Below are 57,671 nucleotides of genomic sequence, written 5' to 3' on the forward strand. Positions count from 1 at the left end.
CTTTTGCTATAAAATGGGCAGACAGTCCTATGGCAAGCACAAGACCAATGATAATTCCCCCACCATGCAAATAAGCATTCCATTGCGGCCCCCACAAATATAGATCCGTTAGAGCCATAATGGGATAAAACAATATAGCCATCGATAGTCTGGGTTTCAGCACTTCTACAAAGTTTTTATTATGAATACTAAAATAAGCTCCTGCGGCAAAGAAGAATAATGACGCGAAGCTAAATCCAGGCAAATACATCCACTGATTTGTTATCCACAATATCCCCAACAAAATCACCGCAATACCCTTGAGTTTTTTCAAGACAATGTAGATTAGCGGAGAAAAAAGCACGACAACCATCAGGTCACGGATAAACCAGAAAGGAGAATTGATGGGTAAAGATTTGTCCAAATGTGAACTTATCATCGAGGTATCCCAGAAAGCCCATAGCCAATCCAACATACTGTAATCGGTTATCAATTTACTCTTTCCAGAAATCAAACTACCCCCCAAAAAGGTTTGTGCAAGATATAAGAGTAGCAAGACAACGAGATTCCAAAAAACATAGGGAATCAGTAAGGAACGAGCACGTTTCTTTAACTTTCCAAGATAAGTATGGGTGTTAAAAACCGGTGTTTTATAAAAGAATAAAAAACCCGAGATAAAATAGAAAAGGGGAACACAGATCTCGAGGATGATTTTAGAAAATAGTGTGAAAATAGAGGAGAAAATAGGATAATTCGCAAAATCTATTTGTTTTACTCCCTGCATCACAACATTAGAAAAATCCGTATGGATAAATACAACACCCACAATAAGTGGAAAGCGAAGAAAGTTGATCGTCTTGGACTGCAGTTCTTCGCTAAACATATTTGAATTATTATCTTTATCCATAAGCCCCTATGTTACAAACCTTTTATCAGCTGTATTTCAGGATGTTAAATTAGATAATTTTAGTCAAAAAATAACAATGAATATGGAAAGATGCTTGAAGCAGGTTATTATTGATAGGTATAATTCATGTAAAATGATATAAACTACAGCAGATGAAAAAAACAATCCTTCCCTCCTTAAATACACTAATTACGGTCCTTTTAGTGTTCTGTTTTTCTTCCTGTGATGGTATAGTGGAACATAACAAAAAACCATTGGCTTCAGAATATGAAAATTTTCAAGAAATCAATGAGCATTACCATTCCGACAACTTCGAGGTCAAGTTGTTTTGTGAGACCCAGGTCTCCAGTTCAAGTTCACCAAATCCCATTCGTATTTTTCCATCGGTCAACAACCAATTGATTGTATCTTGTGATGCAGAAAAAAATGAGGCAACCCAAGGCGATATGCTTTACTATAAGATAAAAAGCAATGGAACTGTGGAAGATACTTTACACTTATCTCAAAATGAATATTGGCCGGAATTTATCGACGGTTTTATGGTTTTCACCAATAACGACAAAGCCTTTTATACCACTTGGCCACAAAACGGCGATACCACCAGACTTATGGTCAATGTTTTGAATGCCGATCTAAGCTGGTCCGAAGAGCAAGTATATCAGAAAATTGAAACGGTAAAAAAGGACTGTACATATTGGTTTTTTGAAAATGTGACCAATAATGAGCATTACTATAGGCAGTTCTTCTTTTATCAAGACAAACAATGGCAGATGGTATGGCAAAAATTGCCAGAATACCGGAGTCTCGATAGTAGCGAAACCGCCAACCGCTACCGTAATAATGTTTTTCGGACTGGCGAAGAAGATCCCTACCTACCCGAAAACGTTACTTTTTTACACTTTCATCCTGAAGAAAAATTAAAATATAGCCACAATATTGGCGGAGGTAACCCTGGATTTAGTGTGACAAACTGGCGAGGAAAGGCTTTCTTTAAAACAAAAATCGGAGATCGTGATTTTAATTTTTTTGTGCCCCATATCGCTGTAGAAAAAGAAAAATTTGACGGTTTTAAAGATCGATTTTATACGGTCTTAGCAGCATCTTATCCAGCAAGAACTTTCAGACCGTCGTTTTATATTTCACCCAATGGTTTTGCATTTTATTCTTCCAACAGCCAAAACATGTATATAATCCGTAAAAAAGAATCCGCAAAAACAGATCATTGAAACCATCCGTACCAAAGTAGCACCTACCCCTAACAATTTTCAAAAAAGGCCAGCAATAAAATTGCTGGCCTTAGACATTTAATACCAAGTAACTAGTCTACAATGACACCGATTTCATTTATTTTCATCCCATTTTGATCAGCACCGATTACAGAAAGTGCTTCAAACTTGATAAAACGTGCTTGTTCTTTCGCCGGGAACTTAACCTGCTGTTTGATTGGATTATTTTTGATATTGCCAAACGTCTTATTATGGAGAACACGTTCCCATTTCTGACCGTCCTTGCTCACATAAAAGTTATATTTATCCACAATCCCATTCGTGTTACCATTGGTAGCCGGGGTATAAGTAAACCCATCGATTTCCAATTCTCCTCCCATATCAAGAGTTATTTCATAACTCGCCGAAGCCCCTGCATATTCAGCTTCCCAGCCTGTTCTATAATCACCGTCAAAAGCCCTATTCACTTGCGATCCTTTTCGGGATTCGCTAGCATTTATCACTTTCCAATCTGCTGTCGAAAGATCATAATCAGCCATCACAATATCACTAAATTCCTTTCCACCATTGATGAAGGCCCTAGCTTTGATCATACCGCCTTTTTTCAATTCAAAAGACCCATCATAAGGCGTACTCTTTACCTGTGGGTCACCACCATCTAAAGTATACGTTATAAGCGGATCTGGGCTATTCGTCTTGATAGAAACCACTCCCTCCTTGGTTCTATAAATTAGCGGGATATCCAATACCTCCGGAGCTAAGTAAGCTTGTATTTCTGAAAGAACGGGCGATGCATTAGCCTCCACAGTAATCCGAATCCGACTCGTTTGTATCGTCGGAAAACTTAAGATCCTTTTATAGCCGATCGTACTTTGTTTATCCAACACAACAAACTTACTTCCATCCCAGTAGGCTACTTCAAACGATTTGACACGTTGGCCAAGTGGAATATATTCCTGCAGAAGTAAGCGATTAAGCTTTGTTTTTGCACCAAGATCTACTGTTACTGTTGCATTTTTAACCCCATTTTCTACAGCAAAATAGGTGTCAAAATTACCGTCCGAGAGCTGAGTTGCTTGCGTTGCGTTTACCAGTACTTTTTTTCCTTTGGCTAAATTTGTCTTAAAAGTCGCATCGACCACTTTCCGCAACTCCATTAATCGGGTAGAGTCTGTCGGATGAATCTGTCCTGTACGACTTACGGGAACGTTTAATAATAAATTAGCGTTACTCCCCACTGAGGTATAATAGATCCCCAATAATTGGCTTAATGTCTTGACTTTATCATCGGTAGCTGGGCTGTAGAACCATCCTGGTCTAATCGATACATCGACCTCACCAGGTATCCAGTACTTTCCATTTTCGTCACCTGTATTTAAGACTTCTTGTTTTGGAGCATCCTTTCCCATTCCAAAGCCATCAGTATTTAGCGTGCTCCAATTGGTTTCACCAGCAAAACCAGACTCATTCCCAATCCAGCGTGCTCCAGGGCCAATGTCGCTAAATATAACTGCATGAGGCTGATGCTTGTACACGACACTGCGAAACAATGGCCAGTCATAAACTTGTTTTTTACCATTCGGTCCCTCTCCATTTGCACCATCAAACCACATCTCATAGATATCACCATAATTAGTCAACACTTCTTCCAGCGTTTTGGCAAAGATATCGTTGTATTCAGGAGTCCCATATGAAGGGTGATTTTGGTCCCAGGGCGATAAATATACCCCGAACTTCAAGCCATATTCCTTACAAGCTTCAGAAAGGTCTTTTAACACATCCCCTTTTCCACCTTTCCATGGGCTTTCACGTACCGTGTGCGTACTGTATTTACTCGGCCATAAACAAAAACCATCGTGATGCTTAGCTGTAATAATAATAGCTTTCATTCCAGCATCTTTAGCTGTTTTAGCCCATTGTCGTGCATCGAGATTTGTTGGATTAAAGACACCCGGATTCTCTTTTCCATCGCCCCATTCCTTATCCGTAAATGTATTCGGACCGAAATGGATAAACATATAGTAACCTAGTTTCTGCCATGAAATCTGGTCTGCCCTCGGCAGCGCCCCATAGGGCGCTGGAGCAGCTTGCTGGGCATTTACATGCCACGTTGTAAAAAGAGTCATCACCCCTAACGCTAGACTTTTCTTGATATAATTCATTATTTTCTAATCTTTATATAAGTTATTCAATTATTACCATCCCGGATTTTGCACATAGGCTCCTGGTTTGCCCGCAGTAAGACTGATCTGGTTCAAAGGGATTGGATCAAAATAGTATTTATCGTTCCATTTACGACCGTTCGTATAGTTGGTGTTCACAATAATTAGGGCGTTATTATCAGTCGCAATCTTACTCACATCATAACTATATTTTTTTCTCAATTCCGCAACTAGCTTCATCCCCCTCACCGTTTTTATACCTTCGATAAGTTTTCCAGCCTTCCATCTTTTGATATCATTAAATCGAAATCCCTCTCCCATCAATTCGATGCGTCGCTCTCTACGAATTTCGTAAAGTAAAGGCGTAATCGCATACCCATAATCAACCGCATGTGGATCCGCTGCAACCGTTGTTGTTAAATGAGGCATGCCTACGCGGTCACGAAGTAAATTAACACTTTTATCCAGATCCGTTTGACTTAATGTTTTATTGATTTCATACTTCGCCTCAGCATAATTCAGCAATACCTCCGCATATCTAAAAATAAAAGCATCAATATCCGATTGATTCGCGATCTCTTGAACAGGATCACTTGACCGTCCTTTGATTAACCAATATCCACTAGATGTCTGAGAAGTTCCGATCAAAGGAAGTCCATAAACAAGCGGTGCAACAGCACTCGTACCGATCCGGTAGATAAAGCCAGGACTTGCGACCGTTTGTTTATACCGCGGATCTCTGTTATCCGCTTCTTTAGCAGGTTCGGTATCATCAGTTGAATAAGAAGTCAACCCACTAGGTTTTCCGTCCTTATACAAATAAGAATCCATCAGATCCTTACTGACACCTGTATTATTTTCGTTTGCTGTACGGGTATAGCCTTGTGTCAATGTACCGATAATATAAGCCCAGTGCATGATAGACTCGGGGTTTGGTTTCAGATCTGTCTGCGTAAATAGATCTTGATAATCTTTATCGACGTTCCCCGTAGTATATAAACGGTACTTTCCATCGCTCATCAATGCCTCAGAAGCTGTTAACGATACCTGCAAGACAGGTAATGGATCGCCCAGACCATGATATTTACGAAAAGTACCTTCCCATAAGGCGATTCGTGACAATAAAGCATTCGCAATGTCCTTATTTAATCGACCGGTTTCTTCAGAACCTTTTTCAGGTAAGTTACTCACGGCATATGTTAAGTCCAATAACACTTGATCCATCACTTCGTTACGATTGTTACGAGGGCCATACAACTCAACCGAAGTATCGTCCATATCCGAAAGTACCAACGGTACATCACCAAAAGCACTTACCTTTTGCCAATAGAATAATGCTCGAAAAAAACGTACTTCCGCAGCATAGCGCTCCTTATTTGTTGATGGCACTTGCTCATAACGTTTGAGAAAATAGTTACATCTTCGAATTGGAAGCCAATCATCAGTTGCCCATCCACCTCCAGTAGAAGGGACAGAGACTGTGCCTCCCAATAAAGCATTCGAGGTAGCAGGGAGCATATTATCCGAATTATTATCGACCGAATAATTGTTCACAAATGGTAGATTATTATAAAATAAATTGGCAAACAATTTCAAATCGTTCTCCGTTTTAAAATAAGTAGGTTCACTAAACTGATTCTTAGGTAAACGATCTAAAAACCCATCATCTTTACAGCTATTCAGACTAAGCAAAAGACCTGAAGCTAGCAATATGTTCAAATATTTAAGGTTGTATTTCATGGCTAAAATGTGATTTGAGCTCCGAAGGAGATATTTTTACTTAATGGATAAGCGGTTCTGTCTAATTGCTCTGGATCAAAATTGTCGAATATCTTGGTAAAAGTGAACAAGTTTTCGCCAGAGAAAAATAAGCGGATCTTTTCGATTTTAGCCCGTTTTAAAATCAAACTTGGCACAGAATAACCGATAGTGATATTTTTGATGCGCATATAAGAAGCATCCTGCAGATAACGTGTCGAATTTTGGGTATTACCATTCCCGCCAAAACGAAGACGCGGAAAATAAGCATCTTGATTTTCTGGCGTCCAATAATCCATTTGATTCTTAGTCGGCACATCCCATTCACCGCCTCCGAATGCATAAAAATAAGTACCACCAACTACTGCATCACGACGTCCTACACCTTGCAAAAACACCGATAAATCAAAGTTTTTATAATCACCCCCTAATCGCATACCATAAGAATAGCGTGCAGTTTTATTACCGATGATACGCATATCACCCGAATTACTTAACGTATTACTACCATTATCAATTTTTTTATCTCCATTTACGTCTTCAAAGCGAACATCACCCCCAAGCCATGTACCCGAAAAAAGGCGTTCTTTATTCAATCCATCATTCGCTTCAGCATCACTTTGGTATAGTCCATTGGAAGTATACCCCCATATTTCATCGATTTGCTCACCGACATAATGCGACGTTAACTCACCTGTTGGGTTGAGGTCATATTTCGTAATCTTAGCTTTATTGTCGCTCATGTTAAAACTTACAAAATAGTTGAAGTCGTTGATTTTATTGTTGTATTTCACTTCAAACTCCCAGCCTGTTGTTTTCAGATCTGCCGCATTTCTATTGGGAGCACCAACGCCCAAAATCGCTGGCAATGGCTGTCCACCCACCAACATATCTCGGGTATCTCTGCTGTATAAGTCAAATGAACCACTCAACTTATTGTCGAGCAGGGCAAAATCTAAACCGATGTTTTTCGAAGTCACCTTTTCCCAGGTAAACAATTGGCTTACAAGTCCAGGAGCCGTAATATACGATTGTGTTGCATTACCAAAGATGTAATTGGTCGTACCATAAGGCATCGTCGCAATATAGGGGTATAGTGTACCATTAGTCGGATTGCTGTTCAAGTCAATACTTTGATTTGGCAGCGTACCATAAGAAGCCCTGATTTTTAAATCGTTGAAAGTCGGTTTCAAGAAGCTTAAAAACTCTTCATTGGAAAGGCGCCATGCGACACTCGCCGAAGGGCTAAAGACATAACGCTTATCGGCCGCAAAACGTGAAGAACCATCATGTCTACCATTAATTTCGATTAAATAACGATTGTCATAGATATAGTTAACGCGGAAGAACTGCCCTAAAAGCGCCCAATCTAACGGCACAGAGCTTACAATAGGCTTATCATCATTATTTAAATTGAGGTATGGAAAATCTTGATTCAACAGGTTTTTTGCACGTGCGCTAAAACTGCTATAAATCTTCTCTTCTCTATTATATCCAGCCATTGCTTTCAGATAATGCTTTTCAGCAAAGGTATTTTCATATTCCGCATAGATATTGATTGCTGTATAACGATCCTTTGAGTTGCTTTCCGAAACCCAAGGCACACGGTTATGTGGATAAGGTCCTACAAGATAAGCATTGGCAGGATTCGTAGGATCCATACCTGCCGGGACAGCACCATACTCATCAAAAGACTTGATATTGATCTTATTGTTATAATTATAACTGTTCCAGGTCATATCCCCTATTACCCTAAAGTTTTTAAGCGGGTGTAGGTTAAATCCGCCCGTCAACCAGACATCATCAGATTGGTAGGTTTCACGTCCGTTATACTCATTCATAGCAAAAGGATTGGTCGTATTACCTTGACCGGAATAATGACCATCCGGATGTCTAATCGGGATATTAGGTCTTAAATCTGTCGCAATACGGTCTCCATAGATACCTTCAATAGCAGCAGATCGTGCCGGTTTGTTATCTTCTTTACGGTTTAAGCGAAACTTAGCGTTCAAATCCAACCAAGAGGTTACTTTAGTCTCCAGTCCCATATTGGCATTATAGCGCTTGTATTTTTGATTGGCCGCTTTAAACAAACCTCCTTGATTTAAATAACCCAACGAAGTGTGGTATTTTATTTTCTCACTACCACCAGTCAATCCCAAATTGTGTTCGTTCATCGGGGCCCATCCAGGAAACATCTCCTCCCACCAATCGGTGTTGCCCACATAACGGTAGCGCGTAGGATTACTTGGATCAATGTATACGGCATTTTCAGGAATTGGGTTGGCCATATATGCTTTCATTTTTTCAATATCGGTATCCGTCCAAACTTCCGATCCACGAGCACCTCCCGAAAGGTTACCACTCAGATCCGCATATTTATACATATCGACATACTCCAATGAATTGACCGTCTTTGGAATAGTCGTAGGTCTTGAAAAACCTTGATTAAATGAATAATTAACACGTGTACCTGTATCATACTTCCCATTCTTGGTTGTGATCAAGACAACACCATATGCAGCACGTGCGCCATATATGGCTGCAGCAGCCGCATCTTTCAAGACAGTTACGTTCTCCACATCTTGAGGATTAAGCTGATTCGGATCCATCTGTACGCCATCTACCAAGATGAGTGGTCCACCCCCATTTAAGGAAGTATATCCTCTGATATTAAAACTTGCCCCTTCGCCTGGTCGACCATTAGAGAGGCCTATATTCAGATTGGGTACCGCTCCTTGTAAACCGGCACCGAGGTTCGTAACCATACGATTTTCAAGTACCTCTGATCCCACTGAACTGACCGCACCTGTTAAATTTACTTTTTTCTGTGTACCGTAACCAACGACGACCACTTCGTCCAATGCATCAACCTTCTCGACCATCGTGATCGTGTAGTTGTTATTTGACCCTACCGTCAATGTTTGCGGCTCAAAACCTATCAATTCCACCGTCAATACAGTCCCTACTTGAGCCGTTACCTGAAATTCACCATTCTGGTCAGTCGACATACTGCTCCCATTCTTGACCTTAATGGTCGCTCCCGCTAGTGCCCGACCTTTGCTATCGGTTACTTTTCCTGCTATACTTTTTTGTACTTCGGCAGCGCTGTTCATTTTTACCTTAGACAAAGAGGTTGCACGTTTAATAACAACAGCATTTTGTTCTATCACAAAGGAAAGTGATAGCGGTGTCAATATACTGGATAACCCCTTTTCTAGCGCTACTTTATCCAGGTTAACCTCCGCTACTCGAAGTGTGCCGATTACCCCGGCCTCACTGATCACATCGTATTTTGTTTGTTTCTTGATTTCTTTTAATATATCCGTAAGCTTCGCATTTTTTCCTTTCAAGGTCAGCAGCTGCGCATAGGTATAGGCATGAGCCTGACTCAAAGCCATGACCATGAATAATGCAATGAGTTTCATCACAATAAAAAATTTAAGGCAGGAAGAATATCTAGGATAGTCTCCCTTATCATAATTAGGTGTTAATTTCATTATATTTGATTTGTAATTAGGTTTACATTGGTCATACTTAATGGGTTGTTCAATGTAGCATATTGCATTTCGGCTAGGGCAGCCTTCAACCTGCCTTAGCTTATTATTTATATGCCAGAAAGTAACGTAATTATTTTGGCACCATATACACCCTCCTTCCTTCAATGCTATAAGCAATATGATCATTGGTCAGTTGAACCAATCTCAAGACTTTATCAATCTGCTCCGATTTAGAGATCGATCCCCATATCTGAATGGCGGCAATCTCTGGATCTACCTCCACCTGTACATCATACCAGCGCCCAACCCGAAGCATGACTTGATCCAGCCTTTCATTATTGAATATAAAATCACCATTTTTCCAGGCGATACTTTCTTCCGGATTAAAACGCTCTATCTCGACCGACTTCGGGCCATTCAAGGTCTGCTGACCCGGACTAAGCACGGTATTATAGTTCCCTTGTTTTGCGGAAACTGCTACTCTTCCCTCTAAGAGCGATACTTTAGAAATGGGCTCATCCAGGTAAGCATTCACATTAAAATGCGTCCCCAAGACCTTGATTTCTTCTTTATGAGTCTTGACGACAAAAGGTTTATGGGCATCCTTGGCAACCTCAAAATAAGCTTCACCTTGCAACTCCACAATACGTTCCTTTCCGATAAAAGCAATCGGAAACTTCACCTTTGAGGCCGCATTGAGCCAAATACGTGTTCCATCACTGAGTTTGATTTTATATTGACCACCATTGGGTGTCGCGACACTGCTTTCAATAATGTGATTAGGGTCCAATGATTCTTTTGAACGGAGTACATAATTGATCTCCCCTTCTTTTGTTTTGACGATTTCGACCCCGCTTCTACTCAAAAGAACACCATCTGCTAGCTCATCAAGATTATAAGCTAACTCATCACCCAGCTGTAGATTACCTTTATCCGATCCAGGCACAATGACACTAGCTTGGATATGACCTAGAGCTGGCTGACTACTTTTTCGTGTGTAAATGAAAGCCCCTATGCCGACAATAAGAAGAATAGAAGCTGCCCAATAAAACATTTTCTTAAAAGGAGTACTTCGGGGCAATGCAACCGGATGATTCATCCCTGTATTCTTTTGAATATCAAAATATAGGTCAGACTCCAATGAATCCAGCTTTTCGGCAGAAAAATCGGTTACAATATGGTCTTCATAGGATGAGTACCAGGTATCAAATTCTATTCTTTCCTCCTCGGAAATGGTACCAGCCAGCCATTTGTCGGCCAAATACTTCAATCGTTCGGATTTCGGTTTATACGTCATAATTCTAGGGGTCTATAATAATAAGCCCTTTGAAGCTGAGATATCCCTTAGTCCAATCTTAAAAAAATTTAAAATAACAGACCAAATGTAGAATGGTCATCATATTTAAATCGTTACGAATATGTTTTCTAGCTTTCGAAAGATGGGCCTCGACCGTTTTTTCAGAGATATCAAGTTCTTTCGCAATTTCTTTTTGACTATATTCCTTCTCAACACGCAAGCGAAATACAAGCTGACATTTTTCTGGGAGCAAACGAACGGACTGTTCCAATGATTCCATGAGTTCTTTCGTCTCGAGATAGTCAATAGTCGAATTATCGTGCTCGGACATCTCCAATAGGATCAGCTCACGATGATGATCTAAATGTCCTTGTTTAGCTATAAATTTGAGCACTTCATATTTAGTAGCGGTTGCAAAGTAGACCGCAAAATTTTTAGTCAATTCAAAAAATGGACCTTTACGCCACAGATTCAAAAAAATATTCTGAACGATCTCATACCCATCATCTTCACTTCCCAGTCGATTTTTAGCAACTAAGAATATACCCCGCCAATGACGCTTGTAGATTTCATTAAAAGCATGTTGATCCCCGTTTCGTAACAGCAGAACAAGTTGTTCTTCAGATAAAGATGTAAAATCAATCATAGGATTAGGTTAATTACGAATTGGATTCCTATAAATGTAAGCGTTCTTATAGCAAAAAACAAGGTGCCTTTTTTGGTAGACCTGCTATTGCCCACATATCATTTGCGGTTTCGAAAAACCACACCTAAACGTATCACAAGTCAGGAAGTCCCAAATAGCATTCAAATAAATAGCATAACCTTTTCCCTTGGCAGCTAAATAAGACACCCGAGCATACTCTGCTCGAACAGCATGAGCAGGTTCATGCGGTCATGGAAAATCAAACCTATAAATACTCGATATCGAGGAGGTTAAATGGCAAAACTGCCACGAATTATGTAAACCAGCTATTAATTTTCCATCGAATTACCTAAGTAAAACCAACTTGCTTCCTGAACACGTTTTACCTTAGTCAGCTCAAAAATCAGGTCCTCAATCTTCCCATCATTTTTACCCACTGTCGACAGCTTCACATTTAGGATGACGATATTCGTGTTTTCTACAGACACATTGCGCAAAACAGATCGGAGTAAATAAGTATCTGTATTTTCAATTTGATTCACAATATGACCACGAATACCCGTTTCATCTTCGATTTTACAAGCAACTTTGATTAAATAAAAAGCTTCTTGTACTTTTCTGCTCTTATAGGATTTTAATGCTCCCAACCAATCACTGAAGGGGCCCATAGCAATATGGGTAAACAAGATAGCACCCGTCACAATACTCGCCTCGACATAAAATGCCATACCGCATAATGTCCCGACAGCTGCTGAACACCAAATTGTAGCTGCAGTATTAAGACCACGTATCGTCAAGCCATCTTTCATGATGACACCTGCACCGAGAAAACCGATACCTGTCACAATCTGTGCTGCAATACGTCCTGGATCGCCACCATTGGAGCCATATAAATAGACTGACAATAGCATGTATGCTGCTGCACCTATGGAAACAAGTGCGTTGGTGCGAAGCCCTGCGCTCTTGTCGCGCCACTGACGCTCTGCTCCTATGGATAGTCCTAATCCAAATGCTATTGCTATACGGGTAACAAAATCTATGGTATCCAAATAACCAGTTTGAACAATTAAAAATTGAATATTCATGCTTACGAATTATAGCGCTAAAGTTAGCCTTTACATCTTAAATACTATACTTAATAACAATCAAATCCAGAATATATGGCCAGAAATAAAAACATTTGAAATTTTGTACAACACGATTTACCTCCCAAAATCGATGTGAATTTGTTTCTAATATTTTTTTCAACTCAGCTGTTCAACTGCTTAGAAAACCGTAATCTTTCATAAGGTAGCAAGCAGGATCTTAATTATCTTTTTACATAAGTGCATGATGTTGCTTTCAAAATTTAGTTTTACTCATTCATCCTTTTTCTATAATAAATAACTTCACCGGTCTCTGTTAACCCCTGTATAGTTAACCACACACCTTTATTGCTACTATTATTGTAGAAGATCAACTCTTTGGATGCTATTATTCAGTTTATTTTTTACTAAAAATGTATAAAAAAAGCCGACTGGACATCCAATCGGCTTTTCTATGTTTAAATAATATTTATAATTTTTCTATTTCTTGCAGCTTCTCAACGTGCCGCTTAATCTCGCCTAAATGACTTGGTTTTACTTGTTGAAAAGATTCAAATCTACTAGATCCTAATCTGGTAATTTTACTTTACCAATAAACGGATATTCATCTACCGTTTCAATAGCTTCCGAGATAGGATAACACAATTGAAAGGTATCATTAAGCTCTTCCGAAAATTGAAATAATTTTTCTTTTTTTACTTTCTCAAAAATCCAAACTGGCTCTAAAGGATTAGAATTGTACTTCGTAATTATTGCAGTATACCCATTTTTCTGAGCCTCAACAAGTCTCTGTTTTGTAATATTTGCTAATTCCATATCACACTAATATACAAAAAAGAAATTTAAGCATACTTCTGTTCCGCTCAAAAGAAGTGTTATACCGCCGTAGAAATAACCACAATATCCCTATCAATGTAGCTTTACTCCATTAATCCGGCAATTATAACCGTAAAGAAACAGACTATTCCTCTTGTAACAAAAGGCCCGTATGTCTTTAACATACGGGCCTTTTCATCATGATGTGTAAAACGGAGATCTATGATCCAATCATCCCATATTACTTGATAACTTTTACCTGCACACTCTTGACCTCTACATCTTTCGCTGACTTAAATGTCAATACATCAAAAGACTGATCAATGAAGAACAGGTTACTCAAATTCGATAAACCAATAACGTCCTCCCAAATTCTAGAGTATTCTAAAGTAGCAAAATTTGCTGTTTTGACCTGATTTTCAATAAGCATTTCAGGTGTTAAATCCCCTAAACAGCTATGGGGTCTGAAAGTGTTATATTCGTCTCTCCAGTCTTCAATTTTCCGCTTGGCAACCTCCAACGAAAGGAACCAATTGGTGTTTAAGCATTCGTCCATCACGGAAGCTTCCATTGAACGATTCAATATACGCATGATCCGTTGGTTTTCCAGGTCTTGAAAAGACAAGTTCAACTTTTTGTTCGTAGGCCCACCTATCCATTTCTTTTGAGATAAACTATTCACTCGAGTCAGTTTTTATTGAAGTTCATGATTGCTTTGCAATTCAGACCCATTATCCACTTGAACTTTCTTTGGTTTGGTTCCTTTAAACAACCTCAATTCTTCCAGAACTTCTACAACCTGATAACCTTTTATACTCTGCCCAACATGGATTGCCATACATTTACGACTATAATTATCCACTATAGTTAAGCAGCGGATTTTCTTCCCGTCGAACAGTGCGTCTGCCACTACCACGAAGTAGCAGCGAAGCAAAGTCCATAAAATATATTTGCCATTATAACTTTACAAATTCCCCTTACAAATATTGTAAAGGGGAATTGTTATAAATAGAATTATTTAGAACCGTATGGCCAACGAAGTTATCGCCATTGCGTTGTCTTTTTTCATATCCCCATCTCTGTTTAGAAAAACCGCATCTTTACTGTCCAAGCTTTTCATTTCGGTACGCCAAACCAAATTAGGTAAAATTTGATAGTCCACATTCAACGAAGCACCAAAAGTCTGAAAGCCATTTTCTGTTCTTGGTGAAATAATCACCTCATTTTTATCATGATAATATTCACCTCTTGCCGCGATAATTACCTTTTCTGATAGCGCATATTTGGCAATAATTACCGGTGTGTACCATGTATTATAACCGCTACTGCCATTTTCTTTTTGTTGTGCTCCAATATCAAATCCTGCAACTATTGCAAGTTTACTACTCCATTCAAATTGCCCATAAAGGTTATGAAAATAACGCATTTTCTTTTGTCCATCTGGCATATCATTTCCAATAAATGAGCTACTGTTTAAAGTGATTTTTTCGCTTGGACGAAATGTTAATTGATGCCCAAAAGCAGGTGTACTATTACCTTCTACTCTTTGAATTCTTTGCCAACCGTTTAAAACCAAAACAGCCAAATCCCATTTTTCGTTAGCTGAGCTATATGATAATTTTGCACCAGTTTCAAAATAAGGCGAATTCTCAGCCATCATACTTCTGGTTAATGTATAGCAATCCGTTCCAATAGCATTTTCAAAACCAATATGAGAAGGTAAAATTCCCGCATCTAACCACAAATTATGACGCTTTGATAGTTTTACACCAATATTGGCTTCATAAATGTTTTTTAAAACACCTTCTTCGGCTGCGTAATTGGCATTCATATAAGAACCTACACCAACACCAAAATTAGCTCTTACATTTTTGGTTTCGTAGGCCGCTTTTATCAAACCTAAATTTAAACTTACTTCGTTATTTCTATTATGGCTGTACACTAATGTCGGTCTAGCATTACTTTTTGGGTTGTTAAAATCTTGCTGATAATACACCTCTGCATACCCACTGATCGTTAATGCTTTCTTTTCTGTTTCCTGCGCCAATACACGTCCTGTTAATCCCAGCACTATAGTGAAGTACATTATGATTTTTTTCATTTTTTTATTTATTAAACATCAATTATTTAATTCATCTAATGCAACATTCAATTTTAAGACATTTATTTTTTCTGGGCCGAACAATCCTATCAGCGGTTTTTCCGTTTGTTGCGCTATCAATTCGATAAGTTTAGCTTCATCGATATTTCTAATTTTGGAAATTCTTTTTACCTGAACTTTGGCAGCTTGTACAGAGCAATTTGGATCTAAACCACTACCACTTGCCGTAACCAAATCCACAGGGATTTCGGATTTTTTTATTGCAGGATTGTGTACTAAAAAAGTATCAATCCGGGCCTGCACTTCCTTAAGATATTCCTCATTAGAGGGGCCTTTATTGCTGGCTCCAGAGCCAGAAGCATTATAATCAACGGCAGAAGGACGTGACCAAAAGTACTTATCTTCTGTAAAAGACTGACCTATATTAGCATACTGCTTGTTTCCTTTGTGTTCCATAATTTCTCCTTTTCCTGAATTAGGAGAAAACTGTGCAATACCCCAAACGGCAAATGGATATATGACCGTAAAAAAAAGCATCATTATACCGGTGAGTTTAATTGCAGGCAAAATATATTGTTTCATTATTTTATTTTTATGTATGAATGATTAAAAGAAAATGGATATCGCCATATCTATAATTTTAATTCCAACAAACGGAACTAAAACACCTCCGAGACCAAATATCAAAAGGTTCCGACGAAGCAATGCACTGGCACCTATAGGTTTGTAAGCGACACCTTTGAGTGCTAAAGGAATCAGCATCGGAATAATAATGGCATTGAAAATAACAGCAGACAAAATTGCTGTTTCCGGACTGTGTAACTTCATAATATTCAAAGCCTGTAAAGCTGGAATTGCTGTGATAAACAAAGCCGGAATAATGGCGAAGTATTTAGCCACATCATTGGCAATACTAAATGTGGTAAGTGTTCCGCGCGTCATCAAAAGTTGCTTGCCAATTTCAACGATTTCTATAAGTTTGGTAGGGTCGTTATCTAAATCTACCATATTGCCTGCCTCTTTGGCTGCTTGTGTTCCACTGTTCATTGCTACACCTACATTAGCCTGAGCCAAAGCTGGTGCATCATTGGTTCCGTCGCCCATCATAGCGACTAGTCTGCCTGCATCTTGTTCTTTCTTGATATAGTTCATCTTATCTTCAGGTTTTGCTTCTGCGATAAAATCATCTACTCCAGCTTTTTCAGCAATAAATTTTGCTGTTAACGGATTATCTCCCGTTACCATTACCGTTTTGATACCCATTTTACGAAGGCGTTCAAATCGTTCATGAATACCTGGTTTAATGATATCTTGTAATTCTATAACACCTAAAGCAATCTCGTTTTCCGAAACTACCAATGGTGTTCCACCGTTTTGTGAAATAACCTTGACTTTTTCTTCTACTTCAACAGGAAATATGTTTCCTGCCTGAATTACTAAATTTTTAATCGCATCTGTTGCTCCTTTACGAATTCGTTTTTGGCTAAAATCGATTCCAGAACTACGTGTTTCTGCTGTAAATTTTATAAACTTAGGATTATTGACCTCATAGCTCAGCGGATTAATACCTGCCAATTCTATAATAGACTTACCTTCGGGTGTTTCATCAGACATTGAACTCAGAACAGCAGCTTTAATCAATCTCTTTTCATCAATTCCATCAGCTGTATAAAAATGTGTTGCTTTACGATTTCCGATAGTGATTGTTCCTGTTTTATCAAGCAACAATACGTCAATATCTCCCGCTGTCTCTACAGCTTTCCCACTTTTAGTAATTACGTTGGCTCTCAAAGCTCTATCCATTCCGGCAATACCAATAGCTGAAAGCAAACCACCAATAGTAGTTGGTATCAAACAAACAAAGAGCGCGATATAGGATGCGATCGTGATGTTTACATTGGCGTAATCAGCAAACGGTTTCAGGGTAACACAAACGATTACAAATACTAATGTAAAGCCAGCTAATAAAATCGTCAATGCGATTTCGTTAGGTGTTTTTTGCCTAGAAGCTCCTTCTACCAATGCAATCATTTTATCTAAGAAACTTTGGCCCGGTTCGGTGGTTACTTTTACTACAATTTTATCCGATAACACTTTAGTACCACCAGTTACCGAACTTTTATCACCACCAGATTCTCTAATTACAGGAGCTGACTCCCCAGTAATCGCACTTTCATCAATGGTAGCCAAACCTTCGATAATTTCACCATCAGATGGAATGAGGTCTCCTGCTTCGCAAACGAAAATATCTCCTTTTTTCAATTGGGCGGACGATATAGTTTGGCCATTCTGTAATCTTGCGGGAGTTTCTTCTCTCGTTTTACGTAAGCTATCTGCTTGAGCTTTTCCTCGAGCTTCTGCAATTGCTTCTGCAAAATTGGCAAACAGTAAAGTCAATAATAAAACGATAAAAACCATAAAGTTATACCCAAAGCTACCTTGATTGTGTACACCCATCAGGGTCCATAGAGAAACAAATAACATAACTAATGTTCCTATCCAAACTGTAAACATTACGGGATTTCGAAACATTGTTTTCGGATTAAGTTTCACAAAAGACTGTATCAAGGCCTCCTGAATCATATCTTTTTGAAACAATGATGTATTCTTGCTCATTTCTAATTTTTTTAATAAAGTGAAAAATATTCAGCTATAGGTCCTAAAGCCAATACCGGAAAGAATGCCAAAGCGGCAATAATAGCTATTACTACAAAAATAATTAACCCAAACGTTACGGTATCTGTTTTCAATGTTCCGTCGCCTTCAGGGATGTATTTCTTTCGTGCCAATAATCCTGCAATTGCTACTGGGCCAATAATAGGTAAGAATCGAGAAAGAATGAGTACAAATCCTGTACTGATATTCCACCAAAGTGTGTTATCTCCTAATCCTTCAAAACCACTACCATTGTTTGCCGATGATGACGTATATTCATAAAGCATTTCACTTAAACCGTGGAATCCAGGGTTATTTAGGGATTCTGTTGTATATTGTGGTAGTGAGGTAGCCAATGCTGTTCCTACTAAAATCAAGAAGGGATGCAGTAATGCAATAATCATTGCAATTTTCATTTCCCGGGCTTCCACTTTTTTGCCTAAAAATTCTGGTGTTCTTCCTACCATTAATCCGCTGATAAATACAGCTAGTATAATGAAAACAAAGAAATTTAAAATTCCAACACCCACACCTCCATAAAAAGAGTTGATCATCATAGCTAGCAGCTCGTTCATGCCTGACAATGGCATAGTACTATCATGCATTGAATTGACCGACCCTGTTGATATTACAGTGGTCACAATACTCCAAAACCCAGATGCTGGTGCTCCTATTCTTATTTCCTTCCCCTCCATTGCCCCTAGAGAAATGTCTATCCCCATTGCTTCAATTGCCGGGTTACCGCTCATTTCCATATTGATATTTGGTAGAGCAAGCATTAAGAAGCCAGCTGTCATTACGCCAAATATCATCCATGATAATTTTCTTCTTTTTATAAAATATCCGAATGCAAATATCATTGCTAATGGCACAATAAGCTGTGCTATCATTTCAACCATATTAGATAGGTAAGTGGGATTTTCAAATGGGTGTGCCGAGTTTACACCAAAGAATCCACCACCATTTGTCCCTACATGTTTAATAGAGACAAAAGCTGCGGCCGGTCCTCTGGAAACTTCTACCGTATCTCCTTGCAAAGTGATAATTGTATCCTTTCCTTCAAATGTCATTGGCGTTCCCTGGAAAGTCAAGATAATAGCTACAATAAACGACACAGGCAATAAGATTCGGGTACAAGACTTTACAAAATAATTATAGAAATTGCCCAAATAAGTTGCTGATTTATCCCTAAATGCTCTAAATACCACTACCGCAGCAGCCATTCCTGTTCCAGCACTTACAAATTGTAAGAACATCAACCAGAATTGGCCCAGATAACTCAGCCCCGATTCACCAGAATAGTGCTGCAGGTTGCAGTTTACCACGAAAGAAATGGTAGTATTAAATGCCAAATCTGCAGACATGCTTGGATTGTTGTCTGGATTTAATGGTAAACTTCCTTGAGTCATCAATATGAGCACACCTAGCAGGAACCAAACCATATTGATGGTTAATAATGCTGCCATCTGTTGTTTCCATGTCATTTCTATTTGCGGATTTATACCGCTGATTCTATAGAAAAATCTTTCCAAAGGGCTAAAGATATTGTCTAGAAGCATTTTTTCGCCAGCATAAACTTTTGCAATGTATTTCCCGAACGGTATTGCTAACAATATCGAGAGGGTGAACATTACTATAATTCCTAAAATTTCTGTATTCATTTTTTTTAATTAAATATGGTTTTAAACATCTATCCGAACGGACTGACCAATGCCAATACAATCAGGAATACCAAAGCAATTCGGTTTACATTTTTCATTTATTATCTTTTTCATTTGTTGTATTTATGTTATTAGAATCTTTACTTTAATACATCAAATAGATAATTTGAGATAAAAAAGAGTATGTTTTAAAATTTCTCTGGTTTGAGCAATACGTAGCAGATGTAAACAAATACACCTATAGCTATTATGAATAATGCTGTCATAGACTTATTTTTTGTATTAAACAATTTGTATTCTGAAGCTGGTAAACATTCTTTAAGTTCTTAGGAATGGATTGATACATATAAATCCATTGTTCTGCGGTACATCGCTTTTTCATTCCTTCAAAAGAGCGAACGAACAAATTCTCAATGATATACCTTACATATTCATTTCCCCTTCTGTATAGCCAACCGATAAGCTTAAGCTTTAACCCAATTTTCTCTATCTGTCCTGTGGAAAGTAACAGATTAATATGGTTGACGATTGCCTGAAATACGCCTGCAAAATTTTTATGGGCAGACAATTTATGTATTTCCTCTTTAATTTCCACATACTGAATTTCTAAGTAATCGCTTGCCTTTTTCTCGTTTATTCTTTCCATTAGTTCTCTAAAATTGTTTTTATATATCCTTTTCTTAATTCAACAGGAAATAGCTCCAAATGCTTTTTAAGGCTCCCTGGACTTTCTTCAAAAGACAATGCCGTTAAAAACTCATTTTCAATCGCATTTCGTGTATATTGGTTACCTTCCTGATAGAGAAGGTTAACCACCTTTGCAATTTCCTGTACACGCTCCATTTCGGTTACCGAGCCTGAGTAAATTTTTTGAAGACATATATCTACCAACCTGTTAAGTATTAGATCGTTTGCTACTGTATCTTCTTCATGTTCAATCTTCGCAATAGGATCAGCAGCTTCAGGAGTCCATTGACGAATGGTATTGATGATTTTTGTTTTCATTTTCCGATTAGATTTTTTCAAAGAAATCAATTGACTTAAAAAACAGACCAAAGCAGGCTAAACCTGCCAATACTAAAATTATTGTTATCATTTTTTTTAAAAATTTATGATTATACCACACTTATTTATTTCATAATTGCTCCGAAAATCAATACCAATACAGAAAGCAACAACGGGATGATTTAAGTCAATTTGAAAACGAAGGAGGTCTTTATGAGGTTTCCATTTTATGTTTTGTTGTTTCATTTTAAATACTATTTGTTATCTTAAATGCCAAATGGCATACCGCTATTAAAACAAAACACACAAAACACTTACAATCAACCACATATAACTTACTCATGCTTTATAACAAACAAAAACCGCTATCAAAATGATAGGGTTCTTCTCATAATGAGTAGATTATAATCATGGTTTATATTAGTCTATTGTGCGATATGGTGTAACATGGAATTGCTACATTTGGGCAGACAGAGAGTTAATTATATATCTTAACAAAAATTATGTCACGAGAAAGAAAAGCATACCCGAAGGAGTTTAAACCGATGAGTGTTGAACTGAGTAATACCCGGAGTGATATTGGTGCCTTGTCCAAATAATTGGACATAAAACCCTCGTTATTATACATTTGACGAAAAGAGTTTTCTAAAAGGTAGACCTCCAGCTTCCCCGGTAACGGAAAATTAATTTTGAGCGCAGCGGAACAAGAACTAGCTCAATTAAAAAAAGAGCTTCGGGAAACGCAAATGGAACGCGATATTTTAAACTATCTCGATACGTGATATATGGGACGTATCAAAAAAGGCTGTAGGCATTTTCTCCAAGAACGACAGTAAATATTCGGGTTCATAAAGAATCACCGTTCGATGTTTCCTGTCGGGAAAGTGTGTTATGTGTTTAAAGTCAGCAGATGTGAATTTTACACTTGGTTGAACAGAGCCAATGCCAGCATTAAAGCAGATGTAATTGGATAAAATTTAGTTACGAAAAAAGGTTTAGTAATCTTTCTTTTCATAATCTTATGATATAATTGTGTTTGGTTTATATTATGACTTGAAGTCATTGTGACACAAACTACGGAAAAAAAATCAAATAAAAAGACCCTAATAAACGCAATCGATTGTGTTTATTTTTATTTTGACAAAAAGGAGGTTTAGGTATTTCATCCTTGGACCTTCTATTAGGAAGGATACCCATTTGGACCAGCTCACTTTTAGAGTACCCAAGAACAGGTGATATGGCTATGTTCACGATTCTTCCTACACCAAGTCCACCTATCACCATAAGACGAGGCAAATTTCAATTTTTACCGGTGCATTTTTATAACATATTTTCCTACTCAAAGATTAGGCATTTTTCTATCTTTCAGAGTTGTTATGCTACTAATGGTGAAAAAAATAGTTATTTTTGGCATGACAATTACATTACAATTTATGGACAACAGGCTCAGGGACGTTTTTTTTTCAATTAGTGCGCATCGGATTATGGAACAAGGGATCACTCTATTCCTTATCCTGAAGAAAAGGATGCCGACTGGATGATGGATGAAATCTGGTATTCCGAAAATTTTGGCCAGCATGATGCTCGTTTCGAGGGTGGTAAGACTTCAGTTATTTCCGTACATCCTGAAGGGGGCCATAGACTATGGGCCAATTTTAAACGTTACTTTAAGTATGCACCGCAAGAAGTGCTTCTATTTCCTATCGTACATACCTATTCAAAATTTTTAGGCATCGATAAGGATTAGCTATAAATAGCAACGCATAATATAAAACAAACAATATTCAACTTTTGTTAATCAATCAACTTTCTATACATACAAGCAATTAAAACTATGAGCAAAAGAAAAGACAATTCAAGATGGCTAAATGTCGCTATTTCTTGGGGGGCGAGTATCGTCATCATCGGGGTACTATTCAAAATATTACACATAGGAGGTTCCTATGCCAACTACATGATCGGTATTGGTCTAGGCGTAGAGGCATTTCTCTTCTTCCTGATGGGATTCAATCCTCCTCCGCAAGAACCAGATTGGAGTCGTGTTTATCCGGAATTGGACGATAATTTTACAGGTGAGCGCCCTGTCCGTGGCGCAGCAGTTGTCAACCAACAAGCAGGTCCATCAGCAACTGTAGCGTTAGATAAAATGTTTGCTGATGCAAATATAGAACCCGCATCGATTGAAAATCTAGGTAGAGGCTTACGTGACTTTAGTGAAAAGATGTCAGCCATCAATAAGATTTCAGATGTATCGCTGGCGACAGAAGATTTCACTCAAAAGCTAAAATTGGCGACTTCAAAATTCGACCACATGAGCCAAGCGTTTGAAAAAGCATCTGCTAATTTGGTTCAAATGTCCAACTCTTCAGCCGATACGACAAGTTACCATGATCAGGTTCAAAAACTGACCGGCAATTTGCAACAGTTGAACGGGATGTACGAGCGTGAGCTTCAAGACTCTGCTTCACACCTCAAATCCATGAATCAGTTTTATGAAAATTTAAGTTATACGATGCAAAACTTCAACGAATCTTTGGACGATTCCAAGGCATTTAAAGAAGAAGTGGGCAAGCTTGCAAAAAACCTAAACGCATTGAATGCGATTTATGGCAATATGTTAAGTGCCATGAACCAACCTCGAGTATAATTCATCCTTGTATAATTTAATTCAACAAAAATGGCATTAGGAAGAGAAACTCCAAGACAAAGAATGATTAGCATTCTTTATCTGGTATTACTGGCGCTACTGGCGCTGAATGTACCCGATACCATCTTGGATGCATTTAAAAACATCAACAATAGCCTGGAAACTTCCCGGTCGAATGTCAACAATGCGGTGCAGCAATTGTTTACGTCATTTGAAAACACCAAACTGAAGGAAGAACCAGCACGCGCAAAGCCGATATACGATAAAGCAAAACAGGCACAGGCCATCATTGGCGACCTGAATACCTATATCAATAGCCTGAAAGAGGAATTGTCCAAACAAGGTGGCGGTTACGACAGCGAAACCGGAGATCTAGTGATGCGGGAGAACGAAGACATCTCTCCGAACCTCATGATCAACGAGAAAAAGGGCCTTGTTCTGAAAGACAAGATCAATGAAACCCGCACCAAACTGCTTACACTTCTAGGCCCTGAAGGACAAAAAAGCGTTTCCTTTTCGCTTGATGCATCGGATCCTGAAAAAGCATTAAATGGGAAGAAAACCTGGGAAGAAATCAATTTCGGTAATGGTACGCCGCTAACGGCAGCGATGACCATCCTTACAAAAATACAGACAGACGCACAAAATGCGGAATCAGATGTTGTAAAATTGATCTTGGGTAAAATGGATCAAGCAATTGTTAACCTGGATAAGTTTGCGGCAGTTGCGGTTGCCCCAACTTCGTATTTAGTACAAGGACAACCCTATAAAGCTGAAGTATTCTTAACCGCATCCGACTCAAAGTCACAACCAGCGATCAGTGTGAATGGATCGGCATTACAAATTGTCGACGGTAAAGGAGTCTACACGGTACCAACGAATAAAGAAGGTATATTTTCTTGGACAGGAGTTGTACAGGTCAAACAAACTGATGGCTCTATGAAAGAGTATCGTACGACCACACAGACCTATCAGGTAGCGCGGCCATCGGCGGTGGTATCACCAGACAAGATGAATGTCTTGTATATCGGTGTAGACAATCCACTTTCAGTTTCGGCTGCAGGTACGCCTACAGATAAAGTAAAAGTGAACATAACAGGCGGTAGCCTTTCAGGTTCGGGCGGTAAATATAACGCACGAGTTTCATCACCAGGAACAGCACGTATCACTATTGCTGCTGAAGTAGCACCAGGAAAAATGCAGACGTTGAGTACGACCGAATTCCGTGTAAAACGCATTCCAGATCCTATCGCTAAGTTTGCAGGTAAAACAGGCGGTAATATGGCAACTGTAGCCCTTAAAGCTCAAAATGCCGTATTTGCCACTCTGGAGAACTTTGATTTTGACGCTAAATTTAAGGTTACCAAATTTACGATGATATTGGCTAAGCCCCGCGCTGATGCCGTTGTCTTATCGACCTCTGGCAACCAATTGAGCTCAAGTATGGCATCAGCGCTGAACGCCATCGTACCCGGCACACGTGTTATATTCGATAACATCGTCGCTGTAGGTCCTGATGGCACATCGCGACAACTGAATGCAATCGCATTGACAGCGAACTAATTTAGTTCATCCAATTCGTTTCTAATTTGATAGTATCATATGATACTATCAAATTAGAAACGAATTCAAAAAAAGCGTGTAACGGTAAAACAGTTACACGCTTTTTTATTATATTGCACGTATATTTAAATCTCAGTTTCACGAATCAAATGAACTGGGCACATCGATAAACGCTGTATCGAATTTATGCTAAAGTTCTATAGAAATTTTGACTTTACCACCTAAGCCCTTTTCTACAATATCAAATAACGTCTTAAGAGTAAGATTACTTCCATTATTTTCAATTTTAGAAATATACTCCCGCTTCTTATCCACCAACTCAGCGAGTTCTAATTGCGTTAGATGCTTTTCCTCACGTGCCTTTTTTAGTAATAAACCAATCTGAAATGATGAAAAATCTCTTTCAAGTTCATCTCTTCTTTCTGTCCCGACCTCACCGTAAACTGCATCTTTTATCTCTTTCCAACTTTTAGTTTCCATACTCATTTACTCAAAACAACTAACTTATCTCCATCGAAAAAACAAAATACTCGCCAAATATTTGTACCAAGCTGAATACGCGCTTCATAAAGTCCTTCAGTTCCAACCAAATGCTTCAAATAATTAGACGGAACACGTTCGAGAGTTTCAATAGCTTCAATAATTTTAAAGATCTTATCTTGAACCTTCTGTGGTTGCTCCAACAAAAAATCCTCAAAATAGTTTTTAAAAGCAATTACTTCTCTGACTTTCATAAACAAAGGTAATTTAAAAGTTACTATTTTGCAAATCGTAATATAATGCAAATAAACGCTCGCATCATAATAACAAAGAATTCCTTACTTCTATTTTGAGTTTGCTAACGTCTCATCAGCATATTTCCCCATCAACTGAATGCAATCGCATTGACAGCGAACTAATATAAAAGAGGACCTAAAAAAAGCCTTCGCAATGCATTGAGAAGGCTTTTTTTAGGATACGTATTTCAATTTTTACAATGGCGAATTTCAATCCTACACATTAACTTCCTAACCTGCTAAACTTATTGATAAATTAAATATTTCTTTCTCATCGCTTTATAGGTCTCCAGGCCTGGTGCCCAGCTTTTACGAATTTCATCTGCAGACATCCCCTCATTAATGGCCTCCCGTAGCGCAGGTCCACCCGCTAACTTATCAAATACCACAATTTCTTTACTTTGCTTGGCATCAAAAAATATTTTTTTATTCGGATAGTTCTGATACGTCTCGATCAACCAAGAAAGGTCAATCTGCTTTGATGCTCTTAATTTTTGTAGATCAACAGTTCTTAAGTCCAAGCCATAGCACAGTTCATTCAGGTGAATTGGTGTCGCACTCATATTTGGGATGCTGACTGGCGTAAACGTAAAGTCATATTTCCCCTTTAATTCAGGAGCACCAATAACGGTGAATGGAAACAATGTGCCTCGCCCTTCACTGAGCACCGTACCTTCAAATAAGCAAGTCGAGGGGTATAACAAAACAGCCTGATAGGTATTGATATTCGGAGACATATTTACAGGTGGTATATATTCCATCTCATGGCTATAGTTTGCTACGGGAACAATCTTGATGTTACATTGAACACCATTTGCGAGCCATCCTTCTCCATTGATCATCTGCGCATATTCCCCGACCGTCATACCATGGGTGACGGGCACAGGGTGCATGCCGATTCCCGATTTATACGCCATATCCAATATTGGTCCATCGATAAAGTATCCGTTGGGGTTTGGTCGATCTAGAATCAAAAGTTCTTTTCCCTGTTCCGCACAAGCTTCCATGACGCGATGCATCGTCGCGATATACGTAAAATAGCGAACACCAATATCTTGAATATCAAAAATCATCAGATCGACATCTGCCAACATCTCTTTTGTGGGTTTATTGGTCTTGCCGTATAAAGAAACTATTTTAACACCTGTCGCTGGATCAATGGCATCCGTAACTTTTACCCCCGCGCCTACGTCACCACGAAAACCATGTTCCGGGCCAAAAACTTTGACAATATTAACACCAAGTGCAATCAGGCTATCCACACTGGATTCATCTCCGATTCGTGATGTAGGATTAACCACCATCCCAATTCTTTTTCCTTTCAAATAACTGATATATTCGGATGTTTGATCAGCGCCTGTACGGATTTGTGCAACAAGAGGATAGGTGAGTAACAGGACGATGCAAAAGCTGAAGATAATTTTAACTGTTTTCATATTTATGAGATCATCCACATAACCCGACTTTCTTTTAAATCTTTATTTGGTATAATGAGGTTATATGGGGTTTATAATCATGTAAATAGGAATGTAATTGTCATTCCTTTTCTTCTGTAAGAATAAGCATAAAAAATAAAATACGCAAGAAAACGCAAATTAATTATATAAAACATCAGATTAGTTACAAAATATACATAACACGCTATTTTATAACACACTCAATCACCATCATTTTTGATGGATATCAAACTATAGCTTTCAAGAATAGCATAAAAACGCAAATATTAAAACGATTTTTGTGAGGCGATAGTCCTAAGCCAACGGATAGCGCCTCCTCCTCCATCTACCAAGTACCCTACTCAGCACAACACTGACACAGGTCCCCACTATAGCTGTCAATACTGTCTGCAAGACATCACCCAATGAAATCGAGGCCCATATCGAACAGAGACTACCACCCAGCGTACCTATCCGCAGATCGTTAAACTTCAACCTGCACCTCCTTGTCATTTGTCGTAAGCATAGGCGATGATAATCCTTTATTTGCAGGTAAAACAGTTACACCCTTTATTACTTTACTACACGTATATTTAAATATACGTTTTCACGCATTAAATTAATTTGGCACATCGATAAACGCTGTATCGAATTTATGCTAAAGTGCTATCATTTATTCCATTAAAAAGGAATCTTAAGAACTGATATTATCAAATAACTTATATCTTTGATAATATCATATGATACTATCAAGCATGAAGCCACCATATACGTTAACGGACAATATTTTAGCATTAGTTGCTTCTATTTCCGAAAAAATAGGAGAAATTAACGCTTTTCAATTATATAAACCCGCAGCAGAATTAAGAAAGAAAAATAGAATTAAAACAATTCAATCTTCTTTGGAAATTGAGGGTAATACATTGACAGAGGAGCAAATTACGGCTCTTCTGGACAATAAAAGAGTTATTGCTCCTCAAAAAGATATTTTAGAAGTTCAGAATGCTATAAAAGTGTATGAACAACTCAATCAATTCAATCCATACAAATTAAAAGATCTAGAAAAAGCTCACTCGGTTTTAATGAATGGATTGATTGATAATGCGGGTAAATTAAGGACAACGACTGTCGGAATCGTAAAAGGTTCCAAAGTAGAACATATCGCACCAAGTGGGACCATGGTCAAAGCTTTGATGAAAGATCTATTCCATTATCTTAAAAAAGACAAGGATTTAATCCTAATCAAAAGTTGTGTATTTCATTACGAATTTGAGTTTATCCATCCATTTTTAGACGGAAACGGAAGAATGGGCAGATTGTGGCAAACTTTGATTCTCATACAACAATATCCAGTTTTTGAATATTTACCTGTCGAATCCCTTGTAAAACAAAAACAAACTGAATATTATAACAAATTAAGTGAGTCCGACAAAAAGGGAAATTCTACACCTTTTATCGAATTTATGCTTGCCATCATTTTAGAGTCTTTAAACGGACTTTTACAATCTCAATCCGTAAAACTTTATACAGAAGACAGGATACGCTTATTTAAAGAAAAAATAGGCAAAAACAAATTCAGTAGAAAAGACTATTTGCAAAATTTTAAAAACATTTCTGCACCGACCGCAAGTCGAGATTTAAAATGGGCTATTGAACTAGACCTATTGACTAAATTTGGAGAATTAAGATTAACAGAATATCAGTTTAAGCAATAAAACTACATGCTGTTTTGAGTTAGCTAAAGCTTCATCAGGATATTTCGCTACAAATGGGATTTTCAATAGCACTAACTGCGAACTAATATAAAAAATAGTACATAAAAAAAAGGCCCTCTCAGCAAATTGAGAAGGCCTTTTCCACACACTCCTGCTAGCGCCTCCTCCTCCATCTGCCCAGTACCCTACTCACCACAACACTGACACAGGTCCCCACTATAGCTGTCAATACTGTCTGCAAGACATCCCCCAATGAAATCGAGGCCCATATCGAACAGAGACTACCACCCAGCGTACCTATCCGCAGATCGTTAAGTTTCATCCTGCACCTCCTTGTCATTTATCTTGCGCGTAGTCAACGGTGATCCATTAGCGGTTTTCGATTGATTTTCAGCAGCATCTCCACGTTGCTCAGCTTTATCACCGGGTTGCTCCAGCACCATCTCGATCACGCCTAGCCCCAGTCCGATATATTTCAGAATATGCATCACCTTACTCGGTAATTTCACAGGAGCCATTAAGACAACCTGTACTATATTGCTTATTTTATTGATCCATTTTTTCATTTGTATAAAAGTTAAGAAAGTAACAAAAGTGACCAGTAAGAAGTAACAAGTACTTACCACTCTATCACACCTTACAGCTTTACTAATCACTTCGTCACTCATTACTATGTCACTTCGTCACTCATTACTATGTCACTCCGTTACTAATCACGATGTCACTCCGTTACTAATCACGATGTCACTCCGTTACTAATCACGATGTCACTCCGTCACTCATTACTATGTCACTCCGTTACTCATTACTATGTCACTCCGTTACTACTTTACTTCGTCACTAATTTCCAAAAAAACCATTTCGCTAGCCATTATAGCTACCAGTCGCTTGTATAAAGACAGGTAGGCTTTCTTCGATTGTCGCAGTTCATAGTCCCCTTCCACCAATTCCCAACCACTACCCACCAAAAGACAACCTGCGGTATCCCCAAAATTATTACCGATGTGGATGTATACATAGCTATAGTTCGGAATATCACGGATTTCGACCATCCCCTGGTGCAAAGCAGGAAATTTACGTTTATAGCGCGCATGCATAGCACCATAGGTATTGAAGGCCAATGGGTAGACACCCGTCGGAATCGCTGTTTTACTTTTGATCTTGACATCGCGCACCAGATCTTCCAGGCCATAGCAGATCAAAACATCGTCGATATAGATTTCAGACAGGGTACTGTTGTTCCCCTGCCTGATTCTTTTGACAACTACGGTACTCATCGCGCTGTTAGGCTTACTGCATCGCACCAATCGCCAATACCCCTTCTATTACGGGCACGTACGCGCAGGTAATACGTAAAACCGGGCTGCACCGGCGAGAATATGTTGGAATAACTCGTACTGGTCTGGAAATTCTCACCCCATACCGGTTGATCGAAGGCATCCAATGTACTCGCGATCTGATATTCATATACAATCGCTTCCTTCAAGGGTTTAAACTTAATCCCCATCTGATTTCGCTGCTTCCCATCCATCAATGCGACTTCCTGTACCAGACCTGGTATTTCTGATGGTTTATGGTCATTTTCCAACATAAGACCCGAGCTCAACAAAATGGACCGCGAACCATCCGCTACGGTGTTGACATAAAAAGCAATACTTTTCAAGCTGGCCGCCAATTTCTTCTTACTATCATTCTTTTCGGCTATTTCCAACACACTCCCGCCCCGGCTCGCTCTTTGCCATTTCGCCTTAAAATCATCTGCCTGTGCTTTCAGTTCCACCAACGTAATCGGGAGATCGACCAAAATGATATGCCCATCTAGGCAATCCAATACTTTACCCACCATCGTGTTGAACTCATGATCACTGACAATCGTGTAGTCCGAGATTACTTTTTTCTTTCTCATGTTTTGAATTATAATAGAGCCTACGCTCCGATAAAAAATTGTTTACAGATGCGCTTCCGGACGAACATCATGAAGCAAACATAAATGAGGAAGGCAACGAAACCCGAACTTCCGGACACCAACGGACACTAAGAGACAAACGCGTACAATTTCGGACAATGAAAAGTAGATAAAATGGTAAAATAGGTCCTTGACCGATAACACTTTTTCGGTTTCGTTAGGACTATATCAACAAGGTGCGAACAGAAATGTGGAAAAAGTATTCCACACAGAAGAAAAGGATATCACTTTATCCACAAAAGTCTATAGCAATAGACAAAATATGGATAACCAGTGTATAAACTGAAACAGGAAAAGAAAACAGAGCAGCGCTGTATGCCGAAAAAGAATAGTTTTCCACACAAACTAACATCTTATCAATATAATATCAGCAATTCAACAAGCAAGGGGAAACCCATTCACAAAAAGTATCACGCTGTCCACAATAAGTGAATAACTCACGGACAATAAGAAGGCGAGGATATAGAAAAGTGTTTAAATTTTGGGCGAAACATAATCACGCATGGGCATACACGACCAAAATCACAAAAACATAGTGCCTACTAGAAAGGTAGTATTGCATTTTACACACAACAATCCACTAGGATGTGGACAAGTCTGCCCAATTCACAAAATCAGGATACTTATCCACAAACTGTGGATAGCGAAAGGCTAAAAGTGTTACCGGTAAGCGCCTTATTTCGGCATATCAGCTCCTGTTTTTCTATTTTATACAGCAACAGTCCTCGGATATGCGGGTCCATTTCCCGAGTTCTTTCAGATTGCTTTAGCTAATTGCATCCTATTTTCACATTCAATGGTGTACCGGAAAATAACACACTTACTGTTCAATGGTAACTCTTTACTTTATTCGGATAATATCCGATACAGCTTTAGATTTAAGTAATAGGCACTACCAAGGATCATCCATCAATAACTAGTAAACATACTCACCTTAAAATACACCTCTTTTTAAGGCCAACTCCATAATTGACCTTAAAACAAGCACAATAACCACAGCCTCGCCAAAAAAAACAACTTATTCTTTGCGTGTTTTACTAGCCAACTTGCCAAAGATATGTGGCCCCATCCCTCGGGTTTTATCAAATAGATCGATCACATCAGACTTGAGATAATAAGGACGTCTACCCGCTTTCAATACAGGAAAAAGCAATATATTATTGACCGATTTATAGAAAGTAGAACGCTGGATCTCCAGTTTATCGATGATCCAGCTAATCGTTACATGCTCAGGTACTTGATCACGCAGCAATTTCTTCACATTTAAATGCGGGCTTAGCAATTCTGCAAACTCTTCCATCAGCGGCAGTAGACTAGGTGAGTATGTATCCGACGAAAAACGATCGATCATCGTCTGGAGCAGATTTTCGCAAGGGATCTCGGACAGCAAAGGCTGCACCTCATGTTGGATCAATTGAGACAAGATATCTTGCATCTGCTCAATAAGTTTGATTTTTGACATGTGTAGTAAGCATTAAGCAAGACACCAAAAACATGAGGCCACCTCCAAAAGGTTGCACCTGACGACTTGCTGATCAAAATAGCATGTTGCTCATTCAGATGGCTCAATAGCTAATACCGCCTTACCCATTTTACAGAGGTCGGCATTCATATAAAATATAAGGCAAACCCTACGTCATAAAAATTGACCACAAACCATGAGGCGATTATTTAGAAATACGAAGATAGGTCTTAGAAGAGCATCACAATGATATAATTTCCATATTTAAAAAGATGGTTTATCTTTTTGGAGAGAAACTGGAACCAGTTGTTTCATCGGCTTTACGATCGTATTGATCAAAAGGCAAAGATTTTGTATACATTTTTTCATAAAATAAGCTTAAAGTTTTTAGTAGAATTGGTTCGACATTTCCCACAGATTAAATTCATGGTAATTTCTTCGATCACCGACCGCTACTTTTTGAGACAAGTACCGCATAGTTATTTCCTTTTCAAAGATATCCATCACATAATTGGTATTGATTACATACGATCGGTGGCATTGCATGAAATGCTCCCGAGGTAGCCATTCCAGCACATAGGACATTGGTTTTCCCACCACCACCTGAACATCATTGGCAAACCACAAAATACAATCTATCGCCTCAACAAACCGTCCGTATGCCAATGGTTTGGGCAAATAATCGGTTACATCGTATTGATAACTAGAAGCAGCATATTGATCGTGCCCCGAGCAGATGATAACCTGCATACCAAAACGCGATTTGCGGCTTGGTCGCTGTAGTTCTTTGATCTGCGCAATCAGTTCCATACCGCTTAAAGCATTCATTTCCATATCCACGATCAGCAGATCTACAGATCCATTCATCAATTTGGCCAATCCTTTATTAGGATCGAGTTCATCAAAAGCTTTGACCAAACCAGCCGTCTTGGAAACATATTCAGTCAAAAAATCGATTGCCGTTTGATCATCATCGATTATTGCAACTCTAATTTTTTTCGTCATATTATTTGGATTTGTTTTCTATAGTCAATCCTGATAGATAGCAAATATCTATCTTCAACAGCATGAGCAACAATCTCTGCTGCTTCAGCATAATAATGATGGACTATTTTACACAGCCGTTGCATTCCTGTACCCGCAGGACCTATGTCCCAATTTCCGCACTCCGCCACGCTATTCGTCACCTGTATATACATCCCATATCGTTGCAATTGCACCTCCATGGCAGCCGATCCGTCATGGAACGCATGCTTTTGACAGTTCTGGATAAGCGACACCAGCATAAAACGCGGCACCAGATGGCCTTCAAGATTATCAGGCAAGCGGATATCGACCCGCTTATCAGGATAGATGAGATTGAGCCGCTTTACTGCTTCGACTTCTATCCGTAGCGCCACAAACTGCGTCTGCTCTTCCGACAGGCCATGTAATATATAATGGAGCAGATGATCCACATGCTGTCTAGCACTATGAGAAACAAAACTGTTCCAAGCGTATACCTGCTGCAGCAAATTGCGCAACAGATGACCCACCTCCTCTCGGATCAATGCGCGCACCTGCACATCTGAGGCATCGCTTCGATACCGTTTATTTCGGATCTGCAGTTTTTTAAGAAGCAGCAACCGTTTGCCCAACCATACACAGGCACTCATACGCGATTCAAACAAGACGAGTAGACAAGCATAAACACTGTAACGAAAAAAGAAGACACCTAAGCCTAGAGCCACCTGCCATAAGGAGATGTCCAAATGTGCTTTATAAATCACATGTGTCCAATGCCTAGGCAATAAAAACAGCAATAGGACAACAACTAAATAATACAGGAGATACAGATAAAAGATGTAGCGCAATACCCGCAAGGTGGGACTGAAGTATCCATGACGGTCGACCATAAACCAACGTACCGCTAAAAAAACCGTACTATAAGCGATCATGATGCAGAACAATTGCGTAAATGACAAATGAACAAAGCTGGACCGGTTCACCTGATATAACATAAAACCATATAAAAGGATGATGCAGATGATATAGTACCAGGGCAAACGATAAACAAGCTGTTTTTCAGTCATATTAAAAGGGATCATGCTGGTCAGTATGATTGTAAGCAAATTACTTAACGAATCGTTAATATACTTCTTTTTATTTTTAATCCAAAATTGAAGCACTTAACTCCATTTCCATTCCTTTACATACATGTCGATAGCGCTCGGCATTCGTCTCATAAAAAAGACCCGTAGACCGTTCCAATAAAAAGTATTTATCATTTACAGGGTAAGGTAAAAAACGTGGAAAGCACCAAGATTTTCCTGAACCTGCCGATATTGATTTAGGACACATGAAATCATGATGTGCAAACAGCCAACCTTTCCATTGCTCGGGGTATCGGAGCAAATCCCGATAGAATTGTAAAAAACAATTTTTAATAAATACCCTTTCATCCAACACGGTCTGTGGCACTCCCAGCTTCAGCTGTATCTTCCGCTCATCATCAACCATCAGCCAGATCGACACCACCAGAACATCATGTTTTTGCGCCAATTTTGCCAGCACCGTACTCAGGTACCACCATCTATCGCCCAAAGGCATATAAATACCATGCTTCAACTTGGGCCCAGCACCCATATTACCATCCAGATAGACCAATATCTGTATACCCTTTTTCATTGCATATTGAATACGCCATATCGACCGATTGTCCTCTACATTGATCAAACAAATGTGTTCAGTTACTTTGGTAGTAAGCATTTGATGGTGGTAATCTTCATATACCTGTTTACTCACGAGAACATATAAAGGCAGATTTAATTTGGCCAGTAGCTGCGCCAATAGGTGGTAAGGCCCGATATGGAACGAAAACCAAACACATCCCTTCCGCTGCATTTCAGGCCAGGCAGATAACTCCTGAATCGCACCCAGCAGCCCATAGACCTCATTATCTGCTAATGTACTTCTATGGAGCAGTTCATTAGCCTTCATCATCAAGTAGCAATGCATAACGTCCAATTCGGGCAGAGCCCCATAAACATTGGTCACATAATGCGAAAAATCTCGGATTTTAAAAGAAAGATCACCGTTGTCAAAACGATTGTTTATTATATTCATAGCGAGAAATTGAGATAAGCAAGTAAAGGCTGTCTTTACCAAAGACAGCCTATACATACCTTACAACCAAATAATATCACTTTTCTTTTCCCCTATCAATAGTTCAAATTCGCATTTCAGATCGGCAAAAGATTGGCCAACTTCTTCAGGCAATTGTTTAATCTCAACGATTAATGATTTGTCTCTTTTCATAATATTTTATTTAATGAATAATACCATCAGTTATCTGGCGCCGATAACTGTTTATTCTGGGCCCCTACATTGATCATGCATCTAAAATCGCTTTCCTATCCACATTTCGAGAAATTATTTCCCAATAGATTCAGCATGGGGGCCTCTGCCAAATAAACACAGCATAAAACAGTTGACCTATCCAAAAGCATAGGTTCAGCATGTAAAAAAGCCTATTCAGAAATATTTTGCAGAACCAAAATCTTATTTATTATTATAGGTGAATTTTTCTTGTAAAAAGCCACCCTATTATGAAAGAGTCTCTATTACATCTACATCAGCTATTGATGCCTTTTGGAGGGCTTACTACAGAAGAGTGGGCTTATTTGACCAATCGCTTACAAAAGGTTATATACCATAAAAACGAGCGTATCGTAAAATCGCAAGGCGACATCTATTTTGTTCACTCCGGTATCATCATGGAGCAAGAAGAGCAGGAGACCAATCGTATCGTTAAGTCCAATCAGCTTATATTCATACCGATTACACGTAATTATGCGCAATTATACACCCTCACCTTTTGCCAGTTGTTACTTTTAGACCGCAAAGATCTTTATCATATCCTGGCCCGATACCCTCATACCTTGGTCCTTTATGACCAATTATTACAAAAATCCAGCGAAGAGGACGCAGACCGCCTTCATCTCCTCAAACGGGACAAAAAATCGCGTATAACGATTTTCAAGGCAAACCACCGCGATGTATTGCCCTATATGGCCCGAAAAGATATCGCGAGCTACCTGTGCATCAGCGAAGAATACCTGAGGAAAAACTTTTAGTCCAACTAAAACCTGAATTATCCCAATTAAAACCTGCATTATCCCAACTATAACCCTTTCCACGGGGCCGAGGCTGCATTAACTTTGATATAGATAAAAACAAAAGATATGCATGCTTCACGATCGATACGATCAATTTGCTTCTAGGAAGCGGATTGGTCTCTACATAGAAAACTCCGATACTGATCCAGGAGGATAAATAAACGGATAAAAATCAATTACAATAAAACTAAAAAAATGAACAAATTAGTAAAAAAAATCATAGGCGCAACTAGTGTGTGCGCCTTGGTATTAGGAATGGTATTAGGTGCAAATGCCCTAGCGAAAAAAGGGGAAGTGAAAGTTGTAGAAAAAACTCTAGCCACTCCACAGTGGCATTTTAATGGGGCAACCAATCCCGCAAACAACGATCTAGCAGATCCGACTCAATATTCTCTAGGAAGTAGCTCCTCATGTGATGGTAAAAAAGCGACCATATGTAATCTTGAGGCTCCTGAAAATGGTAGCTCGGGTCAACCAGATCTCACAGCTATGGTTACGTTACCTGGTGCACCAAGCCAAACTATATCACAACGAATTAATGATGCCTTGACCACGGGAAATCCAAATGAAACGGTCAAATCATTCCGTTCAGAGTAAGAATAAACATCCTTAATAAGAAAAGCTCCAAAAATAACCAATTTGGAGCTTTTCCTTGAGTTCATATTTACATTATCAAGGATTTTGTACCATTCCCGTTATTTGAATTACATCCTGCGGGATCATAACTTCATATCTTAAATCATTTGGAGAAAGCATGTAAGTTTTTTCTTCCCCTTCTACTATTAATTTACGTACCAATAATTTTTTAAATCTTTCATCTTTATTTAATCTCTTGAGATCTGTATGCCTAAGTCCTCTAAAAACTAATTCCTTTCGTCTTTCTTGCAGAATATACGTCAATAAATCATCCTGATTCTCAACAGCTTTAGGCAACAAAAATTCCACAGAAAATCGCTTATCCAATAAATCTTTTAAGACTAACTTTGCTTGACCCAACTGATTCGAACGCGCTAAGCATTCCGCTTTTATTAAATATATTTCGTCCACTGCTAAACCACAAAAAAAACTCGAATTATAAAATCCTGCATAATTCCCTTTAAACCCTATAGATCCATCGGTTTTCTTATAATAAAAAACAGATTTTCTTAAGTCTAAATCATCATACATCATATACAGCATCGAGTCAACATTGGCACTTTCAGGATCCAAAATCCATAGGTCAGTATTATAGGCTAAAAATATAGTTTCACTATTCATTATCTCAAATGGCGTAGTGCTTTTCGAATCTACCTGCTTATAATCCATCAAATCTTTTTTAATTAAAAGGGTCTCATCTGCGTATGTTAATGCTTTATCATAATTTTCCATCGAAAGGTTAACTCGTGCTAACATAGCAAGTGCAGCTGTTTTAGAAGGTCTAGTTACAAATTCAACCTGCTTAGGAAGTAGAAGTAAAGCTTGCTCAAGATCCGTCAATATCTGCGAATAAGTATCGGATAAAGTAGAACGCACCGATTTTTCTTCAAAATTGGATGTTAACCTCAATGGCATTCCAAGATTACTATTATTGTGCACTGGATCATGTTTTCTGTAATCTGTACAATAAACCTGAGCCATTTGATAGTAGGCATATGCACGATAAAACAATGCCGAACCTTTGATATAATCGTAATTAATATCATCTTTTCTTTCTATTTTTTCTAACCTATCCAAAACTGTGTTTGAGTAGAAGATTGCTAAAAAAGGATTTTTCCAAAAAAAATTGGTATTTCTAGGCAGGAATTGTACATCCTTGTCCCATCTATACAATCCTTTTTCAAATTCAGTAAGACCGTTAAACACCGTAGAAGTCACATAAAAATCATCCGTGTTCATTTCAAGTAAGCCCGGACCAAGATTAGTATTTATTGTATAATTATTGTCTAACAATGCTTGTAAATCTTTCAAATAATTGGGTATGACGAAAGAACTTTCACTTTTTTCATCCAAAAATTTATTACAAGATGTCAAGGTCAACATATATATAAAACACAGAAACCCTATTACTTTAATATTTTTAAAAAGATACATAATTCTTAGTTTAAAGATTTACATTGATACCAAAAGAATAAATTCTACTTGGAGGTGTACTAAAATAGTCTGGATCCAAACCCTTTCTATTTGCGCGCCATAAGATTCCGACGTTATTAATCCCAGCATGGAATTGTAAAGGGAATTTTGGAAATATATACGTTAACCGAATATCCTGTAATCTAATTATATCTCCTTTCAGCACATTTGCTTCAGAATACTTATAGAAATTATCTCGATTACCATTTGCTGGATAAAGCATTGAAGGTACCTCGGTCCATAGCTCATCACCAGGGTTTTGCCACCTATCATAATAATCTCCATGCCCTGCCGATCCATTAAACAAACCTGCATATCCAATTGTTGATTTTCTAAAATAATGCCCAAATTTATAATTAATGGAAAAAGTAAACTGGAAACGTTTCCAGCCTACCATTCCCCTAAAGAAACCATAATGACTTGGTAAGGCCGATCCATAGTAATGCAGATTTTTCAATGAGTCATTCAGTATTTTTTGATAATCTTTAGATACTTCTCCCTTGTAATAACCTCGCGGATCTCCATTTTCAGGATCAAGACCTGCAAAACGATAAGCAAATAATGGATACAATTCTTTTTGCAAAATTGGATTTAAAATTTGTGGTCCACTTTCTGCATAATTCATCGTTGAATTGATAGTTCCTTTATAATACGTCACTACACTTTTTGTATAGGAAAAACCGAGTGTTGCATTCCATTGAAATGGACTTTGTCGCGGAGCGGAGATATCCAATTTAGTATCTATCCCTTTTCCACTGATCTTACCAATATTACGATAAGCATTTCCAAACCCTGTAGTCGGATCAATCTGATCCGGTGCGATCAAGTCAATTGATTTCTTATTATACCATTCAAAAGATCCTGATATACGTTTCTGAAGGATAGAAAAATCAATCCCGTTATTAAATGTCCTTACTTCCTCCCATTTCAAGTATGGGTTCGGCGGAACATTAATTAAACCATATTGGTAATTCGTATATTGTGCCGTTCCCGAATAAGTCATAATCGGATCCCGATTGGCACCACCGCCAATGTTTCCACTCGTGCCATATGTACTTCGAATCCTAAGATTGTTTAACCATAAAAAGTCTTTCATAAAGTCTTCCTTAGATAGGTTCCAAGCCAATCCAACGGACCACAAGGGATTCCATTTTTCATTTGTTACGGCTCCAAACATATTGCTTCCATCTTTGCGCATAGATCCAGTTAAAGTATACCTTTCCCTATAAGTATAAGCTGCGTTAGCAAATACAGACAGAAACCGCTGCACATTCTGTGAATTATTTCCATAAAACGGTATATAGTTATTGCCATAAAGATTATCGTAAGTAGCATAAGCATTAACGTAATCTACTTTCTGCATTGTCAAGACATCTTTATCTACGCCATAATTACGGTATGAGTTACCCACGTTTTTCCGATGGCTCAGCTCAGTACCTAGGATTATATTAAACTGGTGATCTTTATACCAAGTGGTGGTATAATCTAACTGACTACGAACTCTGTGGCTTATCAATGAACTAAAAGACCGATCTTGTATAGACCCTTTGGGTAATATGTATTTAACCTGACCGTCATCAGCTACCTCTAAAAACTGATTGATCAAATTCTTAGCAAAAAAACTAGACTCTTCATAAAAAGAAGTGTTTCGACCGCTCTGCCCTTCAACTCCATACACAAGTTGTACATTTAGGCCATCTAGCAGGCTGTACCGTGCTGTAAAATTAGCTCCGAAATGGTCTAAGTTATTTTTTGTCTGGCTCCTATTCAAATCAGCGTATGGGTCAAACGTCCAATCCATTATTCCTTTGCTCTTTATTTCATTTACATAATTTTGATTCAGCATATAGGGAACTATATTAGAGTCCCCGTTATTATCGAAAAGCTGCGTATAAGGATAATAGAAATAATTACTTATCCCTGCTGATGCGTTATCCATGCTCAAAGTATAGGATAAATCTGCATTTACTTGAAATCTATCAGTTATTTTGAAAAGATTGTTCTGTCTTAATGAAATTCTATCTGAATTCCTTTTTAATTCATTACCGATTTTTCTATCCCATCCTATAGACAAACTATGATCAGAGCGAGCATTTCCACCATTAATCCTTACATAATATTGCTGAAGAGTTGCCTGTTGATAAAATTTCTCCCTATCCTTTCGGAAGTCAAGACTTCTCCAAAGGTCTATTTTTCTATTTGCTTCATCTTCCTTCATTTCATCCAACTTAACCTTTTGCAGAAGATCCACTACGGGAGACAATACTCTTTTTCGCAAGGTCAATGGATTGGTGAAAAAATTATCAAAATGTCCTTTTTCAAAAAGGAAAAGTTCAAGGTCTATGAAATCATTCGAGCTTATTATAGGATCATAATACAGATCTTCCGGAGCTTGCAAAGTCCAATTGGAAGAAAAGTTGATCTTGGATTTATCGTTAGCTTTTTTCATTGTAATTACAATAACCCCATTACCAGCACGAGCCCCCCATATCGAAGTTGCCGCAGCATCCTTCAATAGGGTAACAGATGCTACATCGTTAGGATTAATCTGATCTATCGAACCCTCAAAAGGAAAATTATCTACAACAATTAATGGTTGAACATTCCCTGCAGAAAAAGAGTTTAGGCCACGAATGTTTAATTGCGCACTTTTCGTCCTATTATCAAACTGCAATCCCGTAGCCAAGCCCTCCAGTTGTCCCAATATCGTAGATGATACTCTTCTTTTCAGTAGATTTCCTCCCAATTGTTCAAAAGAACCCGTAGCTCTTTCTCTCGGTAACTTTTGAAAACCATCGTTATAGACAATAGCCTCTTCCAGTTGGATAGTTTCTATCTTGAGTATAATCGTTATGAAAGCTGTATCTATGATTTCTGCTGAGTATGTAAAATACCCTATTTTACTACTTTTGATCTCAATTGGTAACAGAGGAACTTGGATGTTAAAATGACCCGCAATATCTGTTTTACCTAGCACCACACCTTTACTTCCCTTAATCATCACCTCAGCTACTGGTTTGCCAACTTCATCTTGCACTTTTCCTTTCAAGAACTGCTGTGCTTGGACAACATAATTAATCATCAAGAATAAAAAAACAAATAAAAATCTCATCGTCTCTCTCCTTTCATTCTATCGAGCAAAACCCTGATTTGATTATCATTGACAAAATCAGAAGTAGAAATAGCACCTAGTCTACCAAAATCATCTATCCAAACATAAATTGGCACAGCTTGATGAGGAAATAATTGCTTTAGAAATCCATCAAGGACAATCGAGGGTATTTTTACGTTACCTTCCTCAAATACTCCAGCGACTTTTGACGTGTCAGTATCATAACTATTTACGAGTAGAAAACTCATGTTGTCGCCATAAACTTCTCTAAAATGATCCAATTTTGGAAAGTTAGCCATACACGATGTGCACCAGGTCGCCCAAAAATCCAATATCAAAGGTTTCCCCCTGTATTTCATTAGAGTTTCTTTCTTATAAGCTCCATTTTCAAGAATAGTAAACTCATGTGTCCAGAAATCATCCGGAACTCTAAAGCCCAACATAACTTGACTTTCGTGATCCTTTTCTTTGTCCCTTATTTCCCTTTCTTCTTTTAACTCCTGCCCCCTACTCTCGCCATAACAGATTACCATCAAAACCACCACTAACACTTTACTGACCAACAGAAACCCTTCTCCGCTGGGCTTAAATAGCTTCTGAATCTGTTTCCAGACGCTACTTATATATATTTTATATTTATTCATATGTGATATAATTTTATTTTTCATCTGTCATATGGAATATCCAAATGACATTCATTCGCATTTGTGAAGTCTGTGCTACATGGATATTTCATAATTTCTAATTTTTAGGCATAAAGCTCCCCTACCCTTAATTCAGTCCGAGGGTGACTCCTTCACAAAAGTCATTTTACCCTCGGCTGAAGGGGGATTTATAAACAGTAAAACTTTATCTTTTTTTAAACTTCTACAGCTAGTCTGTTCTTGACCGAGTCTGTGGTTACATTTAGTTTACTTTTCATGATCATCATCGGCTGTTCTTGCCAGATGAGTTCGACGGATGTTCCGTCTTTGGTCAATATCTGCCTGCTGTCTTTTACGATGGAAAGCTTCTCGACCCGCACTTCCAACTGAAAGTGCTCGTTCAGGTCGTTCAATATCCGCTGACGGTATTCCTCCCTTTCGGTATCGGCCGGTACGGTAAGCTCATAATCATACCGCTGTATTTCAGACGGCTTCGTACGAACACCGTTAGCCCTTGCTGGTATAAACACAGCCTTATCATCACCATGTACGATGATCTGCTCGGCAGGAAAGCTTAACGGCAAGCCTAACGCAAACAGGTAACATTCGTAAATAGCCATGTGAGCCAACGATATCCGGAGTACATCTTGGCCATCATCACGCACCACTGCCGTATAAGAACTGTCCCCTGCCTTCGATGGAGTCAGATACGAATAGTAGCGCTCCTTAGGCCGTGTATTTACGATACAAGTAGCATCACCCGAATACAACCTTTTGAGCGGATCTAGGGTTGGCAGCTTAAAATTCCGCATTGGTAAATCTGTTATCATAATTGGTTTTTTGATAATTGAAACACAATTTTCACTCAATAACGAAGACACTTCTTCCCCTGGGGATAGCGCATAGCTCTCCCTATTACAAGAATTTTGCATTATTTTAATTCGTTTACATTAGGCAAAGAAAAGGTATCCGGACTCTAGAAATCCACAACCCGTTTTCACGGCCTAACAGTTATAAAATAAGATGGGAAAAATGCAATTTTATGTCTTCATCACGTATTAATAATTGGTCTTCGCGATTGCATTTTATGATATTCGAAAAAAACCGATTCGATTATATATAGATAAACTATACATAGATAAAGCGAAATCATTGTTTTGCAAAAATTATTCATTACTTTTAAAGTGCGAAAGTAAAAGAAACAAAAAATCAAATGCTTATGACAAGATAATGCTAACACGAATCGGTAAAACCTGCAAGGGTAAGACTATCAAAATGGCTATAAATTTATTGCCTTCTTTCATCGTCCTACATCGGTAGATGGGCCCTTTTGGTTTTTTAATGTATACAAGTTATTCCGGTTGTCGGATCTTGTTTTTATTCAACGCATTAATAGCGCTATGCACAGCACGATCCTGGATCAGCTGAAACATGGGTGGATTTTTGGACTTTTTTCTTTTCATCATTTATTTGGTTACACAATTTGGTTAATGAAAATAAGTCTCGTGCGGAAGGTAGTGAAGGTTCTATATAAAAAGGAAGCCTCACCACTATCTACTGTAAATATAGCACGACCAAGCGCTTTGAACACAGTTTCAAGCAGGGAGGCTTCCCCTTCTAATTGTAAAAGTACAAAAAGTATGGGGGTTAGCAAACCCTACCGTCCCGTGTTCGTAAATTTTGGTCGTTTCTATTTACGAGACTCCAATCAGAATAACTGATTGTTAGACAAATATAATAATATAATATCAAAGTTCACAATTAAATGTGAACTATTTTTTAAAACAAATGTAAATTATGCCAGAAGAAAATAAAGGGAATATTTTTAATTACTTAAAAGAAGTTCTAACAAACTCTGGTTTGTCATCAAGACTATTAGGACTTTGTCTTAATATACATAAAGGTACCTTATCAAATTGGAACAGTAACCTTACACAACCTAATTTAGAAGATATAGATAAAATAGCCTCAATAATCGAAATCGATAATTTTGACCTGATAAAAAATTCAAAACGAAAAACCACTGGTCTAATAGATGCTATTAATATTGAATACAGACGCTTAACTAAGGATTTAAATTTACCCTTATATATAGAAGAAGAAAAAGATGGTAAAACAAAAAAAATATATAATCCTATCCTACAAAAATCAATTTGGGATTTTATTGAAAATTATCGAACAATAAATCGACACAAGGAAGAAGAGTCAATAAAAGAATTTAATAAACCTTATACTGAATTAACGCAGGACGAACTAAATGAAATCACAGTATTTATTTGTAAAGAACCATCCTCGAATGAATTACTGAATTTTGAATATCTCGTTGTCAACACGAGCTTAAATGAACAGAAATTCATCGCAAGATTTTCACGTAAAGAGGATGCTAAAATTTTTGCTGAACTAGTACTTCAAGGATATTTTAAAGATAATAAAATGAAAATTGTGAAGGACTAAGGACTAAATTTACAGAAAAGAAGGTAATAGAAATTAAATAATCATCAATAATACCAAGCCAAGTTTTCGATTAATCATGATACATAAGCTTTGTTATTTATCGGCATCATGGATTATCCGCAGACTTTAGGTTTAAACAAGTAACACAGTGACAAGTAACGCAGTAACGATCAGTTTAACTTACTCACCTAATAACCTAATAACATTAAAAAATGGCGAGCGTCCTATAATAGGATTACCTAAGCCTGCTGATGGAGGTGAAAGTGAGGGATAAGATGATTGCTGATTACTGATGATAGTAAAGCATATTGACCAATAACATACAGAGCCGAATGGTCATCCAATCGGCTCTGTATATTTTATGGTAATAAATTATTTATAGTTTTTCAATTTCTTCGATAGAAAGACCTAAAATATCACTAACCTCTTCTTTTCCGATACCTCTAGCAAGCATTTTACGAGCAGACTCGCATGCTTGTTCATGAGCTTCATCCAATATCGTTTGAAGTTTCAATTCTAATGTATGCTTTTCCTCTGCAATCCTTTTCTTTTCAGCAATAATCTTAGCGCGTTCTTCTAGACCCGCAGCAATGCCTTTCTTTTCCGCCTTATCCAATAAATATTCTTGAGTGCCCATAATATTGCTCCTTCCTAATTTGTTTTCGACCTCTCTTTCAAACTTAGTTAAAAATTGAATATTAAACAATTTTTAACGATATCTCATCGACCTATGAAAAACAAATATTACGATGAAACGTATAGAAATTTTCTGGATTTTGAAAACTAACATAATATGCTAAAAAATCATAGAGACCTTGACGTGTTTTCTTATCCATTTTACGTTTCATCATCTCCTCATAAAGATCATGTTTGATGTCTTTCAAGGCTTCATCACTGATATTCTTATTAACGATAGCCAATAATGTCGTCAATACCACAACAGAAAATGGATTGCCATTGGCACGTAATAAGGATTCATCTTGATCCAGAATCTTATAACTATTAAAATCATAGCGCAAACTGGTACCCATAAATTTGTACATATAAAATGACGGTCGATAATTACTGTTGCCATCTGCCAAAATAGCGATAGCGGTGACAGGAACTTGATACTTATCCGATACTTTATAAAAATATTGGAACATACGATTCGCTAAATCTCCCTTACCTTTACTGGACTGTATCTCAATATGGCACAATATAAATTGTTCGCCTCCGTCTTTAAGATACACCTTGACCAATTTATCTACAAAACGAACGCCCTTACCATTGGGCTCGGGTGGAAACAAGGTCTCAAACTCCTTATCCAAATAATCAAAGGGTTTGCTCAGATCAAAAACATCATCAGCATCTGAAAAGAAAAATCGTAAAAAATGTGCAAAGGTCTGCTCTAAAATAGATTTCCACAGCAGATCATCGACACGACTGGATGAATGACTCATAACGGTATATAATTGGTTATCAGCATAAAAGTAAAAAATAAAATCCATATATCGCTATAAAAATTAGCAAAAACACTAAGTTTTATATCAAAACAGATTCACTACTTCGAATAACTCACGATGGATAAGTCTTGTTCTTTATTGGCATCATGGATTATCCGCAGACTTTAGGTTCTAACTTTAACCAAGTAACACAGTGACAAGTAAATGAGTAACTAACCAGTCTAACATACTCACCCCATAACCTGATAACATTAAAAAACGATGAGCGTCCAATGATAGGGTTATTAGCTAAGCCAGCTGATGGAGATGAAGAGCAGACTAAGGAACTAACACAGTGACGAGTAACGCAGTAACAATCAGTCTAACTTTAAACAAGTAACACAGTGACGAGTAACGTAGAAACGATCAACCTAACTTTGACCAAGTAATACAGTGACGAGTAACGCAGTAACGATCAGTCTAATTTACTCACCTCATAACCTGATAACAATAAAAACGGTAAGCGTACTATAATTGGACTACAACCTAAGCCAGGTGATAGAGATGAAAGTACAAATTAAAGGTGAGCATAAAACTTGTGTTAGAAAAAAACTCACAACATAAAGAGCAATGATTGTCGAATTAATAAGACAATAAAAAAAGGGACCCTTACAGAATCCCTTTATATCTTATACTTGGTTACATTTCAGAAATGAAAGAGGCTTGACCAAGTCTTACAATGCAAATATAGTAATTCTTAAACCAATTACCAAAATGAAAATAAATCTTAGGCATAAATATCTTTCCCGATCAAGATACAATAGGTATTTGCATGCTACCCATAATCAAGCAGAAAAAGCAAAGAGACTTTATAATGCAAATATTAGATTGGCACAAGCATTTCATCCATTATTGACCCAATTTGAAGAAATCCTTCGTAATTCCTTAAGTAACATCCTAGCGGCACATTTCATTGATCCAGATTGGATTATTAATCAGAAAAATGCGTTCATGAGCAATCCCTCTCTTGGGCAATCACGTTATTATCTAAAAGAATGTATTATAAAATCTGAACGTAAGTTCAACAGAAGAAATATAACCATTACTAATGGTAAGCTATTAGCAGATCAAACATTTGGTTTCTGGATAGCCTTATTTCTACCACATCATTATTCTTTGTTGAACGGAAAACCAATACAAATCTTCCCTTATAAACCGACATATGAAAACCGAGCTAGTATACATGCTAAATTAGAAAAAATCAAAGATTTCAGAAATAGAGTCAATCACTGTGAACCCATTTGTTTCAATGGACAACATATCGACTGCACAGAGGCTACAGATATCAAACAAATTCTTTATCACTTAATCGAATGGATAGATCCTGAATTAGTGCCATTTTTTACAGCAATTGATAACATTAATAATAAGACAAATCAAATACACAACATTTAAAATAAGGAGTTATGTTTATCATTGATATCCGTTGGATCTTTAAAATACTTTTAAACTTAGCAATCATCATTATTATCGGCAGGTTATTTTATGCACTATACGAACCGAAGCTACAGGGCACCAACCTTGTATATATACTACCATGTGTAGGGATAATAAGCAGCTACCTATACCTATCCGTTTGGCTCGGTTGGAAAAAAGGTTTTCAAATATTATGCTACATCGCTGGATATCTAATGTTAATGGGCTATTTTGTGTTAAGAAACTCCTTACCTAAATGGATGGATTATACTATAACGCTTTTAATACTGGCCTTGATAGGGTATGGTTGTTACCGCGCTATTAAATACCTGATCAACCTGGTTAAAAATATAAATTTTCGATTTAAAGCCTACAGGATGCGTTATAAAAATAGAAGATGATACTGTAAAAGAAAACCAGTCAACTTTTCAAATAGTGCAAGATGATTAAGATTTGATTTTTATCGGCATCATAGATTTTTCGCAGACTTTAGTTCTAACTTTAACCAAGTAACACAGTGACGAGTAACGCAGTAATGATCAGTCTAACTTACTCACCTCATAACCTGATAACATTAAAAAAAGGCGAGCGTCCAATGATAGGTTTATTACCTAAACCTGCTGATGGATATGCAAGTGAGGGATAAGGTGATTACTTATGAAGGTAAAGCAGATTGACCTATAACAGACAAATCCGAATGGTCATCCCATTCGGCTCTGTATATTTTATGCTAATAAATCATTTATAATTTTTCAATCTCTTCGATTGAAAGACCTGTTCCCTTAGCAATATCGGCTAATGGTAGACCCATTCTCTTAAACTCTAATGCAACGGCAATCGCTTTTTCATGCTCAGCTTTCTGTTTTTCTACCTTAAGCTTAGCTCGTTCTTCTAAACGTCCCTTTGCAATGCCTTCTTTTTTTGCCTTATCCAATAAATATTCTTGAGTATGACCCGTCCTAAAATAGCTATACAGTTTATTTAATAAATCCTGGTTTTAACTATACAACTTTCGACATTAATCCGAAATAAGCTATACAGCATATTCGTCAAATGTAATAATTTCACTCGAAGAATGTAAATCTTCTTCATTTGTCAATTCCATAAGTTCTTTTTCGGTAACGTCGTAATTTTTAGAATATGCTTTCCATCTTTTCCTCAATGCCACATTCTGGCGATGAGCTTCAGATGGTGTGAGATAATCACAGCTGCTATGAGGTCTAATATTATTATATGAATCAATGCTCTTATCAATATATAAGCACATCTCGGGAAATGATAGTTTTTTGGTATAAAATTCAAATTCATTTTTTAGTATCCCATTAACACGTTCTGCCAATGCATTTTCGTAAGGACTTCCATTTTCAGTCATACTAACAGCTATTTTATTGGATCTTAACTGTTCTACATATAATGTACTACAATACTGAGTTCCTCGGTCAGAATGATGGATAAGAGGTAAATCTATCCATTCTCTATTGTTCACTGCCATTTCAAGGGCTCTCACACAACCTATCGTAGTCATATCCTCACGAAAGCAATAGCCCATGATTTTTCGAGAATAAGCATCAGTAACAAGACTAAGGTATCCCCATTTATCTATAAGCCTAATATAGGTAATATCACTAACCCACAACTCTTCTGGCCGACTAATTACTAACTCTTTTATGATATTGGGATATTTGCGTAGATGATGACGAGAGTTCGTTGTCTTCACGTTACGCCGTCGCGTGCGAACTAAGAGACCATGCGAACCGATCAAATCGAATAAATAATCTCGGCCAACTTCTATATTATGAGAAGCTAAAATAGGTGACAACATGAAATGAAGCTTGCGTACACCTACTCGTGGTAAATATTCACGTATCTTCAAAACCTCCTGTAAAATAATATCATCTACAAAATTAGACGCACGTGAGCGCCAAAGGTGATCATAATAAGCATGACGACTCTTGCCAAACAGTTTGCATAAATTACCTATCCCTATTTTTGGAAATAAGTTCTGCAGGACTAAGACTGCTTGGCACCAGACTTTTTTCGGATATTAATATTTAACTGTTCTTCGGCAACATCGATCAAAGTGTTTAAGGCAGTAATTTTTAATTGAGCGGCAGATAAAGCAGCTTTTAATGCTTCTAGTTCACTATCATTTACCTTACACAAATCTTCATCTTCCACGACATCAGCTTTTAAAATGCTAATATCGACATTTTCTTTCTTAAGTAATCTAACCCATTTTGCAATGGTATCATGACCGTGGATATTGTAAATCTCGTTAGCTTCTGAAATGCTTAGCGTACCTTGCATAATCTGAAGAGCGATAGAACGACGCTGGAGAGGTGATAATTTAGTATATTTTGGAGTGCACACATCCTGAACAGTATACTTTATCATCCATTTACTCAATGCTTGGCCACCAACGCTTAATTTTTCGCAAACTTGTCGTTTGGAATAACCTTTCTTTAATAATGATAACGATTTTTTTATGACTGATTTGTCATAATAAGGAGTAGATTTGAGTTCGGGTTTCTTTGCTTTTATTTTGTTCATACACTATAATTAGTGTATAACTATTCTAGGACTAGACAGTACCCATGATATTGCTCCTTCCTAATTTGTTTTCGACCTCTCTTTCAAACTTAGTTAAAAATTGAATATTAAACAATTTTTAACGATATCTCATCGATCTATGAAAAACAAATATTACGATGAAACATATAGAAATTTTCCGGGTTTTGAAAACTAACATAATATGTTAAAAACCATTATGAGCAATAGCTCATAATAGCATCATTACCATCGAAAGAAAAATTTAAATAATGATAATCAGATAAACCAATCATGATTTTTACAGGTGACTTTGTATTTGTGAGTGATATTCGTCCCCCTGATTTATAGATGCTTGATCAGAATTTTTCAATAGCTTCAAGTAATTCTTGTATTTGCACAGACCTTAGCATACCGCTGTTCCTTAAAACTACCTGATAATTGCTATCCAGCATTATCCAAGTGGGAAAGGCAATATTCTCTGATCCGTTCAATGCTAGGGCAAGTTCGTGAATACCGGAAGACAATCCTTTTGGCTTATATTGAAACGATTCATTGTGAAATACAATGGAATCTTTGCGTTCAGCATTGAATATGACATAATAGAAGTTGTCAGTTTGTTTCAGAAACACTTTATTCTTTTCCAATTGCTTTTTCTGCATCTGGCAGTATTTACACCAATCGGTAGAAAGCAATATGAGTATTGGTTTTTTTTCAACGAGCATAACACTATCTATATCTTCGATAGTATAGGATTTTGTTTGGGCAGTAACTATACTGCCCAATAACAAAACCATCAAAATAATTAATTCAAATCTCTTCACAATCCTTTTAAATTAAAACAAATTGTAACGTAAACCTAAAAACCCTCTTATCCCTTGATTTGGACCATACACATAAGCAGGGTCAAATGTCAGACCATAAGGATTGTCTGGGGTTACCATCGCTTGCCCGTTAGCGTCAAATTGTACATTTTTATCGAAAGGATCATTAGCTCTCGCAATGCTATTAGCAGGAGGTGTCCAGTTCAATAGGTTCTTGACACCACCGTATACTTCTATATTATTTGCTATTTTTTTTGTTAACTGTATATTCTGGATACTCCACAAAGGTGACTTTTCACTTCGAGGGTCGGTATCGCTCAATAATGGTAAACGCATTGGACCGTACAAGTTTCCTGTGTAATCTACAGTAACTCCGATGCTTTTAAATGTATACCCAATATTCCATACACCTGTATATTTCTCCGTAAATAATTGTCTTGTTTTTTCACCCTCTTCCTTGCTATAAACATCCATTACGGTTGCGCCAGCCAATATTTTCAAACCAAAAGGGAATACAACATCTACATTCAATGAAATACCTTGTGATATGGCGTGACCGTCGAGATTGTCATAAATGATTTTGTTAGGGTCTGTGTCATAGTCAGCAATAATCTTATTGTTGAAATAGGTATAGAAAGCTGTCGCATCCAAACCTATAAATGTGCTTCCTGCATATATTTTCTTCACAAAATTCACATTCCCATTCCAAGAAGTTTCGGGGTTTAAATCATTATTAAAAATTACCTCTCTTGATCCGGTCAAGGCTGCGTGGTCTTCCGTAAATACGTTAGCTACCCTGTAACCATTACCAAAGCTCAAGCGTAATACATTATTTCTGTCGGACGAATTCCATTTGTAGTTGATACGGGGCGTAAGAATGCTTCCGTGTAGCGAATTATAATCGTATCGCATACCCAGCAAGACTTTATTATTGTCATTAATAGTAATTTCATCCTGTACAAACAATCCAGGTAGCTTTGTATGTGTAGGTTTATTTTTATCTAAATCATTTACGTCTGCTGTAGCGGGTGTATTGTCATCATAATAAGTATAGCGGTAAGTTAAGCCGGTTAGAAAATCGTGTTTACCTAAAGTTTTGAACCACGTTAACTGACCAAAACCGATTTTTTGATCAGCCATATAGGGCACATCACCATACACTGAATTCTGGTCATGTCCATTGGCACTAAATTGGAACAGGATTTTTTCTTTCACAGGTAGCTGGTAAGTTCCAAAAAGCTCCCAACGACTCGTATAAATACTCTCACCATACACTTCATCTCCACCTCTATACTTTTTTTCCCAATTCATTTCTCCACCCCAACGATCTTCATACACATAACGTCCTGCTAATGTAAAGATACGATTGTCTTTTCTGTCAAAATTCCATTTATTGAAAACTGATATGCGGTTTTGAAGTGTTACATCTGTGAAATTATCATTATTATTATCAATTGGATTACTATAATTGAAGTAGCTTACGCCTACCAGCGATTGCGCCTTTTTTCCCGCATTAAATTTTGCCGCAATGTCTGTGTTTACTTCTCCCCAACTTGTACCAAAAGCATCTACAGAAAGAAGAGGTGCGTTTCCAGGACGTTTTGTGATTACATTGATTAATCCGCCTACAGCTTCGCTACCGTAGAGTGTTGACGCAGGACCTTTTACAATTTCTACACGGTCGATGAGTGCCTGTGGAATACCACTTAACCCATATACGGTAGAAAGCCCGCTCACGATAGGCATACCATCTATTAATATCATCGTATATGGACCTTCCAATCCGTTGATATGGATGTCACCTGTATTACATACGTTACAGTTCAATTGCGGACGTACTCCATTTATGTTCTGTAGGGCATCAAATAAGGATGGTGTAGGATTTGCTTTGAAAAACTTTGACGTGTAAGCTTCTACAGGTACAGGGCTTTCCAATTTAGAAACCTCTTTCATCGTTCCCGAAATCACCACCTCTTCTAATTCATCTGATTTTTCTTCAAGAATAAAATCCTTGGAAACTGATTCGCTGTCGATAGTGATGAGCTCTTTGTAGATATTGAAGCCAATATACTTAACTTCTACTTCCCACGATCCATAGGGAACCTTTTCCAATACATAATTTCCGCTGTCATCAGATGATGCGCCTATCTTTAGTTTTCGAATATGCACCGATGCTGCTTTTAGCGTTGCACCTTGTGTATCCGATATCTTACCGGATATCTGACCTGTTTGTGCTATTGCACAGACAGAGAATAGTATAAAGACTATACTGAGTAAATGTTTCATTGATATTTTAGTTATTGAATGATTATTTAATAATGTAAATCTGTGTACGCTTGGTGGCATGGTCTTATTAGAGACTGTCTGACCGATAATATAATTTTTACTAACTCATATTGTTTGACTATCATTTATTTTATTTTTAGTCTTGCAAAAGTAATAAGTTAGATGACACTAACAAAATAATTTCTAACTTTGTTATTAGATAGGGCTAATATTTTATAAATTTGCCCTTATGATATCACAGACAGAAGAAAATTATTTGAAGGTTTTATACAACTTGACGAGTTTGAAAGGTGAGGCCAGCGTCAATGACATCAGTAAACAGCTAGATATTAAAATGCCTACTGTAAATAGTATGATGAAACGGCTTGCTGAAAAGAAACTCGTCGTTTACGAAAGCTATAAACCGCTTAAAATGACCGCTGCGGGCAAGAAACAGGCGGCTCTTATCATACGCAAACATAGATTGACAGAAATGTACCTGGTAGAGAAAATGGGATTTGGCTGGGAAAATGTCCATAACATAGCCGAGCAAATCGAACACATCCAAGCACCGGAGTTTTTTGAGAAGATGGACGAACTATTGGGATATCCTAAAGTGGACCCACACGGTTCTCCGATACCGGATACAGATGGTCATATTGCCTCTGATCATTATTTGAAATTAAGTGATTGCAGACCGGGAGATGTGGTTACTTTTATGGCCGTACAGCCTTCCTCCGAAGAATTACTGAAATTTCTCAATAGCCGTGTGTTATCTTTAGGAACCGATATCAAAATTTTGCAAATAGAAACTTTCGACAATAGTATGCGTGTCAGTTATACAGGTAAGCAAAACGAAATGTTGAGCAATCAGGTCTGCGAAAAGTTACTCGTGAGAAAAAAAACAAAAAAATAGTTGAACCTTATCTTTTTTTAATTTCACTTCATTTTTGGCTTTGTCCAACGCTTTATAAGGTGCTTGTCCAGAATGAAATACATGTGCTGCCTGTTGTGGGAATTGGCGAGATGATGTGTGTTACGCTCTTCGGCGGTTTTCAATGCTGTAATTTACTTTGAATGAAACAGAGTCACCGAAACCGTTTCTTTTGTCCGAGTAGTAGAAATTTTGATTGCGGACACCCGGACAGGTTTTGGAATGTTCTACCGAAGTTACCGATAGATTGTTTTCATTTGTCTAATTATCTTCTGTTTGTCCTTTACAATTACAGGATGCAAGAAGCATCAATACAACAGCATTAACCCCAATTATCCTAAATATCTTTTCCATTATTTATAATTTTTAAAATCTGTCTACGCTGTTTTTTGCGAAGGCAAAGTATGTCCTGTTACTAATTTCATTTTTTTATTTTTAAACACGAATTGTGTGTACACGAAAGCTAGCGCAAAAACTACGCCCGTCATCAATGCCATACATCCGGCAATGGAAGCATTGAGCCAGTACGCTAGCCAATAGCCAGTAAATGAAACCAGAATACCAATACCAACGGTAATGAAAAGCATTCTCTTTAAATCTTCTGTCAGCAAATAAGCCGTTGCAGGTGGACCAATAAGGAAAGTAATGACCAATATTGCCCCAACCGATTCAAAAGCACTGACGGTGGTAAAAGACACTGCTGCCATCAGCAGGTAATGCCACAATGCGGTAGAAATGCCGATGGTGGCAGCAAAGGACGGGTCGAAAGAAGTTAGCTTCAGTTCTTTGTAGCCGAAATATATAAACAGTATCACAAGAAGCAACACGACCGAAAGTATATATACCGGTTGGGGACCGATGCTTTTACCGTCGGGAAGTATCCAGAGATTGATAGGTACGTAAGCCAATTCTCCATACAACACACAATCCTGGTCAAGATCTATCTTTCCGGCAAAGGTGCTGATAAGGATAATACCCACCGCAAACATAAAGGTGAAGACAATCCCGATGGAAGCATCCGTCTGTAAGCGGGCTTTTCGGTGCAGGTATTCAATAATAAATGTTGCCAATAAGCCTGTGGCTCCTGCGCCAAGAAGCATAGGTAATGTATCGCGGCTACCGCTCCATAAAAAGGCGATGACAATACCCGGAAGCACTGCGTGACTGATGGCATCACCTACCATACTCATTTTTCGGAGTACAAGAAAACTGCCCAGCAATCCGCAGGAAATCGCTACCAGTGCTCCGGTCAATATAATCCAAAATGCTATCATTTTATCTTTCTTATTACTTCGGTATCACAGTTCCGTGGGGATCTGTTTCCGGATTATCCAAATATTTTTCCAATTGCTTTTCCAGCTCGGGTGTAATGTAGTGCTCCATTTCCTCGGCATTGTCGTGTACGTGGTCGGGAGCTATTTCCATATAATTGGTCAGATACAATTCCCACAAGCGATGCCGCCTGACTGTCTTTTTTGCTTTTTCAAGACCATTTTGTGTCAATAGCCAATAGGGGTTATCGCTGACCAGCAGCTTTTGATTTTTCAACCTTTTCAGTCCAGCTTTTAATTGAGTAGGTTGCATTTTTCGGAAATTCAACAATTCGTTAGCCGTTCTTTTTTTATTGAAATCATCCTCTATTTCTCCAACCTGGTAAAATAGTTTAAGGATATTTTCATCCACCATTTTTCGGCTGTTTTTGTTTCTCTGCATGGTTTTGGGAACAATTCCCAAGGGGGCAAAAAAGAAAGAGAAAAATGCAATCAATGATGAAACAACCACCATCCAAGGTCCTGTAGGCATTGCCGGAGCGATGTACGAAATATAAGCTCCCGCCAACCCGGATACGGCTCCGAATATTGCCGCAAGGCAGACCATACGCTTGATGTTGTCTGTCCAGTACCTTGCCGCAGCAGCAGGCGTGATAAGCATTGCCGCCATTAGCACTACACCTACAGCTGTAATGCCCGTTACTACCGCTAATACGGTAAGGCTGGTGAGTAGCATATCCAATTTTCGAACAGGCAATCCCAGTACTTCGGCATAATTTTCATCAAAGGCAATAATGGTAAACTCTTTAAAAAATGCCAGTGTCACCGCAATCAGCACCAGAGCAATAATAGAAAAGGTTATCAGGTCGCTACCTACAAGTGTTGCCGCTTTGCCAAATATAAAACGGTCCATACCGCTCTGTGCGGCATTGCCCGATTGCTGAATATAGGTCATCATCACAATGCCAAGGGCGAAAAATACCGAAAGCACCAACCCGATGGCAGCATCTTTTTTTATTTTTGATTTTGCCGTGATGTAGTCTATCGTAACCAGAGAGAGCCATCCTGAAATGAAAGCTCCGACAAGCATCAGAGAGGTGTTTTTAGTGCCTGTAAAAAGGAAAGCCGTACAAATACCCGGTAAAACCGAATGGGAAACCGCATCGCCTACCAGTGATTTTTTCTTTAGTACAATGAAAGAACCTACAATGGCAGCACTTACCGAAAGCAGGATACTACCCCATACCACGTATTTGATATTGGGGTCATTGAATGAAAAAAAGTTGATGAAATTGTCCATTGTATCTATGGTTATCCTTTTTTGGAAAATTTATCTTTAGCTAACAAGTCACCGGCTTCTGCCAATACCGACAAGCGGGTTCCGTAAGTTTTTTTGAGCAATTCGGGGATATAAACCTGCTTTAACGGACCAGATGCTACAAGTCGCATATTGAGCATGATGAGCCAATCAAAATATTCGGTGATGGTATCCAAATCGTGATGTACCACGATGACATTCTTTTTGGCACGGGCCATTTCACGTAAGAGCGTAATGATGGCTTCTTCGGTAGCGGCATCCACACCGGCAAAAGGCTCATCCATTAAGTAAAAGTCGGCTTCCTGTGCCAATGCCCTTGCGATAAAAACACGTTGCTGTTGCCCGCCGGAAAGCTGTGAAATCTGCCGTTTGGCAAAATCGGTCATACCCACTTTTTCTAGACATTCCATGGCTATTTTCCTGTCCGAACTACGTACACTGCGAAGCATTCCGATTTTAGCATAACGCCCCATCAGTACCACATCGAGAGCTGACACCGGAAAGTCCCAATCCACGGTTTCCCGTTGCGGAACATAACTCACTCGGCTGCGAACATCATCCAGTTCTTTGCCAAATATTTTCACATAGCCACTCGATAAAGGGATCAAACCCATTATGGATTTAAGCAAAGTGGATTTGCCGGAACCGTTTGGCCCGATGATACCCGTAATACTTCCTTCGGGCAGGCTGAAATCTACACTCCATAGAGCAGGTTTACTGGAGTAGCTTACCGTGAGGTCGTGTACTTCCAATACAGGATTTTCAGATTGGAT

General features: G+C 38.1%; 50 protein-coding genes and 1 pseudogene (2 of these 51 only partly in view). 10 read left to right on the top strand and 41 right to left on the bottom strand.

Annotation, left to right across the window (positions count from 1 at the left end):
* On the bottom strand, positions 1 to 886 hold the 5' portion of the coding sequence (locus KO02_RS21260; protein ID WP_200878584.1) for an acyltransferase family protein. It extends 242 nt beyond the left edge of the window; 886 of the gene's 1,128 nt are visible here — the first part of the coding sequence; its start codon is at positions 884 to 886; its stop codon lies beyond the left edge, outside the window.
* 152 nt (positions 887 to 1,038) lie between these two features.
* Between KO02_RS21260 and KO02_RS21265 the strand changes: the two genes are divergently transcribed.
* Positions 1,039 to 2,112, top strand: coding sequence for a hypothetical protein (locus KO02_RS21265; protein WP_144243379.1), 1,074 nt, complete (start codon positions 1,039 to 1,041; stop codon positions 2,110 to 2,112).
* A 92-nt stretch (positions 2,113 to 2,204) separates the two neighbouring features.
* On the opposite strand, the gene KO02_RS21270 is transcribed toward KO02_RS21265, so the two are convergent.
* From KO02_RS21270 to KO02_RS21335, 15 genes and pseudogenes are all read right to left on the bottom strand, one after another.
* Positions 2,205 to 4,274 carry an alpha-L-fucosidase gene (locus tag KO02_RS21270; RefSeq protein ID WP_038701534.1) on the bottom strand — a complete coding sequence of 690 codons (2,070 nt, stop codon included), beginning with the start codon at positions 4,272 to 4,274 and terminating at the stop codon, positions 2,205 to 2,207.
* A gap of 33 nt (positions 4,275 to 4,307) precedes the next feature.
* Positions 4,308 to 6,014: a RagB/SusD family nutrient uptake outer membrane protein gene (locus KO02_RS21275; protein WP_038701536.1), complete on the bottom strand. Its 1,707-nt coding sequence runs from the start codon at positions 6,012 to 6,014 to the stop codon at positions 4,308 to 4,310.
* Between the two features lie 2 nt (positions 6,015 to 6,016).
* A complete protein-coding gene (locus KO02_RS21280) occupies positions 6,017 to 9,532 on the bottom strand; it encodes a SusC/RagA family TonB-linked outer membrane protein (protein WP_200878585.1) in 3,516 nt (1,171 codons plus the stop codon).
* Positions 9,533 to 9,662: 130 nt separating this feature from the next.
* Positions 9,663 to 10,829: a FecR family protein gene (locus KO02_RS21285; protein ID WP_038701538.1), complete on the bottom strand. Its 1,167-nt coding sequence runs from the start codon at positions 10,827 to 10,829 to the stop codon at positions 9,663 to 9,665.
* Between the two features lie 58 nt (positions 10,830 to 10,887).
* On the bottom strand, positions 10,888 to 11,475 hold the full coding sequence (locus tag KO02_RS21290) for an RNA polymerase sigma factor (RefSeq protein WP_038701540.1): 588 nt from the start codon (positions 11,473 to 11,475) through the stop codon (positions 10,888 to 10,890).
* A 329-nt stretch (positions 11,476 to 11,804) separates the two neighbouring features.
* Complete coding sequence (locus KO02_RS21295; RefSeq protein ID WP_051960189.1) at positions 11,805 to 12,560, bottom strand: MgtC/SapB family protein; 756 nt, start codon at positions 12,558 to 12,560, stop codon at positions 11,805 to 11,807.
* Between the two features lie 567 nt (positions 12,561 to 13,127).
* Positions 13,128 to 13,376, bottom strand: coding sequence for a hypothetical protein (locus KO02_RS21300; protein WP_038701542.1), 249 nt, complete (start codon positions 13,374 to 13,376; stop codon positions 13,128 to 13,130).
* 433 nt (positions 13,377 to 13,809) lie between these two features.
* Positions 13,810 to 14,286 (bottom strand): annotated as a pseudogene (locus tag KO02_RS24195) (integrase core domain-containing protein); the annotation flags it as partial.
* Between the two features lie 108 nt (positions 14,287 to 14,394).
* Positions 14,395 to 15,477, bottom strand: coding sequence for a porin (locus tag KO02_RS21310; RefSeq protein ID WP_144243380.1), 1,083 nt, complete (start codon positions 15,475 to 15,477; stop codon positions 14,395 to 14,397).
* Between the two features lie 18 nt (positions 15,478 to 15,495).
* Entirely contained in the window at positions 15,496 to 16,059 is a 564-nt protein-coding gene (locus KO02_RS21315; RefSeq protein ID WP_038701546.1) for a K(+)-transporting ATPase subunit C, read from the bottom strand.
* A gap of 24 nt (positions 16,060 to 16,083) precedes the next feature.
* Positions 16,084 to 18,093, bottom strand: a complete 2,010-nt coding sequence (gene kdpB / locus KO02_RS21320) for a potassium-transporting ATPase subunit KdpB (protein ID WP_038701548.1) — start codon at positions 18,091 to 18,093, stop codon at positions 16,084 to 16,086.
* Between the two features lie 11 nt (positions 18,094 to 18,104).
* Positions 18,105 to 19,793: a potassium-transporting ATPase subunit KdpA gene (kdpA, locus tag KO02_RS21325; RefSeq protein WP_038701550.1), complete on the bottom strand. Its 1,689-nt coding sequence runs from the start codon at positions 19,791 to 19,793 to the stop codon at positions 18,105 to 18,107.
* Between the two features lie 188 nt (positions 19,794 to 19,981).
* Positions 19,982 to 20,059, bottom strand: a complete 78-nt coding sequence (gene kdpF, locus KO02_RS24445) for a K(+)-transporting ATPase subunit F (RefSeq protein ID WP_144243430.1) — start codon at positions 20,057 to 20,059, stop codon at positions 19,982 to 19,984.
* Positions 20,056 to 20,439: a hypothetical protein gene (locus tag KO02_RS21330; protein ID WP_038701552.1), complete on the bottom strand. Its 384-nt coding sequence runs from the start codon at positions 20,437 to 20,439 to the stop codon at positions 20,056 to 20,058. The genes kdpF and KO02_RS21330 overlap by 4 nt, the downstream gene beginning before the upstream one ends.
* On the bottom strand, positions 20,439 to 20,798 hold the full coding sequence (locus KO02_RS21335; protein WP_038701554.1) for a hypothetical protein: 360 nt from the start codon (positions 20,796 to 20,798) through the stop codon (positions 20,439 to 20,441). The genes KO02_RS21330 and KO02_RS21335 overlap by 1 nt, the downstream gene beginning before the upstream one ends.
* 1,537 nt (positions 20,799 to 22,335) lie before the next feature.
* On the opposite strand from KO02_RS21335, the gene KO02_RS21345 reads away from it, so the two are divergent.
* The 3 genes from KO02_RS21345 (at position 22,336) to gldM (ending at position 25,008) form a co-directional block, all read left to right on the top strand.
* Positions 22,336 to 22,545, top strand: coding sequence for a hypothetical protein (locus KO02_RS21345; RefSeq protein WP_038701558.1), 210 nt, complete (start codon positions 22,336 to 22,338; stop codon positions 22,543 to 22,545).
* 87 nt (positions 22,546 to 22,632) lie between these two features.
* Positions 22,633 to 23,445, top strand: a complete 813-nt coding sequence (gene gldL, locus KO02_RS21350; protein ID WP_038701560.1) for a gliding motility protein GldL — start codon at positions 22,633 to 22,635, stop codon at positions 23,443 to 23,445.
* A gap of 30 nt (positions 23,446 to 23,475) precedes the next feature.
* Positions 23,476 to 25,008: a gliding motility protein GldM gene (gene gldM, locus KO02_RS21355; RefSeq protein ID WP_038701562.1), complete on the top strand. Its 1,533-nt coding sequence runs from the start codon at positions 23,476 to 23,478 to the stop codon at positions 25,006 to 25,008.
* A gap of 189 nt (positions 25,009 to 25,197) precedes the next feature.
* Here gldM and KO02_RS21360 read toward each other — a convergent pair whose 3' ends face one another.
* The 3 genes from KO02_RS21360 to KO02_RS21370 form a co-directional block, all read right to left on the bottom strand.
* Entirely contained in the window at positions 25,198 to 25,488 is a 291-nt protein-coding gene (locus tag KO02_RS21360) for a helix-turn-helix domain-containing protein (RefSeq protein WP_038703191.1), read from the bottom strand.
* A 2-nt stretch (positions 25,489 to 25,490) separates the two neighbouring features.
* Complete coding sequence (locus tag KO02_RS21365) at positions 25,491 to 25,742, bottom strand: type II toxin-antitoxin system RelE/ParE family toxin (protein WP_081918459.1); 252 nt, start codon at positions 25,740 to 25,742, stop codon at positions 25,491 to 25,493.
* A 287-nt stretch (positions 25,743 to 26,029) separates the two neighbouring features.
* On the bottom strand, positions 26,030 to 27,220 hold the full coding sequence (locus tag KO02_RS21370) for an exo-beta-N-acetylmuramidase NamZ domain-containing protein (RefSeq protein WP_038701564.1): 1,191 nt from the start codon (positions 27,218 to 27,220) through the stop codon (positions 26,030 to 26,032).
* A 740-nt stretch (positions 27,221 to 27,960) separates the two neighbouring features.
* On the opposite strand from KO02_RS21370, the gene KO02_RS21375 reads away from it, so the two are divergent.
* Positions 27,961 to 28,935 carry a Fic family protein gene (locus KO02_RS21375; protein WP_038701566.1) on the top strand — a complete coding sequence of 325 codons (975 nt, stop codon included), beginning with the start codon at positions 27,961 to 27,963 and terminating at the stop codon, positions 28,933 to 28,935.
* A gap of 311 nt (positions 28,936 to 29,246) precedes the next feature.
* Here the strand turns inward: KO02_RS21375 and KO02_RS21380 are convergent, their stop codons facing one another.
* The 8 genes from KO02_RS21380 to KO02_RS24280 all read right to left on the bottom strand — a co-directional run bounded on the left by KO02_RS21380 (position 29,247) and on the right by KO02_RS24280 (position 35,660).
* Positions 29,247 to 29,501: a hypothetical protein gene (locus tag KO02_RS21380; protein ID WP_038701568.1), complete on the bottom strand. Its 255-nt coding sequence runs from the start codon at positions 29,499 to 29,501 to the stop codon at positions 29,247 to 29,249.
* 258 nt (positions 29,502 to 29,759) lie between these two features.
* Positions 29,760 to 30,212 carry a DUF5675 family protein gene (locus KO02_RS21385; protein ID WP_051960191.1) on the bottom strand — a complete coding sequence of 151 codons (453 nt, stop codon included), beginning with the start codon at positions 30,210 to 30,212 and terminating at the stop codon, positions 29,760 to 29,762.
* Positions 30,209 to 30,781, bottom strand: coding sequence for a fibronectin type III domain-containing protein (locus KO02_RS21390; RefSeq protein ID WP_144243381.1), 573 nt, complete (start codon positions 30,779 to 30,781; stop codon positions 30,209 to 30,211). Before KO02_RS21390 ends, KO02_RS21385 begins: the two co-directional genes overlap by 4 nt.
* Positions 30,782 to 31,919: 1,138 nt before the next feature.
* On the bottom strand, positions 31,920 to 32,363 hold the full coding sequence (locus tag KO02_RS21395) for a hypothetical protein (RefSeq protein ID WP_038701572.1): 444 nt from the start codon (positions 32,361 to 32,363) through the stop codon (positions 31,920 to 31,922).
* Positions 32,364 to 32,750: 387 nt separating this feature from the next.
* Positions 32,751 to 33,368 carry a LytR/AlgR family response regulator transcription factor gene (locus KO02_RS21400; RefSeq protein WP_038701574.1) on the bottom strand — a complete coding sequence of 206 codons (618 nt, stop codon included), beginning with the start codon at positions 33,366 to 33,368 and terminating at the stop codon, positions 32,751 to 32,753.
* On the bottom strand, positions 33,365 to 34,435 hold the full coding sequence (locus KO02_RS21405; protein WP_144243382.1) for a hypothetical protein: 1,071 nt from the start codon (positions 34,433 to 34,435) through the stop codon (positions 33,365 to 33,367). Before KO02_RS21405 ends, KO02_RS21400 begins: the two co-directional genes overlap by 4 nt.
* Positions 34,436 to 34,511: 76 nt before the next feature.
* Entirely contained in the window at positions 34,512 to 35,468 is a 957-nt protein-coding gene (locus KO02_RS21410; RefSeq protein ID WP_038701578.1) for a hypothetical protein, read from the bottom strand.
* A 60-nt stretch (positions 35,469 to 35,528) separates the two neighbouring features.
* Positions 35,529 to 35,660 (bottom strand): hypothetical protein, encoded by a 132-nt coding sequence (locus KO02_RS24280; protein ID WP_262506677.1) that lies wholly within the window; start codon positions 35,658 to 35,660, stop codon positions 35,529 to 35,531.
* A 290-nt stretch (positions 35,661 to 35,950) separates the two neighbouring features.
* Between KO02_RS24280 and KO02_RS21415 the strand changes: the two genes are divergently transcribed.
* Positions 35,951 to 36,478: a Crp/Fnr family transcriptional regulator gene (locus KO02_RS21415; RefSeq protein WP_038701580.1), complete on the top strand. Its 528-nt coding sequence runs from the start codon at positions 35,951 to 35,953 to the stop codon at positions 36,476 to 36,478.
* A 237-nt stretch (positions 36,479 to 36,715) separates the two neighbouring features.
* Positions 36,716 to 37,117, top strand: a complete 402-nt coding sequence (locus KO02_RS21420) for a hypothetical protein (protein ID WP_038701582.1) — start codon at positions 36,716 to 36,718, stop codon at positions 37,115 to 37,117.
* Positions 37,118 to 37,192: 75 nt separating this feature from the next.
* On the opposite strand, the gene KO02_RS21425 is transcribed toward KO02_RS21420, so the two are convergent.
* From KO02_RS21425 to KO02_RS21440, 4 genes are all read right to left on the bottom strand, one after another.
* On the bottom strand, positions 37,193 to 38,467 hold the full coding sequence (locus KO02_RS21425) for a RagB/SusD family nutrient uptake outer membrane protein (protein ID WP_235212303.1): 1,275 nt from the start codon (positions 38,465 to 38,467) through the stop codon (positions 37,193 to 37,195).
* Between the two features lie 133 nt (positions 38,468 to 38,600).
* Positions 38,601 to 41,741, bottom strand: coding sequence for a SusC/RagA family TonB-linked outer membrane protein (locus KO02_RS21430; protein WP_038701586.1), 3,141 nt, complete (start codon positions 41,739 to 41,741; stop codon positions 38,601 to 38,603).
* Positions 41,738 to 42,385, bottom strand: a complete 648-nt coding sequence (locus KO02_RS21435; RefSeq protein WP_158500333.1) for a TlpA family protein disulfide reductase — start codon at positions 42,383 to 42,385, stop codon at positions 41,738 to 41,740. The genes KO02_RS21430 and KO02_RS21435 overlap by 4 nt, the downstream gene beginning before the upstream one ends.
* Before the next feature lie 215 nt (positions 42,386 to 42,600).
* The gene (locus KO02_RS21440) at positions 42,601 to 43,317 is read right to left on the bottom strand and encodes a hypothetical protein (RefSeq protein WP_038701591.1); all 717 of its coding nucleotides are present in this window, start codon (positions 43,315 to 43,317) and stop codon (positions 42,601 to 42,603) included.
* Positions 43,318 to 44,182: 865 nt separating this feature from the next.
* Between KO02_RS21440 and KO02_RS21445 the strand changes: the two genes are divergently transcribed.
* Entirely contained in the window at positions 44,183 to 44,839 is a 657-nt protein-coding gene (locus KO02_RS21445; protein ID WP_038701593.1) for a helix-turn-helix domain-containing protein, read from the top strand.
* Positions 44,840 to 45,215: 376 nt separating this feature from the next.
* Here the strand turns inward: KO02_RS21445 and KO02_RS21450 are convergent, their stop codons facing one another.
* Together KO02_RS21450 and KO02_RS21455 are read right to left on the bottom strand one after the other, a co-directional pair.
* Positions 45,216 to 45,545: a hypothetical protein gene (locus KO02_RS21450; protein WP_038701595.1), complete on the bottom strand. Its 330-nt coding sequence runs from the start codon at positions 45,543 to 45,545 to the stop codon at positions 45,216 to 45,218.
* 22 nt (positions 45,546 to 45,567) lie between these two features.
* Positions 45,568 to 46,329: a hypothetical protein gene (locus tag KO02_RS21455; RefSeq protein WP_051960193.1), complete on the bottom strand. Its 762-nt coding sequence runs from the start codon at positions 46,327 to 46,329 to the stop codon at positions 45,568 to 45,570.
* A 708-nt stretch (positions 46,330 to 47,037) separates the two neighbouring features.
* Here KO02_RS21455 and KO02_RS21460 point away from each other — a divergent pair.
* Positions 47,038 to 47,718, top strand: coding sequence for a hypothetical protein (locus KO02_RS21460; protein WP_051960194.1), 681 nt, complete (start codon positions 47,038 to 47,040; stop codon positions 47,716 to 47,718).
* A gap of 763 nt (positions 47,719 to 48,481) precedes the next feature.
* On the opposite strand, the gene KO02_RS21470 is transcribed toward KO02_RS21460, so the two are convergent.
* The 5 genes from KO02_RS21470 to KO02_RS21490 form a co-directional block, all read right to left on the bottom strand.
* Positions 48,482 to 48,673 carry a hypothetical protein gene (locus tag KO02_RS21470; RefSeq protein WP_038701599.1) on the bottom strand — a complete coding sequence of 64 codons (192 nt, stop codon included), beginning with the start codon at positions 48,671 to 48,673 and terminating at the stop codon, positions 48,482 to 48,484.
* 99 nt (positions 48,674 to 48,772) lie between these two features.
* Positions 48,773 to 49,747 carry an IS3 family transposase gene (locus tag KO02_RS21475; protein WP_144243239.1) on the bottom strand — a complete coding sequence of 325 codons (975 nt, stop codon included), beginning with the start codon at positions 49,745 to 49,747 and terminating at the stop codon, positions 48,773 to 48,775.
* 2 nt (positions 49,748 to 49,749) lie between these two features.
* Positions 49,750 to 50,289 (bottom strand): hypothetical protein, encoded by a 540-nt coding sequence (locus tag KO02_RS23070; RefSeq protein ID WP_051959720.1) that lies wholly within the window; start codon positions 50,287 to 50,289, stop codon positions 49,750 to 49,752.
* A gap of 356 nt (positions 50,290 to 50,645) precedes the next feature.
* The gene (locus KO02_RS21485; RefSeq protein WP_144243383.1) at positions 50,646 to 51,110 is read right to left on the bottom strand and encodes a thioredoxin family protein; all 465 of its coding nucleotides are present in this window, start codon (positions 51,108 to 51,110) and stop codon (positions 50,646 to 50,648) included.
* 12 nt (positions 51,111 to 51,122) lie between these two features.
* Positions 51,123 to 53,396, bottom strand: coding sequence for a TonB-dependent receptor (locus KO02_RS21490; protein ID WP_038701601.1), 2,274 nt, complete (start codon positions 53,394 to 53,396; stop codon positions 51,123 to 51,125).
* A gap of 229 nt (positions 53,397 to 53,625) precedes the next feature.
* Between KO02_RS21490 and KO02_RS21495 the strand changes: the two genes are divergently transcribed.
* The gene (locus KO02_RS21495) at positions 53,626 to 54,291 is read left to right on the top strand and encodes a metal-dependent transcriptional regulator (RefSeq protein WP_038701603.1); all 666 of its coding nucleotides are present in this window, start codon (positions 53,626 to 53,628) and stop codon (positions 54,289 to 54,291) included.
* A 395-nt stretch (positions 54,292 to 54,686) separates the two neighbouring features.
* On the opposite strand, the gene KO02_RS21500 is transcribed toward KO02_RS21495, so the two are convergent.
* The 3 genes in view from KO02_RS21500 to KO02_RS21510 are tightly spaced (at most 13 nt apart) and all read right to left on the bottom strand, a layout consistent with a single transcriptional unit that may run on beyond the window.
* Positions 54,687 to 55,583, bottom strand: coding sequence for a metal ABC transporter permease (locus KO02_RS21500; RefSeq protein ID WP_038701605.1), 897 nt, complete (start codon positions 55,581 to 55,583; stop codon positions 54,687 to 54,689).
* A 13-nt stretch (positions 55,584 to 55,596) separates the two neighbouring features.
* Positions 55,597 to 56,880, bottom strand: coding sequence for an iron chelate uptake ABC transporter family permease subunit (locus tag KO02_RS21505; RefSeq protein ID WP_038701607.1), 1,284 nt, complete (start codon positions 56,878 to 56,880; stop codon positions 55,597 to 55,599).
* Positions 56,881 to 56,891: 11 nt separating this feature from the next.
* A protein-coding gene (locus tag KO02_RS21510; protein WP_038701609.1) for a metal ABC transporter ATP-binding protein crosses the window boundary here: on the bottom strand, positions 56,892 to 57,671 show its 3' portion. Its footprint extends 6 nt past the window's final position; only the last 780 of its 786 coding nucleotides appear in the window; its start codon lies beyond the right edge, outside the window — the gene reads right to left on this strand; its stop codon occupies positions 56,892 to 56,894.

Origin of the sequence: Sphingobacterium sp. ML3W (assembly GCF_000747525.1) — a bacterium.
Lineage (GTDB): Bacteria > Bacteroidota > Bacteroidia > Sphingobacteriales > Sphingobacteriaceae > Sphingobacterium.

What these genes read in the sequence shown, in the direction of transcription:
- KO02_RS21435 (WP_158500333.1), bottom strand. Translation starts at nt 42,385, where the DNA reads ATGAATAAATATAAAATATATATAAGTAGCGTCTGGAAACAGATTCAG.
- KO02_RS21505 (WP_038701607.1), bottom strand. Translation starts at nt 56,880, where the DNA reads ATGGACAATTTCATCAACTTTTTTTCATTCAATGACCCCAATATCAAA.
- gldM (WP_038701562.1), top strand. Translation starts at nt 23,476, where the DNA reads ATGGCATTAGGAAGAGAAACTCCAAGACAAAGAATGATTAGCATTCTT.
- gldL (WP_038701560.1), top strand. Translation starts at nt 22,633, where the DNA reads ATGAGCAAAAGAAAAGACAATTCAAGATGGCTAAATGTCGCTATTTCT.
- kdpF (WP_144243430.1), bottom strand. Translation starts at nt 20,059, where the DNA reads ATGACAGCATTATTCATAATAGCTATAGGTGTATTTGTTTACATCTGC.
- KO02_RS24280 (WP_262506677.1), bottom strand. Translation starts at nt 35,660, where the DNA reads ATGAAAAGAGACAAATCATTAATCGTTGAGATTAAACAATTGCCTGAA.
- KO02_RS21410 (WP_038701578.1), bottom strand. Translation starts at nt 35,468, where the DNA reads ATGAATATAATAAACAATCGTTTTGACAACGGTGATCTTTCTTTTAAA.
- KO02_RS23070 (WP_051959720.1), bottom strand. Translation starts at nt 50,289, where the DNA reads ATGAACAAAATAAAAGCAAAGAAACCCGAACTCAAATCTACTCCTTAT.
- KO02_RS21385 (WP_051960191.1), bottom strand. Translation starts at nt 30,212, where the DNA reads ATGAGTACCGTAGTTGTCAAAAGAATCAGGCAGGGGAACAACAGTACC.
- KO02_RS21335 (WP_038701554.1), bottom strand. Translation starts at nt 20,798, where the DNA reads ATGAAAACAAAAATCATCAATACCATTCGTCAATGGACTCCTGAAGCT.
- KO02_RS21495 (WP_038701603.1), top strand. Translation starts at nt 53,626, where the DNA reads ATGATATCACAGACAGAAGAAAATTATTTGAAGGTTTTATACAACTTG.
- KO02_RS21490 (WP_038701601.1), bottom strand. Translation starts at nt 53,396, where the DNA reads ATGAAACATTTACTCAGTATAGTCTTTATACTATTCTCTGTCTGTGCA.
- KO02_RS21445 (WP_038701593.1), top strand. Translation starts at nt 44,183, where the DNA reads ATGCCAGAAGAAAATAAAGGGAATATTTTTAATTACTTAAAAGAAGTT.
- KO02_RS21280 (WP_200878585.1), bottom strand. Translation starts at nt 9,532, where the DNA reads ATGAAATTAACACCTAATTATGATAAGGGAGACTATCCTAGATATTCT.
- KO02_RS21345 (WP_038701558.1), top strand. Translation starts at nt 22,336, where the DNA reads ATGATGGATGAAATCTGGTATTCCGAAAATTTTGGCCAGCATGATGCT.
- KO02_RS21370 (WP_038701564.1), bottom strand. Translation starts at nt 27,220, where the DNA reads ATGAAAACAGTTAAAATTATCTTCAGCTTTTGCATCGTCCTGTTACTC.
- KO02_RS21390 (WP_144243381.1), bottom strand. Translation starts at nt 30,781, where the DNA reads ATGGTGGGTAAAGTATTGGATTGCCTAGATGGGCATATCATTTTGGTC.
- KO02_RS21270 (WP_038701534.1), bottom strand. Translation starts at nt 4,274, where the DNA reads ATGAATTATATCAAGAAAAGTCTAGCGTTAGGGGTGATGACTCTTTTT.
- KO02_RS21275 (WP_038701536.1), bottom strand. Translation starts at nt 6,014, where the DNA reads ATGAAATACAACCTTAAATATTTGAACATATTGCTAGCTTCAGGTCTT.
- kdpB (WP_038701548.1), bottom strand. Translation starts at nt 18,093, where the DNA reads ATGAGCAAGAATACATCATTGTTTCAAAAAGATATGATTCAGGAGGCC.
- KO02_RS21295 (WP_051960189.1), bottom strand. Translation starts at nt 12,560, where the DNA reads ATGAATATTCAATTTTTAATTGTTCAAACTGGTTATTTGGATACCATA.
- KO02_RS21380 (WP_038701568.1), bottom strand. Translation starts at nt 29,501, where the DNA reads ATGAAAAAATGGATCAATAAAATAAGCAATATAGTACAGGTTGTCTTA.
- KO02_RS21285 (WP_038701538.1), bottom strand. Translation starts at nt 10,829, where the DNA reads ATGACGTATAAACCGAAATCCGAACGATTGAAGTATTTGGCCGACAAA.
- KO02_RS21360 (WP_038703191.1), bottom strand. Translation starts at nt 25,488, where the DNA reads ATGGAAACTAAAAGTTGGAAAGAGATAAAAGATGCAGTTTACGGTGAG.
- KO02_RS21415 (WP_038701580.1), top strand. Translation starts at nt 35,951, where the DNA reads ATGAAAGAGTCTCTATTACATCTACATCAGCTATTGATGCCTTTTGGA.
- KO02_RS21420 (WP_038701582.1), top strand. Translation starts at nt 36,716, where the DNA reads ATGAACAAATTAGTAAAAAAAATCATAGGCGCAACTAGTGTGTGCGCC.
- KO02_RS21330 (WP_038701552.1), bottom strand. Translation starts at nt 20,439, where the DNA reads ATGGAAAGAATAAACGAGAAAAAGGCAAGCGATTACTTAGAAATTCAG.
- kdpA (WP_038701550.1), bottom strand. Translation starts at nt 19,793, where the DNA reads ATGAATACAGAAATTTTAGGAATTATAGTAATGTTCACCCTCTCGATA.
- KO02_RS21290 (WP_038701540.1), bottom strand. Translation starts at nt 11,475, where the DNA reads ATGATTGATTTTACATCTTTATCTGAAGAACAACTTGTTCTGCTGTTA.
- KO02_RS21265 (WP_144243379.1), top strand. Translation starts at nt 1,039, where the DNA reads ATGAAAAAAACAATCCTTCCCTCCTTAAATACACTAATTACGGTCCTT.
- KO02_RS21310 (WP_144243380.1), bottom strand. Translation starts at nt 15,477, where the DNA reads ATGAAAAAAATCATAATGTACTTCACTATAGTGCTGGGATTAACAGGA.
- KO02_RS21440 (WP_038701591.1), bottom strand. Translation starts at nt 43,317, where the DNA reads ATGCAAAATTCTTGTAATAGGGAGAGCTATGCGCTATCCCCAGGGGAA.
- KO02_RS21500 (WP_038701605.1), bottom strand. Translation starts at nt 55,583, where the DNA reads ATGATAGCATTTTGGATTATATTGACCGGAGCACTGGTAGCGATTTCC.
- KO02_RS21460 (WP_051960194.1), top strand. Translation starts at nt 47,038, where the DNA reads ATGAAAATAAATCTTAGGCATAAATATCTTTCCCGATCAAGATACAAT.
- KO02_RS21375 (WP_038701566.1), top strand. Translation starts at nt 27,961, where the DNA reads ATGATACTATCAAGCATGAAGCCACCATATACGTTAACGGACAATATT.
- KO02_RS21315 (WP_038701546.1), bottom strand. Translation starts at nt 16,059, where the DNA reads ATGAAACAATATATTTTGCCTGCAATTAAACTCACCGGTATAATGATG.
- KO02_RS21405 (WP_144243382.1), bottom strand. Translation starts at nt 34,435, where the DNA reads ATGACTGAAAAACAGCTTGTTTATCGTTTGCCCTGGTACTATATCATC.
- KO02_RS21400 (WP_038701574.1), bottom strand. Translation starts at nt 33,368, where the DNA reads ATGACGAAAAAAATTAGAGTTGCAATAATCGATGATGATCAAACGGCA.
- KO02_RS21430 (WP_038701586.1), bottom strand. Translation starts at nt 41,741, where the DNA reads ATGAGATTTTTATTTGTTTTTTTATTCTTGATGATTAATTATGTTGTC.
- KO02_RS21395 (WP_038701572.1), bottom strand. Translation starts at nt 32,363, where the DNA reads ATGTCAAAAATCAAACTTATTGAGCAGATGCAAGATATCTTGTCTCAA.
- KO02_RS21455 (WP_051960193.1), bottom strand. Translation starts at nt 46,329, where the DNA reads ATGGATTTTATTTTTTACTTTTATGCTGATAACCAATTATATACCGTT.
- KO02_RS21300 (WP_038701542.1), bottom strand. Translation starts at nt 13,376, where the DNA reads ATGGAATTAGCAAATATTACAAAACAGAGACTTGTTGAGGCTCAGAAA.
- KO02_RS21365 (WP_081918459.1), bottom strand. Translation starts at nt 25,742, where the DNA reads ATGAAAGTCAGAGAAGTAATTGCTTTTAAAAACTATTTTGAGGATTTT.